Here is a 57,671-nt window from a genome sequence, read left to right as displayed (position 1 = left end):
CAGTCTTACTTCAACAGCACCAATTCCTCCGCCATGCTGGGATGCAGCGCAACGGTATCGTCGAAATCCTGTTTCGTCAGGCCCGCCTTCACCGCGATAGCGGCGGCCTGCAATATCTCCGGCGCATCCGGCCCGATCATGTGCAGCCCGACTACCTTGTTGGTCGTCGCATCCACGACCATCTTGTAGAGCGCCCGTTCCTGACGCCCCGCCAGCACATTCTTCATCGGCCTGAAATCGGACGTATAGACCTTCACCGTGCCATATTGGTTCTTGGCCTGCGCCTCCGTCAGGCCCACGCCGGCCAGCGGCGGATGGCTGAACACGGCGGACGGCACGCAGCTATAATCCACCTTGCGTTTGTTGTCGCCAAAAACGGTGTCGGCAAAGGCATGGCCTTCCCGGATCGCCACCGGCGTCAGTTGCAGCCGGTCGGTGACGTCGCCCACGGCATAGATGCTATCGCAGCTGGTCTGGCTGTAATCGTCGACCTTGATCGCGCCTTTGTCGGTCAATGCGACCCCGGCTGTCTCCAGCCCCAGCCCGTCGACATGCGGCTTGCGCCCCGTCGCAAATAGCACGACGTCGGCGGTCACCGGATCGCCGCCTTCGATATGGACGCACAGCGTCCCATCGTCCTTCTTCTCGATCCGCTCCATCTTCGCATTGAAGCGGAAATTGATCCCCTTCGTCATGGAGATTTGCAGGAGGCGGTCGCGGATCTGCTCGTCATAGCCGCGCAGCAGGTCGCTGCCGCGATTGACCATCGTCACATGGCTGCCGAACTGATGGAAGATGCCGGCGAACTCGTTGGCGATATAACCGCCGCCCACGATCACGATCCGCTTGGGACATTCGTCCAGATGGAACACCTCGTTACTGGTGATGCCATGTTCGGCGCCGTCCAGATCGGGGACGATCGGCCAGGCGCCGGTGGCGACCAGTATCACCTTGGCCGTCACCTCGCGACCGCTGGCCAGCTTGATGCCGTGCGGCCCGGTGACGGTCGCGCGCTCGCGGATCACCTCGACCTTATGGCTGCTCAGCGTATTGCCATAGAGCCCTTCCAGCCGATCGACATCGGCCAGCACATTGTCGCGCAGCGTGGTCCATTCAAAGCCGCATTCCGGCACGTCCCAGCCGAACCGGCGCGCGTCCTTCAAATCCTCGGCGAAATGCGCGCCGTAGATGAGCAGCTTCTTGGGCACGCAGCCACGAATGACGCAAGTGCCGCCAACCCGAAATTCCTCGGCCACCGCGACCTTCGCGCCATGGGCCGCCGCGACGCGGGAGGCGCGCACGCCGCCCGATCCTGCACCGATGACGAAAAGGTCGAAATCATATCCGCTCATGCTTGGCCTCCGATTATTGAGGCGGGATATGGCGGGTGATGACGCCAGTTACAAATGGGAATATTGTTGCTGGTACCCAGACCACCTCCGTTCGGCTCGAGCGTGTCGAGAAGCAGAAGCACGCAAAAGCATTTCTCGACTTCGCTCGAAACGAACAGCCGTCGGGACTATTCCCCGCCCAGCGCCAGGTCGATCAGCGCCATGGTCGACGGGTCGAACCCTGTCGCCCCATCGGCCTCGATCGATTTGGCGATTTCCTTGCCCAGTTCCACGCCAAACTGGTCGAAGGGGTTGATGCCCATCAAAACGGCATTGGCGAAGGTGCGATGCTCGTAGAAAGCGATCAGGGCGCCCAAGGCCTCCGGCGTCACATCGTCCAGCAGGATGGTCGTGGACGGCCGGTTGCCGGGATAGGCGCGCGCCGGATCGCCCGCATTCTCCTTGCCGCGCAGCAGCGCCGCACCCTGCGCGAAGCAGTTGACCAGCAGCGCGCGATGATGTGCCGGGTCCAGCACATGGCCCGGCTCGATCGAGGCGATGAATTCGACCGGCGAAATGACCGTGCCCTGATGCAGCAACTGGAACACCGCATGCTGCGCGTCGGTACCCACTCCGCCCCAGGTGATCGGCGCGGTCGGTCCAACGACCGGCTGATTGTCGCGGGTCACGCTCTTGCCGTTGCTCTCCATCTCCAGTTGCTGGAGATAGGAGGGCAACAGCGCCAGCCGTTCGTCATAGGCAAACAGCGCGCGCGTCTGAAGTCCCTGCACCCGCGCATAATATTGATCGACGAACGCCGCGATCAACGGCGCATTTTCCGCGAGCGGGGACAGGCGGAAATGCCGGTCCATCGCCGCCGCGCCTTCCAGCAGGCTTTCGAACGCATCCCAGCCCAGCGCCATGGCAGCCGGGAAGCCGATCGAGGACCAGAGCGAATAGCGTCCGCCCACGCTCTCGGCAAAGGGCAGGATGCGGGTTTCGTCCACGCCCCATTCCATCGCCTTTTCCGGCGCGGCGGTCAGTGCAATCACCTTGCCATAGGGGTCTTCCACGCCCGCCTCGACCATCCAGTTGATCGCGCTCGCCGCGTTCAGCATGGTTTCGCTGGTGGTGAAGGTCTTCGACGCGATCGCGATCAGCGTCGTATGCGGATCGAACCCTTCCAGCGCCCGCTCCAGCGCGGTGCCGTCCACATTGGACACGATCGCCACATCATAACGCACGCCGTCGCCGTCCAGCGCATCGACGATCAGCTTGGGGCCAAGCGCGGACCCGCCGATGCCGATATGCAGGATATGACGGACTTCGCCCAGCGCGCCCGCCTCGATCGCATCGACCAGGCCGCGCATCCGCTGGTGCAGCATCTTGGCATGGGCGACGCTGTCGGCATTGCCCTCGCCGCGTTCGGCGGGATGTTCGGCGGCGCGGCCTTCGCTGTTGTTGACCGCCTGGCCCGCGAACAGCGCGTCGCGCCAACCGGCAAAATCCTGTTCCTGGGCCAGGTCAAGGAAACCGGCCAGCAGATCGTCGGTCAGATGGGTCTTGGACCAGTCGAACCGGATCGGTCCCTGGCTCAGCACCAGTTTGGACAAACGATCGGGATCGGTGGTAAAAATGGATTTGAGGTCAGCTTGCGGGAGCGCGGCGATGGCCGCCAAAGAACTCGGCTGTGCAGGGCTGGTCATGCAATTTCCTCTATGACGTTGGTCGATATCGACGCTGCACCGGTCGATTCCCCCTATGCTTAGCCCAAAGCGGCGCGCTTTGCCCAATGCTTTACAAATCCAAGGACTGCTTGACGCGCTCCGACACAGGCTCCACAAGCCGCCACGGCCGCTTTATCGGCTCATGCAAGGGATCAGACGACACTCCATGACTGCCAAATCGGAAACGCGGGACTTTCTCTGGTTTCTCGCCAAGCTCGGGCTGTTCGTCTTCATCCTGCGCAGCTTCATCATCTCGCCCTTCAACATTCCGTCGGAATCGATGCAGCCGCGCCTGTTGATCGGCGACTATCTGCTGGTGGCCAAATGGCCCTATGGCTATTCGCGCTATTCGCTGCCGTTCAGCATTCCGCTGATCCCCGGCCGCATCCTGGCGTCCACGCCGGAGCGCGGCGACGTGGTCGTGTTCAAGGCCCCGCCGACGCAAAAGAACGACTATATCAAGCGCGTGATCGGGCTGCCCGGCGACATGATCGCGGTGCGCGGCGGAACCGTCTATCTGAACGGTCAGGCCATTCCCAAGCAGAAGGTCGCCGACCTCGTCATTCCGGTTACGCCCAACATGGTCGATGCCGCGACGAAGGAGGGCGCGCCCTCGCCCTGCTATCGCCCCGATTTCGAGGAAGCCGCGCCCGACGGCGGCAAGCAGTGCCGCTATCCGCAGTTCCGCGAGACGCTGCCGGGCGGGAAAAGCTACAATGTGCTCGACCTGCTGCCCGACGGCGCGGCGGACGATCGCGACACCGTGCTGGTGCCGCAGGGGCATCTCTTCATGATGGGCGACAATCGCGATCGCAGCGCCGACAGCCGCTTCCCGGCGGTCGAAGGCGGCGGCATCGGCCTCGTCCCCGAAGAAAATCTGGTGGGCAAGGCGATGATTTCCGTCTTCTCGACCGATGGCAGCGCAAACTGGCTGCTGCCCTGGACCTGGTTCACGGCCGCACGGTGGAGCCGGATCGGGGAAGGCTTTTGAGCAAGCCTGACACAGCATCCTGGTTGAAGGCGCTGATCGGCCGCGCGCCGACCCATCCCGCGCGGTTCGAACAGGCGCTGACCCATGGCAGCGCAAAGGCGGTCAATTATGAGCGCCTGGAATTTCTGGGCGACCGCATATTGGGCCTGCTGATCGGCGAATGGCTTTTCGACCGGTTCAGCGACGAACCCGAAGGCAAGCTGTCACGCCGGTTCAATGCGCTGGTATCGGGCGAAACCTGCGCCGAAGTCGCGCGCAACGCCGGCGTCCCCATCCATATGGTGCTGGGCAAGCAGGCGCGCGACGATGGCGCCGCCGACAGCGACAATGTGCTGGGCGACGTGATGGAGGCGCTGATCGGTGCGCTTTATCTGGAAGGCGGGCTGGAGGAAGCCCGCGCCCTGGTCCGTCGCCTCTGGGGCGACCGGGTCGATACCCAGACCAGCGCGCCGCGGCACCCAAAATCCTATCTTCAGGAATGGGCCGCCGCCAACAAGCGCAAGCCGCCCGAATATGTGCTGACCGACCGATCCGGCCCGCACCACGCGCTGCGCTTCACCGTGACCGTCTCGATCAAGGGCGCCGGCGAAGCGGTGGCGACCGGCGGATCGAAGCAGGAAGCCGAAACGGCAGCGGCCAAGGCGCTGCTGGAGAAACTGGCGGGTTGAATCCGATTTTATGCTATGAGGCGGGTCTGCTTTTGCAGGCCGGCAATGCGTGCGAATGAATGGAATGAATGTGACGGTTGATAACGATAACCAGCGCTGCGGCGTCATCGCCATCGTCGGCGCGCCCAATGCGGGCAAGTCCACGCTGGTAAACGCGCTTGTGGGGCAAAAGGTGGCGATCACCAGCCCCAAGGCGCAGACCACCCGAACCCGCGTGATGGGCGTGGCGATCGAGGGCGATGCGCAACTGGTACTGGTCGACACGCCTGGCGTCTTCGCCCCCAAGCGCCGATTGGACCGTGCCATGGTACAGGCGGCCTGGGGCGGCGCGCAAGGCGCCGACCTGATCGCCATGGTCATCGACGGGAAGGCTGGCCTTGGCCCCAAGCTGGAACCGATCATCGAAGCGCTCAAGCATCGCACCGAACGCAAATGGCTGATCATCAACAAAGTGGATATCGCCACCAAGGAGCGGTTGCTGGTCCACACGCAAAAGCTGAACGATCAGATTGGCTTCGACGAAATCTATTTCGTGTCCGCCGGCACCGGCGACGGCTTGCCCGAACTCAAGGCCGCCTTTGCCAAGGCGATGCCCGAAGGACCGTGGCACTTCCCGGAGGATCAGGTTTCGGACGCCACCGACCGCATGCTGGCCGCCGAAATCACCCGCGAACAGCTTTATCACCAGTTGCACGCCGAACTTCCCTATGCCGCCGCGGTGGATACGGAACAGTATAAGGAGCGTGACGACGGTTCGGTCGAAATTCACCAGCAGATCCTGGTCGGCCGCCCGACCCAGCGCGCGATCGTACTGGGCAAGGGCGGGCAGCGCCTGAAGGAAATCGGGTCGAAGGCCCGCGCCGAACTGGCCAACCTGCTGGGCGTCAAGGTCCACCTCTATCTTCACGTCAAGGTGAAGGAAGGGTGGGAGGATGATCGCAGCATCTATCGCGACATCGGGCTGGACTGGGTCGAATAACCCAGCAAGTCAAAGTAAATCCATCCTTTACATTATGTCGTTACGGCCCCGGTCATGGGACCGAGCCAGAAAATTGCCTTTTCCGTCGGCGTCTCCGTTCTGGGGACGATCGCCATCATGGCCATCGTGTCGGCGATACCCGGCATGTTCATCCCGCTGCGCTATTTCGGGGTCGGCATTTTTTGTTCGGGCAGCATATCGACACCGGTCTGCGTGCTACTTGTCCGTCAAGGTGAGGAAAATCGTCGTCTGCGCGAGGAACTGGAATTGCGCGTGGCCGAACTGGCGCGGCTCGCCGATATTGACGGGCTGACCGGCTTGCTCAGCCGCAACGCATTCTTGCGCCGGGCGGGGCAGATCCATCGCCGGCCGGACAACTGGTATCTGCTGATCGATATCGATCATTTCAAACGCTTCAACGACGATCATGGCCACCAGACCGGCGATGCCGTGCTGCACGATGTTGCCCGCGCCATAGCCGAGGCGCTGCGCCCGACAGACCTGTGCGGGCGGCTGGGCGGCGAGGAATTTGCCGCCTGCCTGATCGATTGTGACGAAGATCAGGCCGAAAGGCGCGCCGAACTCGTCCGCATATCGATCCAGTCGCTGCGGGTGCGCGCCCCTACGGGCGGCGCGGTCCGCGTCACCGCCAGCATCGGCCTCAGCGCGTCCGATCCGGATCACCCGATCGAGGCCAGCCTGCATCTGGCCGACCTTGCCATGTATGCCGCCAAGACGGGCGGGCGCAACCAGGTACGCCGCGCCGCCTGACCGGTTCGCTTACTCGGCTGCTGCCGCCTTTGTCTTCGCCGGCGCCTTCTTGGCGGCGGGCTTCTTGGCCGCGGGCTTCTTTTCAGCCGCATCCTTCTTGGGCGCCGCCTTCTTCTTGGCGGGAGCCTTCTTGCCCTTCTTCGCCGGCGCAGCGGCGGCGCGCGCGTCGATCAGTTGCGCGGCCTCCTCCAGCGTCAACTGGTCCTTGTCCACCGTCTTGGGCAGCGTGGCATTGGTCGTGCCATCGGTGACATAGGCGCCGTAACGGCCCTCCATCAGCTTGATTTCGGCCTCGGTACGCGGATGCGCGCCCAGCACCTTCAATGGTTCGCGACCGCCGCTCGACCGGCCGCCCCGGTTGGCGGCTTCGGCCAGCTTCACGACGGCGCTGTTCATGCCGACCTCGAAAATCTCGGCCGTATTGGCCAGCCGCCCATATTTGCCATCATGCAGCAGATAGGGGCCAAAGCGCCCGATATTCGCCACGATCGGCTTGCCGGTCTCCGGATGCAGGCCGACTTCGCGCGGCAAGCTCAGCAGCTTGACCGCCCAGTCGAGCGTCATCTCGCCATCGGGCAGATCCTTGGGGATGGAGCCGCGCTTGGCCTCCTTGCCCTCACCCATTTCGATATAGGGACCAAAACGTCCCGATTTCCTGACGATATCCTGCCCGGTTTCGGGATGCTGGCCCAGCACTTCCGGGCCCGTGTCGGCCCCCTCGCTGCCACCCGGCTGCCCGAACTTGCGGGTATATTTGCACTCCGGATAGTTGGAGCAGGCGATGAATGCGCCGAAGCGGCCGCCGCGCAGCGACAATTGCCCATCGGCGCACAGCGGGCAGGCGCGCGGATTGCTCCCGTCCGCCTTGGGCGGGAACAACATCGGCTCCAGAAACTTGTCCAGCTCGGCCGTGATGTCGGACGGCTTCTGCTCCATGATTTCGGCCGTCTTGGGCTTGAAATCACGCCAGAAGGCCTCCAGCACTGCCTGCCACTGGGCACGGCCGCCGCTGATGTCGTCCAGCTCGTCTTCCAGCCCTGCGGTAAAGTCATAGGACACATAGCGTTCGAAGAAACGCTCCAGGAAGGCCGTCACCAGCCGCCCGCTCTCCTCGGCAAAGAAGCGGTTCTTCTCGATCCGCACATAGTCGCGGTCTTTGAGCACCTGAAGCGTCGACGCATAGGTGGAAGGCCGCCCGATCCCCAGTTCCTCCAGCCGCTTGACCAGCGACGCTTCGGAATAGCGCGGCGGGGGCTGGGTGAAATGCTGATCGGCCGTGACCTTCTTCTTGGCCGGCGCGTCGCCCTCGCTCATGCGCGGCAGCAGCTTCGAATCATCGTCATCCGAATCATCCCGACCCTCTTCATAGAGGGCGAGGAAGCCGGGGAAGATCACCACCTGCCCGGTGGCGCGCAGCGCATGCTGGCCGGTCTGCTCGACCAGATCGATCGTCGTGCGTTCCAGCCGCGCGGACGCCATCTGGCTCGCCAGCGCGCGCTTGAAGATGAGGTCGTACAGGCGCGCATGATCGCCGCTGCCCACCTTGTCGCGATGGAATTCGGTCGGACGGATGGCCTCATGCGCTTCTTGCGCATTCTTGGCCTTGGTCTGATATTGGCGCGGCTTTTCGGGCAGATAACCGCCGTCATAGCGTTCCGCGATGGCCTTGCGCGCGGCGGAAATGGCGCTGCCGTCCATCTGTACGCCGTCGGTACGCATGTAAGTGATCGCGCCATCTTCGTAGAGCTGCTGCGCGATCCGCATCGTGTGGCTGGCGGAAAAGCCCAGCTTGCGTGCCGCTTCCTGCTGCAACGTCGATGTGGTGAAGGGTGCGGGAGGATTGCGGCTGACTGGCTTCGTCTCGACCTTGTCGACGGTGAAGCGACCGGCCTCCACATCGGCCTTGGCGGCCATGGCGTCGCCTTCCTTGCCGATGGTCAGGCGCTCGATCTTCTCGCCCTTCCAGCGGACGAGGCGCGCGGTGAAGCCCTGCCCGCCCTGCTCCATTTCGGCGGCGACCGACCAATATTCCTGCGGCGTAAAGCTTTCGATCTCGCGCTCGCGCTCCACCACCAGCCGCAAAGCGACCGACTGGACGCGCCCCGCCGATTTCGCGCCGGGCAGCTTGCGCCACAGCACCGGCGACAAAGTGAAGCCCACCAGATAGTCCAGCGCCCGGCGCGCCCGATATGCGTCGATCAGATCCTCGTCCAGCGCGCGCGGCTTGGCCATCGCGTCCAGCACCGCCGCCTTGGTGATCGCATTGAACGTCACCCGCTCCACGACTGACGGCAGCGCCTTCTTGGCACGCAACACTTCCTGCACATGCCAGCTGATCGCTTCCCCTTCGCGATCAGGGTCAGTCGCCAGGATCAATCGGGTCGCCTTCTTCGCCTCATCGGCGATGGCTTTCAGCTGCTTGCCCTTGTCGCCATAATTTTCCCACGACATGGCAAAGCCGTCGTCCGGGTCCACCGATCCATCCTTGGCCGGCAGGTCACGGATATGGCCGTAGCTGGCGAGGACGTGGAAATCGCCGCCCAGATATTTCTCGATGGTCTTCGCCTTGGCGGGCGATTCGACGATGACAAGTTGCATTCAGGCCCCGGTCTTAAAATTCTCTCACGTACACGCGCGAGTGTGGATGGTCGTAATCGGTCGCGTCAAGCTGTGGCGGATGTAGGCAAGAGGCGGCGCCGGCGCCAGTGATTTGCTCATCGCGTGCTTACGCGCCCGCCGGCAAGGCGATCCAGCCGATCCGCCAGTTCCAGTTCCAGCAGCACCGTCTGCACTATGGCGGGCGGCAGGCCGGACAGGCGGATCACCTCATCCACCGGCACGGCCGACGGTCCCAGCAGGCCGATCACCGCCGCCCGATCCCGTTCCGCCACATCGCTCGACACCGGTTCGCCGATGAACGGGAAACTGCCCTGCCGCACCATGCGCGGGTCGATGCTGCCCACCGCTTCCATTATGTCGGCGGCATTCTGGATCAGGGTCGCGCCGTCGCGAATCAACTGGTTGCAGCCCTGCGCGCGCGGATCGAGCGGCGATCCCGGCACGGCCATCACCTCGCGCCCGGCTTCCGCCGCCAGCCGGGCGGTGATGAGCGATCCGGATTTCGGCGCGGCCTCCACCACCACCGTGCCCAGCGCCAGACCCGCAATGATGCGGTTGCGCGCCGGGAAATGACGGGCGAGTGGCTGGGTGCCCGGCGGATGCTCGGTGACGATCAGCCCTTCGCCGGCAATCTGCTCCTGCAACGCGGCATTTTCCGGTGGGAAGGCGATATCGATCCCGCTGGCGATCACGGCGATCGTCCCGCTCTCGATCGATCCGCGATGCGCCTCCGTATCGATGCCGCGCGCCAGTCCCGACACGACCATGGCGCCCCGCTGGCCCAAATCTTGTGCCAATATACGGGCGAAGCGGCAGGCGGCGGCGGACGCATTGCGCGCGCCGACCATGGCGATGCACTGGCCGCCCGCCAGCGCCGCATCGCCGCGCAGGATCAGCGCGGGTGGCGCCCCGTCGAAAGCCTCCAGCAGTGCGGGATAATCAGCATCGCCCATCAGCAGATAGCGAGCGCCCAGCGCCCGGCTCTGCGCGATTTCCTTATCTACCGCGCCGGCATCGGCCACGCTCGCCCGGCCGCCACCGCGCGCCGCCAGATCGGGAATGGCGCGCAATGCCTCGGCCGCCGTACCGAAGCGGGCCATCAACTGGCGATAGCTGACCGGACCGATCCGGGGGGAGCGGATGAGCCGCAGCCGATCGAACCGCTCCCGCTCGCTCATTCGGTGGCGGTCCCGCTCTTTGATCGGCCGATCCTGGGTTCTTCCCCCTTCATCAGCCGGGCGATATTGGCGCGATGGCGCCACAGCACGATCAGGGCGAGCGCGAGGCTGACCGGCACCAGGTCGATCCGCCCGAACGCCCCCATGGCGATCGGGGCACTGATCGCCGCCGCCATGCCGCCGACCGACGACCATCTGGTCCCGAACAGCGCCGCCAGCCACACCGCCGCAAAAATGCAGCCGGCCGGCCAGAACATCGCCGTCACCACGCCCATCATCGTCGCCACGCCCTTGCCACCGGCAAAGCGCAGCCACACAGGATAGCAATGACCGATAAAGGCCATGGCGCCGGCCATCGGCCCGCCACCATCGACCAGCCACGCGCCGATCAGCACCGCCGCCGCACCCTTCAGCAGGTCGAGCAGCAATGTCGCTGCCGCCAGCCCCTTGCGGCCGGTGCGCAACACGTTGGTCGCGCCGATATTGCCCGACCCGATCTGTCGCAGGTCGCCGGCGCCCGTGATGCGGGTCAGGATCAGGCCAAAGGGGATGGAGCCGAGCAGATAGCCCAGCACAAGCACGAAAGCGGGAAGAAGCCAGGGAGGTGTCATGAAGATCGCCAGTATGATTTGCGCGCGACCATAGCGTGACAGGCGCGCGCGGCAATGGGGTTATGACGCGCTTAACGTACCCGCGCCGGATTGCCCACGACGGTGGCGCCCGCCGGCACATCGCGCGTCACCACGCTGCCCGCGCCGATCAGCGCATCGTCCCCGATGGTCACGCCCGGCAGGATGATCGCCCCGCCGCCGATCCACGCATTGCGCCCGATGCGGATCGGCCGGCCCCATTCGATGCCGGTCGCGCGCTCGGCCGGATCGCGCGGATGGTCGGCAGTCAATATCTGGACGCCCGTGCCGATTTGCGTGCCGTCACCGATCGTTACGTCCACCACGTCCAATATGACGCAGTTGAAGTTCAGGAACACGCCATCGCCCAGAAAGATGTTGAAGCCATAGTCGCAATGGAAAGGCGGCCTGATGGTCGATCCCGCGCCTATTCCGCCCAGCCGCTCCCGCAGCAGCGACTCTCGTTCGGGCGGGAGGGTGGCGTTGAACCGCCGCATCCATTCAGCCGCCGCGAGCTGGTCTGCCACGATCTCCGCATCGTTGGCATGATAGGGTTCGCCCGCGATCATCTTCTGCTTCATGCTGCGTTCCGGCACCATCATCTCCCTGATTTTCGCAGGCGAAGTGGCAGCGGCAGGGGGCGGTTTCAAGCGCAGGGCGTTGACACTCCACGCCCATGAAGCGACACAGCCAGCCATGACGGTCGCACCAGACGCTCCCATCCTCTTCTTCGATTCCGGCGTGGGGGGGCTTTCCATCCTGGCCCCCGCCCGCGCGGCATTGCCCACCGCCCGGATCGTCTATGCCGCCGACAGTGCGGGTTTCCCCTATGGCACGAAGAGCGAAGCGGAAATCGCCGCGCGTGTGCCCGCGCTCCTCGGCCGCTTGGTGGAACGCTATCGCCCGCGCCTTGCCGTCATCGCCTGCAACACGGCATCGACCATCGCGCTCCAGCATGTCCGCGCTGCTCTCGACATCCCGGTAGTCGGCACCGTTCCGGCGATCAAACCGGCCGCCCTGCTGTCAAAAAACCGCGTCTTCGGCGTGCTTGGCACCGACGCTACGGTGCGGCAGCCCTATGTCGATCGCCTGGCGGCCGAACATGGCGCGGACTGCACGGTGCTGCGCCATGGCTCGGCTGCGCTGGTGCAACTGGCCGAAGCGAAGCTGCGCGGCGATCCGCTCGATCCGCAAGTCGCCCAAGACGCGCTCAATGGCCTCATCGACCAGCCGGGCGGTGACCGGATGGACATGGTGGTGCTGGCCTGCACCCATTTCCCGCTGGTCGAGCAGGAACTGGCCGCCGCCGCGCCGCACCCGATGGGCTTCGTCCATGGCGGCGAAGGCATCGCCCGGCGCATCCAATATCTGACGCAGGGACAGCTGTGGCCCGACACGCCAGCGCCCGGCACAGCGGTGTTCACCCGTGTCGATGAAAGGCAGGAAGCCCTGCGTCCTGCGCTGGCCAGCTATGGACTGGATCGCATGGACACGCTTTGAAAAGCCATGGGCCTTTTGTCCAATGGTCAATGGGGACGATCAGTCTGATAGGTATTTCTCCCTAAAGTTGCGAGCGGTTATCGCTGGTAATGCCGGGTCTGCGCGGGTAAATGCGGCATCGGGCAAGAGGATGGCGCAGCGAAAAACAACAGCGCGCGAATGAAACGGGAAGAAGCGTAGTGAACTACAAGCACATCTTTTCGCAGGCGATCGACCGGCTCCATGAAGAAGGTCGCTATCGCGTGTTCATCGATATCCTCCGCAATCGCGGGGCCTATCCCAACGCTCGCTGCTTCCACGGCCATAACGGTCCCAAGCCCATCACCGTCTGGTGTTCCAACGATTATCTCGCCATGGGCCAGCATCCCAAGGTCGTCGCCGCGATGGAAGAAGCGCTGCACGATGTCGGTGCCGGTTCCGGTGGCACCCGCAATATCGGCGGCAACACCCATTATCATATCGACCTGGAAGGCGAACTGGCCGACCTGCATGGCAAGGAAGGCGCCCTGCTCTTTACGTCGGGCTATGTTTCGAACGAAGCGACGCTCTCCACCCTCGCCAAGCTGCTGCCGGGCTGCATCATCTTCTCCGACGAACTGAACCACGCCTCGATGATTGCGGGCATCCGCAATTCGGGCTGCGAAAAGCGCGTGTTCCGCCACAATGACGTCGATCATCTGCGTGAATTGCTGGCGGCCGAAGACCCCGAAGCGCCCAAGCTGATCGCCTTTGAGAGCGTCTATTCGATGGATGGCGACGTCGCGCCGATCGCGGCAATCTGCGATCTTGCTGACGAGTATAATGCGCTCACCTATCTGGACGAAGTCCATGCCGTCGGCATGTACGGTGCGCGCGGTGGCGGCATTTCGGAACGCGATGATGTTGCCGACCGCCTGACCATCATCGAAGGCACGCTGGGCAAGGCGTTCGGCGTGATGGGCGGTTATATCGCCGCCGACCAGATGATCATCGACGTGATCCGCAGCTACGCGCCCGGCTTCATCTTCACCACCTCCTTGTCCCCGGTGCTGGTCGCCGGCGTGCTGGCAAGCGTGCGCCACCTCAAGGCATCGAGCGAAGAGCGTGAGGGCCAGCAGGCATCCGCTGCCAAGCTCAAGCAGTTCATGCGCGACGCCGGCCTGCCGGTCATGGACTCGGTCACGCATATCGTGCCGCTGATGGTCGGCGACCCGGTCAAGGCCAAGCGGATCAGCGACATATTGCTGGCCGAATATGGCGCCTATGTGCAGCCGATCAACTACCCCACCGTCCCCCGCGGCACGGAGCGCCTGCGCTTCACCCCCGGCCCCGCCCATACCGAAGAGATGATGCGCGACCTGGTGTCGGCACTGGCGGAAATCTGGGACCGTCTGGACCTGGAAAAGACGGCGCGACAGGCGGCTTGATGGGGATGGGGAGAGATGTCGTCTCTCCCTTGCACTTCCCTGCCACCGTTGCTCAGGACGGACGGGTGTAGGGATCAGATAATCCTCAAATCCGGATCAATCCACCCCGCATCGCATAACCGCGATACAATGTCCGGTTGTGCGGAAAGCCGCCCATCTCCTGTGCCAGCCGCTCGATCGCAGGCGCCAGTTCCCGGCGTGGTGACACATGAAATTTCCCCAACCACCCGAACAACGCTCGCTTCCACAGCGCCGGCAGTGCCTCCTGCTGGCCGAAATCGACAATTTCCAGCTTGCCACCCGGCGCCACGCAGCGCGCCGCCTGCGCCAGCGCCATTTCCCATTCCGGGATCATGGACAGCGCGTAGCTGATGAACACCCGCTCGAACGTCCCGCGACCAAAGAGCGCCCTCGCATCGAACCCGCAGGCATCGCCCTGCGCCAGCACGACCCGTTCGCCCATGCCCGCCTTGGCCACCGACGCCCGCGCCGTTTCCAGCATCGCCTCGCTGATATCGATGCCATAGAGCTTCGCTTGCGGCCAGGCCTTGCCTACCGCGATCAGGTTGCGGCCGGTGCCGCAGCCAATCTCCATCACGGCGCCGCCCGCCGGCGGATCGAGGTCTGCGATCAGCCCGTCGCGACCCAGCAGATAATATTTGCGGGTAAGGTCGTAAATATGCCGCTGGTAGCGATAGACCCCGTCCATCAACTGGCTATGGCCACTCATCATAGGCCCTTCAGCACATAGAGATGCACGCCGCCATAAATGGCCGACCGGTCGCGCGCCGTATAATCGAGCGATGCTTCCGCCCGATAGTCCCAGCGGTTCAGCACGTCGTCGACCACACGGCCCGGCAATATGCTCGGTTCCCCGGCGGTCCGGAACAGCACGCGCCCGCCTGGCCTGGCCGTCCTGGTGATCTGCGCCCATAGTGCGTTCAACTGGTCGTCGTTCATCCAGTCCTGCGCATCGAGCAGGATATAGCGGTCGCAGGTCGCATCCGGCTGGCTGGCAAGGAAGTCGGTGAAGTTGATATGGCGCACCTCGACCCGATCGGCCCGCGCCCGCACGGCATTGTGGTTCGTCGCCTGCAAATAGGGCGGCAACGGCCCCTCGCCTCCGGCATAGCCACGGCCAAACGCCTGCACGGCAAAATAATTGTCCTTCATGTCGAAATCGCAGGCCAGCTTCTTCAGCCGCGCCTTCAATACCGTATCCATCCGGTCGTCACCCGCCAGCGCCTCGAACTGCGCGGGCGGGATGCCCAGGCCAAAGAGCGAAGCGGGCTGGCTGGTCAGCCACCGCACGAACCCCTTGTCGAAGATCGGCGCAAGCTCCCGTTCGAAAATTTCGCGCTGCTCCTCGCGGTTGCGGGCGTCCAGCATCCGCTTGGGATTGATGCCATGCACCCGCGCCAGCAGATGCGCGGCACCGATGAAGCGGCCCAGCAACCCATGCTTGTAGATGCCGCGGGCAAAACCGCCGATACGACGGCGACCGATCAGGTCGCGCCCCTCCCAATAGCGGCGCGTGGCTTCATCCAGATGCGGTGCAACCACATCCTTATAGGCGGCGACATTCGCCTTATTGTCGGCCTGTGCGAAGAAGCGGTGGAAGGCGGCATGGTCTGGCAGGGTCCGCGCCGCCGCGAGCTTCAGCTTGTTGAGCGCGATATGCGCGGTGTTGAGGTCCACGGCCGTAATCTTCGCCGGATCGGCGGTCAGGTAGGACAGGACGTTGCAGCCGCCCGACGCGATCGTCACCACATGGCTGTCGGGCGCGATGGCCAGCGCTTCCATATCCACCGCCGGGTCTTCCCATATCTGCGCATAGACAAGGCCCCGAAAGGCGAAGGTGAAGGCCCGCTCCAGCAATCCCTGCTTCGACAGATGGCGATGGCGGTGCACCGCATTGGTGATTTTGGTATGGGCGGTCATAGCCATGGCGCACTCCTCGATGCCGGGTGGTTCCCGCGCCGATAGGGCAATGGCGTGTCGCCTGCATGACCGCGCGATGACGCGACGATGACGCCCCTTGCGGAACCGGGACGCCCCATCCCATCTTTTGCACCTATGGCCCATTGGATCGAACCGCACCCTACCGGCATCTATGTTCGCCCCGCCGATGCGTGGATCGACCCATCCCAACCGCAGGAACGCGCCCTGGTGACTCACGGCCATGCCGACCATGCCCGCGGCGGCCACGGACATGTCTGGGCTACGCGCGAAACATTGGCGATCATGGCCCTGCGCTATGGCACGGCCAGCGGCACGGCGGTCGACTATGGGGAGGAAGTACGGATGGGCGGCGTCACGATCCGCTATGTGCCTGCGGGGCATGTCCTGGGATCGGCGCAGATCGTGCTGGAGCATGCTGGCGAGCGCGTGGTCGTCACCGGCGATTACAAGCGCCGTCCGGACCCGACCTGCAAAGCCTTCGAACCCGTGCCTTGCGATATTTTCGTGACGGAGGCGACCTTTGGCCTTCCCGTCTTCCGCCATCCCGACGCCGGCGGAGAGATGGACCGTTTGCTCGGCGCGCTCCATGCCAATCCGGAGCGTAGCGTGCTGGTCGGCGCCTACGCGCTGGGCAAGGCGCAGCGGGTCATTTGCGAACTGCGCGCGCGCGGTCACCGCGACCCCATCTATATCCACGGCGCGATGGAACGAATGTGCGCGCTGTACGAAGATTTCGGCATCGACATGGGCGAATTGCGGCCGGCCACCGGCGTTGCCGCCAGGGACATGCGCGGACACATCATCATCTCGCCGCCGTCGGCCCTCAACGATCGCTGGAGCCGCCGCCTGCCCGATCCCATCACCGCCATGGCGTCCGGCTGGATGCGGGTACGCCAGCGCGCGCGGCAAAAGAATGTGGAGTTGCCGCTGGTCATATCCGACCATGCAGACTGGGACGAATTGACCGATACCATCCGCGAGGTCGCGCCGACCGAAACCTGGATCACCCACGGCCGCGAGGACGCGCTGCTCCACTGGTGCATGACCCACCAGATCAGGGCGCGCGCCCTCGCACTTGTCGGCCGCGAAGAGGAGGATGAGGGGTGATGTCTGACAAACCATCCCATCCGTTCGGTTCGATCCTGGCGAAAACCCTCGCGCACCGGCTTTCGACAGGCTCGAACCGGACGGGAGATCGCACATGAGGCCATTCTCCCAACTCCTCGACGCGCTTGTCTATACGCGATCGCGCAATGCCAAGCTGGACCTGATCGCCGCCTATATGCGTGCCGCGCCCGATCCGGACCGGGGCTGGGCGCTGGCCGCCCTGACTGGCAGCCTGGACCTGAAAACCGTCAAATCCTCTGCCATCGGCGACATGATCCGCGCCCGCACGGATCCGGTCCTCTACGAAATGAGCCGCGATTACGTCGGCGATCTTGCCGAAACCGTCGCGCTGCTCTGGCCCAAGCGTGGAGACCAACCGGCCGAACTGGATGATGGCTCGCTCAGCCTGTCCGCCGTGATCGACCGCCTCCATGGCGTCAGCCGCGCCGCCGCGCCGGATATGCTGGCGCAGATGATGGATCATCTGGATTCGTCCGGGCGTTTCGCCCTGCTCAAACTCGCCACCGGCGGCCTGCGCGTCGGCATCTCGGCCCGCCTCGCCAAGACCGGTTTCGCGCAGGCCTTCGGCCTGGATGTGGACGATGTCGAACAGGTCTGGCACGCCCTTGCCCCGCCCTATACTGCGCTGTTCGACTGGGCAGAAGGCCGCACCACCCGCCCCGATCCTGAAGGCACGCCCTATTTTCGTCCCTTCATGCTGGCCCATCCGCTGGAGGCCGACAGCGTCGATCTGGCCGATTATGCCGCAGAATGGAAATGGGACGGCATCCGTATCCAGATCGTCGGCACCGGCCGTGAAACCCGCCTGTACAGCCGCGCCGGCGATGACATCAGCGGCAGCTTCCCCGAAGTCGCGCAGGCCTTCACCGGCCATGCTGTGCTCGACGGCGAATTACTGGTGCGCGGTGAGTTTCAGGGCGGGGAAGCCGCCAGCTTCAACGCGCTCCAGCAACGCCTGGGGCGCAAATCCGTCACTGCCAGGATGATGGCCGACTATCCCGCTTTCGTCCGCCTCTACGACCTCTTGATCGAAGGCGATGAAGACCTGCGCGCCCTGCCATGGGAACGGCGCCGCGCCCGACTTGAAGCCTATATGCCGCAGCTGTCGCCCGACCGGTTCGATATCTCCGCCGTCATCGATGCGTCCGATTTCGATGCGCTTGCCGACATCCGCGCCGGCGCCCGCGACGCCGCGATCGAAGGCGTGATGCTCAAGCGCCGCGACAGCCCCTATGTCGCGGGGCGCAAGGCGGCGCTCTGGTATAAATGGAAGCGCGACCCGCTGACCGCCGATTGCGTGATGATGTATGCCCAGCGCGGCCATGGGAAACGCTCTTCATTCTATTCGGACTATACGTTCGGCTGCTGGACGCCCGATGGCGAGTTGCTGCCGGTGGGGAAGGCCTATAGCGGCTTCACCGACGAGGAACTGAAATGGCTGGACCGGTTCGTCCGCCAGAATACCGTCAACCGCTTCGGCCCGGTGCGGGAAGTGGAAAAGACGCTGGTGCTGGAAGTCGCGTTCGATTCCATCCACGACAGCAAGCGCCACAAGTCCGGCCTTGCCATGCGTTTCCCCCGCATCGCCCGCATCCGCAAGGACAAGCCGGCGCATGAAGCAGACAGGGTGGACGGCCTTAGGAAGCTCATCGTTTAGCCTGCCTGTCGACACTCTGACTTTGCTCTGTCACGCGACGTCCCTATATGGGCGCTTTCGCGCGTCCGGCGCGACACGGATATGGAGAAGCAATTGAGCAAGGTTCTGGTCATCGGCGCAGGCGGCGTCGGTTCCGTCGCGGTCCACAAGATGGCGATGAATCCCGATATTTTCAGCCATATCACGCTGGCCAGCCGCCGCCTTGTCAGCTGCGGAAAGGTCGCCGAATCGGTGAAGGCACGCACCGGCGTAACCATCGACGTGGCGCAGGTGGACGCCGACAATGTCGAAGAGACGATCGCGCTCATCGAAAAGGTGCAGCCCAAACTGGTCGTGAACCTGGCGCTTCCCTATCAGGATCTGGCGATCATGGACGCCTGCCTTGCGACCGGGACCGACTATCTCGACACCGCCAATTACGAGCCGCGCGACACCGCCAAGTTCGAATATAGCTGGCAGTGGGCCTATCAGGACCGTTTCAAGGAAGCGGGCATCACGGCCCTGCTGGGGTCTGGCTTCGACCCCGGCGTTACCAGCGTGTTTGCAAGCTACATCAAGAAGCATCTGCTCGACCGGATCGACACGCTCGACATTCTCGATTGCAATGGCGGCGACCATGGCCAGCATTTCGCGACCAATTTCAACCCGGAAATCAACATCCGCGAAGTGACCGCCCCGTCGCGTCACTGGGCCAATGGCGCATGGGTCGAAGGGCCGGCCCTGAGCCATAAGCAGGAATTCGACTTCGATCAGGTCGGGCCGAAGAACATGTACCTCATGTATCATGAGGAACTGGAAAGCCTCGCCACCCACTATCCCGAAATTCAGCGCATCCGCTTCTGGATGACCTTCGGCGACGCTTACCTCAAGCATCTGGAAGTGCTCCAGAATGTCGGCATGACCCGCATCGATCCGGTCATCTACAATGGGCAGGAAATCATCCCGCTCCAGTTCCTGAAGGCCGTTCTGCCCGAACCGTCGAGCCTGGGGTCCACCACCAAGGGCAAGACCAATATCGGCGACATCGCCACCGGGCAGAAGGATGGTCAGGAAAAGACCGTCTATATCTATCAGGTGTGCGACCATGAAGACGCCTATGCCGAAACCGGCAATCAGGCAGTCAGCTACACCACCGGCGTCCCCGCGATGATCGGCGCCGCGCTGATGCTGACCGGTGCGTGGAAGCAGCCGGAAGGCGGCGTGTTCAACATCGAACAGTTCGATCCCGATCCCTTCATGGATATGCTGAACAAGCATGGCCTGCCCTGGCAGGTGAAGGAACTGGACGCGCCGCTGGCGTTCTGACGGTCCCGGAAGGGATCGTCATCCCAGCGAAGGCTGGGATCTCATGCGGCGTTGCCGTGCCCTATCGCCTGAGACCCCAGCTTCCGCTGCGGTGACGGAGTATATCGTTATGGAAACCCGCGCCGGCGATCCCGCCGCTTTCGCTCATTTCGACCTGTACCGCGTCCCCTCGCCCGCCTTCGTGGTGGATGAGGCTGCGGTGCGCCGCAATCTCGCTGTCCTGCGCGACATAGGCGAGCGCGCGGGCATCAAGGTGCTGGGCGCGCTCAAGGCCTTTTCCATGTGGTCGCTGGGCGGCGTGGTCGGCGAATATCTCGACGGCGTCTGCGCGTCGGGCATCTACGAAGCGCGCCTCGGCCGCGAGGAATATAAGGGCGAAGTCGCTACCTATTGCGCGGCCTACAAGCCCGACGACCTGGCAGACATCCTCAAGATTTCCGACCATGTCATATTCAACAGCCCCGGCCAGATCGCGCGCCTCAAGCCCGTGATCGACGCGGCTCGCGCGGATGGCCGCGTCTTCGACATCGGCCTGCGCCTCAACCCCCTCAATCCGGAGGGGGAAGTGCCAAAATATGACCCGTCGCAACCGCATAGCCGCCTCGGCTTTCCGATCGACCAGCTTCGCGCGGAGCATCTCGTGGGCGTGGACGGGCTGCACGTCCACAATCTGTGCGAACAGGATCTTGGCCCGCTCGAACGCACCTGGGCGGCGATCGAACCCCATGTCATGCCCCATGTCGCGGGCCTGAAATGGCTGAACTTCGGTGGCGGTCACCATGTCACCCGTGCCGACTATCAAATCGACGACCTCGTCGCCTTCCTTCAACGGATCAAGGCGCAGACCGGCCTTGAACTCCATATAGAGCCGGGCGAGGCGATGGCGCTGGACGCCGGCATCCTCATCGGCGAAATCCTGGACGTGATCGACAACGGCATGCCCGTCGCCATCACCGACATCAGCGCCACCTGTCACATGCCCGACGTGATCGAGGCCCCCTATCGCCCCGCCATGCTGCATGAACCGGAGGACGGGGCGGTAACTCGACTCGGTGGCCCCTCCTGCCTCGCCGGTGACATCATCGGCGACTATCGGGTCCCCGGCGGCGCGGAGCCGGGCGCGCGCATCGCCTTCCTCGACCAGGCTCATTATTCGATGGTGAAGACCAACACTTTCAACGGCGTACCCCTGCCGGCCATCTGGCTCTGGAATTCGAACACCGACGAACTCAAGCAAATCCGCGCCTTTTCCTACGCGGATTTCAAGGCCCGTCTCTCCTGACGCACGTTTCGTAGCGGAGCGCGCAACAAAATTTTCACATGCGCTTTACAGGGGGGACACTGCCGCATATACGGACCGTCCGCTGCCCCATGGGACTTCCACCGCAAGGCAGCTTTCGCCCTGAACTACACTGGAGGTCCCTTGAATTGCACAAGCATCCTAGCGCGCTGGGGGTAGCAACCGCCCTCAAACCGGCAGCACCGGTAACGCTGATTCGCCCCGAAGCCGCCGGTCGGGCCGCCCGCTTCTTTACGGAGAAGTTTCCGGGCCGGTCGCTCTATGCGGTCAAGGCGAATCCGTCTCCTGATCTGATCCGCACGCTGTTCGCATCGGGCATCACGCATTTCGACGTGGCCTCGATTGCCGAAGTGCGCCTGGTCGCCGAGACGCTTGCTGGTGAGGAAGGCGTCAAGCTGTGCTTCATGCACCCGGTCAAGGCCGAGGAAGCAATCGCACAAGCCTATCATGACTATGGCGTGCGTACCTTCTCGCTCGACACGATCGACGAGCTGGAAAAGATCATGCGCGCCACGGGCGATGCGACCGATCTGGAGCTGTGCGTTCGTCTGCGCGTCTCGTCCGAACATTCGGAACTCAGCCTCGCGTCGAAATTCGGCGCGGAATTGGGCGAAACCCGCGAATTGCTGATGGCCACCCGTCAGGCGGCCGATGCGCTCGGCATCTGCTTCCATGTCGGCAGCCAGGCGATGAGCCCGCAGGCCTATAGCGATGCTATCGAGCGCGTGCGCGCCGCGATCGTGGATGCGGCCGTCACGGTCGACATCATCGACGTCGGCGGCGGCTTTCCGTCCATCTACCCCGGCATGGAGCCGGTCGCGCTCGAAAATTATTTCGAAGCGATCCACCGTGGCTTTGAAAGCCTGCCGGTCAGCTATTCGTCGGAACTGTGGTGCGAACCCGGTCGCGCGTTGTCGGCCGAATATAGCTCCATCATCGTCCGGGTCGAACGCCGCCGCGGCAGCGAACTCTACATCACCGACGGTGCCTATGGCGCCTTGTTCGACGCCGCGCATATCGGCTGGCGCTTCCCCGTGGCCCTGCTGCGTGAGGATGAGAGCGAGGAGGACGTCACCGGTTTCTCCTTCTACGGCCCGACCTGCGACGACATGGACCATATGGTCGGCCCCTTCATGCTCCCGTCGGACGTGAAGGTTGGCGACTATATCGAAATCGGCATGCTCGGCGCCTATGGTGCCGCGATGCGCACCGGCTTCAACGGCTTCACGTCGGAAGCCACGATCGAGGTGGAGGATGAGCCGATGGCCAGCCTCTATACCGAGGTGGTCCCGGTCCGCCGTCGCGCAAACGTCATCAAGCTGGGCTAGGCGCCGCGCGAGAGAGAATTAAATCCCTCGCCGCTTCCCCAAGCGGCGGGGGATTTTTCTTATCTGCGAAAGATGCCCACCAGCTCGACATGGGTGGTCCAGCGGAACTGCCCCACGGGCTTCACGCTCTCTAGTCTATAGCCCGCCGTCGTCAGATGCACGGCATCGCGCGCGAAGCTGGCTGGATTGCACGACACATAGGCGATCGTCGGCACGGTGGACGCGGCCAGTTGCAAAACCTGCTCCCTCGCCCCCGCGCGTGGCGGATCCAGTATCACGGCAGCAAAGCGATTCAACTCCTGCGGGGTCAGCGGGCGACGGAACAGGTCGCGATGATCCGCCACCATCCGCCGCTGCGCCTGTGCGCCGGCCTGTTTGAGCGCCAATATCGCATCGCGTGCGCCTTCCCCGGCATAGACCGGTCGATCCTGGCCCAGCGCAAGCGCGAACGTCCCAAGCCCCGCAAACAGATCGGCGATCGCGCCCCTGTCCGGTAGCGCATCCCGCACCGCACCGACCAGCGCCGCCTCGCCATCGGGCGTGGCTTGCAGGAAGGCGAAGGGCGGGAAACCGACCGGCACGCCACCGAAACTGACCGTCACTGCTTCGGGCTCCCAGCGCGTTTGCGGCCCGTCGCCCTCGTCGATGGTCAGCCGCGCCAGGGCATGGCGGCGCGCAAAATCGCCCAGCCCCTCGTCGGCAGCAAGCCCCTGCACCTTCACGCCCTCCAGCAAGAGGTCGATGCCCTGGTCGATGATCGACATGCGCACATGCGCCGCCCGCTTGTCCGGCAGGATCGTCGCCAGCAGCCCCCGCAAAGGTGCGAGCAATTCGAACAGCTTCGGGTCCAGCACCGAACACATGTCCAGATCGATCAGCTTATGGCTGCCTTCCTCGGCAAAACCGATCGCGATGCGATGGCCTGCCCGCGCAGCCCGCAGCGACGCGCGCCGCCGCGTCATCGGCGGCGAGATATGCGGCGGGCGCACGATAGCCGACGTCAACCCCTGACCCGCCAGCGCGCCCACGACCCGCCCGGTCACGAAATCGGCGTAGCTTTCGTCATCCAGTTGCTGGATCTGGCATCCGCCGCAGGCCGGGAAATGGCGGCAGGGCGGCTCGACATGATGCACGCCGAAAATGACGCTGCCGTCCGGCCCGATCCGGTCGCCCGGCGCGGTCAGCGGGAAATGGCGGCCGTCGGCCGTGATGCCGTCGCCCTTGGCGGCGATGCGGATGATGGTGTCTAAGTCGCTGTCTGTCACAATCGCGCGGCGATAGCCGCTGGCAGCACGGCAAGCAAATCATCCGCGACGAAAGCCGGGCCGGCCCGCCGCGCCGCCTCCTTGTGCAACCATAGCGCCTCGCACGCCGCGCGGAACGGATCGCCCGTCGCCGCCAGCCGTCCGGCCGCCAGTCCCGCCAGCACATCGCCGGTTCCCGCCGTCGATAACCAGGAAGACGCCCCGCAATCCACCGCCGCCCGGCCATCGGGCGCAGCGACTACGCTGTCCGCTCCCTTATAGACCACCACAGCGCCGGACGATCGCGCCGCCGCCAGCGCCCGATCGATCTTGCTGCCCGGCAGATCGCCGAAAAGCCGCTGAAATTCGCCCTCATGCGGCGTGATGATGGCTGGCCGGGGCAAATCGGCAAAACCCTTATCCGCCAAGAGCCAAAGCGCATCGGCATCGGCGACCAACGGCACATCGGTGTCGGCCAGGGCGGCAAGCCTGTCCCAGGCTGCATCATCGCGCCCCAGCCCAGGCCCGACCAGAACCGCCTTGGCGCGGTTGGAATCGGGAGATGCGCTCTTCACGATGGCATGGCTCAACGCTGGTACATGTCCATCGACGATCAATCGAACATAACCCGCACCCGACCGCGCAGCCGCTTCGGCGGACAGGCAGGCGGCGCCCACCATTTCGCCCGCCACCACCGCCACCAGTCCGCGCGTATATTTGTACGCCTGTGCCCCCGGCGCAATCAAAGCAGGCGCATCCAGTCGATGTACCGCACTCGGAACGGCGATCCCGATGTCCGCCAGCACCAGCCGCCCCCTATATGCGGCGGCCGGCTGCAACAAATGGGCGGGCTTATACGCCCCCAGCGCAATGCACGTTTCGAAGCGCGGCACGACGGACAATAAGGCGCCGCTATCGGTATCCACGCCGCTCGGCAGGTCGATCGCATGGCTGATCGTCGCCGCCCCGGCCAGTTGGCACAGGCGCTCCGCCACAGCATCGTCCAGGCCGCGGGTCAGCCCGGTGCCGAACAGCGCATCGACCAATTGCCCCGCCGGCGCGGCAGTCATGATATTCTCGACTGGCCCGTCCCACGCCGCCCGCGCACGCTGGCTCGACGCGGTACGGCTCTCGCCCAACGCGGCGACCCGCACCGCCACGCCTCGCTCGCGCAGCAACCGCCCAATCACGAAACCGTCGCCACCATTATTGCCCGGACCGCACAATATCAACGCATCGCGCTGATGCCCGGCGCGCCAGATGATCTCCGCCGCAACCGCGCCGGCCGTCTCCATCAATCCAAAATCATCGACGCCCGCGTCGAAGGCCACCCGCTCGGCCGCGCGCATCTGCGCCGCCGTCAGGATCGGCCCGCCACTCATTTTCCGTCAACCGTGCCGATATGCGCCGGCAGCCGATAGCGATCGCCCCCGGCAACCACCTCGATCCGCCTGTCGTCCAATATCGTCAGCTTCGCCGCTTCCGCGCCATCAGCCGCCTCCAGCCCGCGCCCGTCGTCCAGCACGCGAAAGCGCCGGAATCCGCCATCCGGGTGGCGCAGCGTCAGCATCTTGCCCGCCCGTTCGACCACACAGTCACGGGTCCAGTCCTGCGACCCGCCCAGCGCGCAATCCGCCTTGCCATCATCGACCGGCTCGGCCTCTGCCGCCGTGCCAGTCTGCCCCGGCGAGGATGACGGCGCCTGTTCATTGCAGCCGGCCAATGTCGCCAGCGCAATCATTGCACAACCGATCCGCCTCATGCCAGCGCGCACCTGCAAGCCAGCGCCACCGGTCCCAATATCGCCGCAAAACGCGCCTGACCCTCGGCATCGCCGACCAGATCCTGCCGCATCTCTACGCCCAGATAGGGGATGCCATTGGCCTCGGCATGGCGGTTCATGGTCGCATTCAGCAATGTCCCGGCATAGGGCAACTGGTCGCCGACATTCAGCCCCGCCGCTTCCAGTATCGGAATGGCGATCCGCGCCGCACGATCATCCTGATTATACAGCACGCCGATATCCCAAGGCCGCGGCTGATCCGGGTCGTTCGCCAGCTTCGGCGTGAAACTATGCACCGAAAGGATGAACGGCGCCGTCATCCTATCCAGCAACTGCGCGACACGATGATGATAGGGATGATGAAACCGCATCATCCGATCATTCAGGTTCGCGCCGCGATTGCCGGCGATGGCATGGCCATCGCTCATCACCGGCAACAGGCCGGGCGCATCCTCTTCACGATTGAGGTCGATCACCAGCCGCGACACGCCGCCCAATATCGCCGTCGCACCCAGTTGTGCGGCCAGCAACCGGCTGACCGCGGCCACGCCGATATCGACCGCGATATGCTCGTTCAGCAATGCCGGGTCGATGCCGAGGTCAATATCCGCCGGCACATGGGCGGACGCATGGTCCGCGACGATCAGCAGGTCCAGCCCGCCGCCGTCGATCTGTTCATAGGCTTGCGTCATGCGCTTCTGATCCGCGTTTCCATCGTCCACCAATCGCTATGGGCCTGCGCCACCGCCCGTGCCGCGACGGCCATCGCCGCCTCACTGCGAAACAGCGCGAAGCAGGTGGCGCCAGATCCCGACATGCGCGCCAGCAGCACATCCTCTTGCGCCGCCAGCATCGCCAGCACATCCCCGATCACCGGTGCCACGGCCAGCGCCGGCGCCTCCAGGTCATTGCGTCCGTCTGCGCACAAGGCGTCCAGACTGTCCGCATCCAACGCCCCGCGATCCACCCGGTCCCATCCGGCAAAGACCTGCGCGGTCGACACGCCGACGCCCGGATTGACCAACAGCATCGGCAGTCCTTCCAACCCGTCGATCGCATGGCGGGCCAGCCGTTCGCCACGCCCCTTGACCATCTGCGTCACGCTCGCGACGCAGGCCGGGACGTCAGAACCCAGATCCAAAGCCAATCCGGCCAGCTCCGCCGGATCGATCCGCACATCCCACAGCCGCGCCAGCAAGCGCAACGTCGCGGCGGCATCCGCCGACCCGCCACCGATCCCCGATGCCACCGGCAAATTTTTCGTCAGCCGGATCGCCGCGCCGCGCTCTGTCCCCAGATAGGCCTGCAACGCGCGCGCTGCCCGCACCACCAGATTGTCCGCGCCGGCATCCAGCGCCGCGCCGAACGGCCCGTCGATGGTCAGGTCGATCGCGCCATCCTCGCTCGTCCAGGCCCGTAACACATCGCCATGGTCGGCAAAGACGAACAGGCTTTCCAGGGCATGATAGCCATCGTCACGCCGCGTCCGCACATGCAGAGCGACATTGACCTTGGCATAGGCGACTTCCTTCACTGGCCGCGACCCCGCGTCCGCATCCAGCGCCATATCAGGGTGCGGCATATTCGGGCCTCATCCCCTCCTTGCGCTTTGCTGCCAGCCGCTCTGCGACATCGCCCTCGGCAAAGACCGAGGCGGCGGCCCAGGCATAGCGTGCCTCGTAACGGCGTCCGGCCACCCATAGCGCATCGCCCAGATGCTCGTTGATCGTGCTGTCTGTAGGAGCGGCCGCCGCCGCCCGCTCCAGCACCGGCACCGCATCCTGAACATTGCCAGTCACGAACTGCGCCCAGCCCAGCGAATCGGTAATGGAGGCATCCTGGGGCTTGAGCGCGCTCGCCTTCTTCAATAACGCAAGCGCCGCCTCGACATTCTGCCGCCGCTCGATCTGCGCATAGCCCAGATAATTGAGGATCACCGGCTCGTTCGGCGCCATCGTCGCAGCCCGCTCCAGCACGGCGCGTGCCTCGTCCCATCTTTTGCCCTGCTCCAGCGCGCTGCCCTCGAACAGCAACAACGTCCACGGCATCTGGTCCGGGGCGAAGCCGGCCTGCGCCGCGTGGAAGGCCGCCGCCGCGCCATCGAAATCCTGCTTCTGCGACAGCAACCGGCCCAGCCGCACCTGCCGCTCTGCCTCCGCGCCCGGTTCCGCCGCCTGAAGGCGCGCCAGCGTCAAGGCGCCATCGATATCGCCGGCCGCCGCCAGTGCATCGATCAGCTCTGCCTGCGCCAACGGGGCATACCAATCCTTGGCCGGCACCTTGCCCGCTTCGGCTGCGCCACCTGCCGCATGATCCTGCGCGGTCAGCAGCCGCGCCGCCACGATATGGATGTCCGCGCCGTCGGGATCGGCAAAGGTCGCGATCCGCGCCAGACGCAGCCCCAATGTCGATGCGCCTGCGTCGGCCGACACATCCACCGCCAGCCGCGACAGCAGCCGGGCAAACCCCTGGGCCGGTGTCGCCCCGGCGCGCAATGATTTGGGCAGCTTGCCCTGTTCTATGTCCGCCCGCGCCCGCGCGAAATTGGCGCTGCCCACGGGCAGCAGCATCAAAGCTTCCGCCTTGGCCCCGCGCGCTGCCAACTGCCCTGCGAAGGCCAGTCTTAATGTCGCGCCGTCACCGATCCTGATGGCCAATGCCTTGCGGATCGCCGGAACAGCCGTCGCCAGATCGCGCTGCGCCAGCGCCTGGAACGCCATATGTTCGTCGGCATAGCGCAGCCCCAGCGCCGCGAACCGATCCTTGCCGTCGATCGCCGCCGGCGCATATCGGCCTTCGCCCAGCGATATCCAACTGCGGATGATCGGCGCGAGAAAGGCGAAATTGCCTTCCTCCACCATCCGGTCGGTCATCGCCTGCGCACCGGCCCAGTCTTTCGCCGTCAGCGCCTCGCCGATCATCATCAGCGTTCCGTCGCGCGGCAGGGCGCCAGCCGCATCCAGCAGCGCCGCCGACTGCCGCGCCAACGACCGATCGCCGCTCTCCATCGCCTGCGCATAGGAGCGACGTGCAATTTCGATCCGCGCCGGATCCTGCTTCAACGCTTCGCGATAGCTGGCTACCGCCAGCGTCAGTGCGCCATCGCCATCCGCCATCCGTGCCCGCGCATAGGCGTGAAGCGCGCCGTCAGGTTCCACCGACGCCCCGGCGACAGCCGGGGTCGCCAGCATCAACAAAGAAATCAGGCGCTTACATATTGGGATAGTTCGGTCCTCCGCCACCTTCGGGGACGACCCAATTGATATTCTGGGTCGGGTCCTTGATGTCGCACGTCTTGCAATGGACGCAATTCTGCGCGTTGATCTGGAAACGGGCAAGCCCTTCTTCCTGACCGACCACTTCATAGACGCCGGCGGGGCAGTAACGCTGCGCCGGTTCGTCATAAAGGGGCAGATTGTAGCTGATCGGGATCGTGGGATCCTTCAGCTGCAAATGGACCGGCTGGTCCTCCTCATGGTTGGTGTTCGACAGGAAGACCGACGACAAGCGATCGAAGCTGACCACGCCATCGGGCTTGGGATAGTCGATCTTCGTGCAGGCGTCCTTGGGCCAGATCTTCTCATTGTCGGCCTTGTGCTTCATCGTGAAGGGCAGGCCGATCTTCAGCGTGCGCATCCACATATCGATGCCCGCGAGCAGCGTGCCGATAGTTCCGCCAAATTTGCTGAGCAGCGGCTCGGCATTCTTGACCAGCTGCAATTCGGTCGCGATCCAGCTGGAGCGCAGGCGCAGTTCATAATCGTCCAGCACGTCGCGGGCGCGCTCATTCTGGATCGCCTCGAACGCCGCCTCGGCCGCCAGCATGCCCGACTTCATCGCCGTATGCGTGCCCTTGATCCGGGGTACGTTGACGAAGCCGGCCGAACAGCCGATCAGCGCGCCGCCGGGGAACACCAGCTTGGGAATGGACTGCCAGCCACCCTCGTTGATCGCCCGCGCGCCATAGGACACGCGGCGCCCGCCCTCCAGGAACTTGCGGATTTCCGGATGCTGTTTCCAGCGCTGGAATTCCTCGAACGGATAGAGATGCGGGTTGCGATAGCCAAGGCCCACCACGAAGCCCAATGCCACCTGCCCATTGGCCTGATGATAGAGGAAGCCACCCCCATAGGCGTCGGTCAGCGGCCAGCCCTGCGAATGGATCACCAGTCCTGGCTGATGCAGCGCGGGGTCGATATCCCACAATTCCTTCATGCCCAGGCCATAGACCTGCGGCTCGCTGTCCGCGTCCAGCGCAAACTGGCGTTTCAATATCTTGGTCAGGTGGCCGCGCGCACCTTCGGCGAAGAAGGTATATTTGGCATGCAGCTCAAGGCCGGGTTGATAATCGCCCTTGCGATTGCCTTCCCGATCGATGCCCATGTCACCGGTGGCCACGCCCTTCACGCTGCCATCTTCATTGTAGAGGATTTCCGCCGCCGCGAAGCCGGGGAAGATTTCGACGCCCAGCCCCTCGGCCTGCTCCGCCAGCCAGCGGCACAGATTGCCCAGCGACCCGGTATAGGTGCCCTTATTGTGCATCGAGCCCGGCGTCATGATGTGCGGCATGGCGATCTTGCCGGTCTTGGTCAGGAACCAATGCTGATTGTCGGTCACCGGCACATCCGCCAGCGAACAGCCCTGCGTCCGCCATTCAGGCAGCAATTCGTCGAGCGCCTTGGGATCGATCACTGCCCCGGACAGGATATGGGCGCCGATTTCCGACCCCTTTTCCAGCACGCATACCGCCAGTTCCTGGCCGGCTGCATCGGCCAGTTGCTTCAACCTGATCGCCGCAGACAGCCCTGCCGGTCCCCCGCCGACAATGACGATGTCATAGGGCATCGATTCCCGTTCGCTCATTCATCCCTCCATTCGGCACCGGCGGGCTGCACCCCGTCTTTTCCGATCGCCGCATTAGTCCAACAGTTTACCACCCAAGGCGATGAAGCACCTTGACCCGATCGTCAACCTCTGGCCCTAGCTGATTGTGATGCGGGGTTTATTGCAGGATGATGCGGCAGTGTGCGCCGATGCCTATCTGGCATGGTGGCAACTGGCCGGGGTGGATGGTGCCGTAACGGAAGCGCCGTTCAACTGGCTGCGTCCCATTTCTGCCCTTCCTGCGACCGCGAACAACGCCATTTCCGTGGCTCCTGCCATACATAAGCCCCAGACGCTCGAATCGTTCCTCGACTGGCTTGCCAATGATCCCGCGCAGCCCGAACGGCGCTGGTCCGGCACGCAGATCGCGCCGGTCGGCAAGGAGCAGGCCGGGCTTATGGTCGTCACCGACCTGCCCGACCCGGCGGACCTGGGCGAAGGGCGTCTGCTGGCCGATCGTGCCGGGCTTTTGTTCGAAGGCATGCTGCGCGCCATCGGCCTCGACCGCGACGCCATCCATCTCGCGTCGCTCTTCACCACGCGCCCCCCCGGCGGCATGGTGGAAGCGTCGGACCTTACCGCCGCCGCCAACCGGATGCGCACCCATGTTGCGCTGGCCCGGCCGCGCCGCCTGCTGCTGCTCGGCGATCGGACGATCCGTGCGCTGCTTCCGACCAGCGACGGCGCGGCCGCCAGCGGTTTACACGACTTTAACCATGATGGCGGCATTGTGCCCGCCATTGCCACATTCCACCCCCGCCTGCTGCTGACCCAGCCCGCGGCCAAGGCGGAATGTTGGCGCACCTTGCAAAGCCTGATCGAGGAAGCCCGTCCGTGATTCGCGCCGCGACCCAAATATCCCGCCTTGCCCTGATCGCGATGGGCCTTGCCGTCACACTGCCCGCAAAGGCCGAAACGACCCCGGTCCTGCCGACATCCCTTTCCGCTGAAACTTCCCCACTGCAACTGAGCGACGGTGACAAGGCCCGCTACCGTGCCATCTTCACCGCGCTCCAGGCCCAGCAATGGACGGATGCCAGGGCGATGATCGCCACGCTCGACAGCCAGGACGCCGTCCGCCCGCTCGCCTTGTCGGAACTCTATCTGGCTAAGGGGTCGCCCAAGGTCGAACTGTTCGACCTGCTTGACCTCATCAACAAGGCCGCCTGGCTGCCCAAGGCGGACCAGCTTTCCCGCCTCGCGCAACGGCGCGGCGCAACCATCCTGCCCACCCTGCCGCAGATCCAGAAGATGGTGTGGCTGGGCGCCGCCCCCCGCCGCCAATATGTCGCCGCGACCAAGACGGATATGCTGGCGCAGGCGCTCGCAGGCCAGATCCAGACCTATGTCAAGAATGACGACCCGATCGGCGCCGAAGGGCTGCTGGGTACCGGCGAAGCGGGCCTGACCAATGAAGGCCTGACCGAAGTACGCCAACGGGTCGCCTGGGCCTATTATATCGAGAATGACGACACCAACGCCCGCCGCATGGCCGCGCGCGCGCTGGAAACCCGTACCGGCGGCGACTGGACCGTGCAGGCGCACTGGACCGCCGGATTGGCAGCATGGCGCCAGAATGATTGCCGCGCCGCCGCCCCCGCCTTCGCCAACGTCGCTGCCCTTGCGGGGGACGCCGACATGCGATCGGCCGGCGCCTATTGGGCCTCGCGCGCCTATATGGTCTGCGGCGAAGCGGAAAAGGTCGCCAACTATCTGAAGCAGGCCGCACGTTCCGACGAAACCTTCTACGGCCTGCTGGCCCGTGAATCGCTGGGCCTGCCGCTGGGTGGCGCCCCCGTCGGCAGCCGTTTCGGCGCGCTGGAATGGCAAAAGCTCAAGAACAGCCCCAATGCCCGCGCCGCCATCGCCTTGTCGGCGATCGGCGACAATGGGCGGGCCGACGAACTCATCCGCTATCAGGCGAAGATCGGCGGCGGCGATCAATATGACGCGCTGCTCCGTCTTGCCAGCGCATTGAACCTGCCCGCCACCCAGCTCTGGCTTGCCCATAACGGCCCGGCCGGCAAGCAGCCCGACAGCTTCGCCCGCTTCCCCGCGCCCGACTGGCGCCCCGATGGCGGCTGGCGTGTCGATCCCTCGCTAATCTATGCCCATACCCTTCAGGAATCCGGCTTCCGCTCCGATGTTGTGAGCAGCGCCGGCGCGCGCGGCCTGATGCAGGTGCGTCCCGGCACGGCCGGCGATGTGGGCCTCAGCAACGCGGCGCAACTGTTCGTGCCCTCGACCAACATGGAATATGGACAGCGCTATCTGGAATCGCTGCGCGACATGAGCGCCACCGGCGGCCTGCTGCCCAAGGTGATGGCCGCCTATAATGCCGGTCCGCTGCCCGTCGATCGCTGGAACACGCAGGTTCATGACAAGGGCGATCCGCTGCTCTTCATGGAATCGCTGCCCTATTATGAAACCCGCGCTTATGTGAACATCGTCATGCGCAACTATTGGATGTACCAGATCCAGGCGAAGGGCAGCGCCGACTGCCTGACCGGCATGGCGCAGGGCCTGTGGCCGACCTTCCCCAATGCGAAGGGCGTGAAGCTCGTCCGCCTGAGCAAGGCCGACGGTCGCGGGGCCCCAAATGCCTCTGCGGGCGGTGGCGCCGACTGATGCCGATCGACGAGGGCCGGACCTTCATCCCGGTTCGCATCGCCGTGCTGACCATATCGGACACGCGCAGCCTTGCCGAGGATCGCTCCGGCGACACTTTGGTCGAGCGGTTGGAGAGCGCAGGTCATATCCTTGCTGCCCGTTATATCGAGCGCGACGATAAATCCACCATCGTCGCGCGCCTCCATGCCTGGATCGACGATCCCGACATCGACGTCATCCTCACCACCGGCGGCACCGGCGTCACCGGCCGCGACGTCACGCCCGAAGCGCTGGCCCAGGTGCAGGACAAGGAAATTCCCGGTTTTGGCGAACTGTTTCGCTGGCTGAGTTTCCAGAGCATCGGCACCTCCACCATCCAATCGCGTGCCACCGCCTGCGTCGCGCGCGGCACCTATATCTTCGCGCTGCCGGGCTCGACTGGCGCGGTGAAGGACGCATGGGACGGCATTTTGGTCACCCAGCTGGACAGCCGTTTCCGCCCCTGCAATTTCGTGGAACTGATGCCCCGCCTGACCGAGCGATGAAAAGTTTTTTATCGATTAGTTAGCTAACTAATCGTCCGAAATATCGCTCGAACGAATATCATTTAACTGTCTCACTCGCTGTCTCAGTTGACATTTCGTTCCTTATATGTTCTCATCACTCATGGCGATCGAGAAAGGCAGGGGCGCAACATCAAACGGCGACAGCCGCCGCTTCAACCTGCCGCAGCGCGAAGCGGACGGCGACTGGCTGGACGCGATCGGCGACATTGACGGCCCCGCCACCCGCACCCGAACACAGGTCACGATCGAGCATCCCCGCACGATCCTGACCCGCAACCAATCCCCCGACATCGGCTTCAGCCAATCGATCAACGCCTATCGGGGCTGCGAGCATGGCTGCATCTATTGCTTTGCCCGGCCCTCCCATGCCTATCATGACCTTTCGCCGGGGCTGGATTTCGAAACCAAGCTGTTCGCCAAACCCGACGCCGCAAAACTGCTCCGCGCCGAATTGTCGAGGAAAAATTACGTCGTGGCGCCGATCGCCATGGGGACCAACACCGATCCCTATCAGCCGATCGAAAAGGACTGGGGCATCACCCGTTCGATATTGGAGATCATGGTCGAAACCCGACACCCGACCTATATCACCACCAAGTCCGACCGCATATTGCGCGACATCGACCTGCTCGCCGATCTTGCGCGCGACGGGCTGGTCGCCGTGGTCCTCTCCGTCACCAGTCTCGACCCCGCCGTCGCGCGCACGCTGGAGCCGCGCGCACCTCATCCGCTCCGCCGGGTGGAGGCGATCCGCCGACTGGCGGAGGCCGGCATCCCCGTCACCGCCAGCATATCCCCCATCATCCCGGCCATCACCGACCATGAGATCGAAGCGCTCGTCGCCCGCGTCGCAGGGGCCGGCGCGCGCGAAGTCACCTACATCCCCGTCCGCCTCCCACATGAGGTCGCCCCGCTCTTCCGCGCCTGGCTGGATGCCCATTATCCCGACCGCGCCGGCAAGGTGATGGCCATCATCCGCGACCTGCGCGGCGGGCGGGACAATGATCCGGATTTCGGCACGCGGATGCGTGGTCAGGGCGTCTGGGCCGACCTCATCCGCACCCGCTTCTTAAAGGCGCGCAAACGCGCTGGCCTCGGTGCCGAACGCCTGACCCTGCGCACCGACCTCTTCCACCCACCCGAAGGCGCGCAGATGCGTTTGTTTTAGATCAACGGCGTAGCAGGACGTCTTCATAATGGCTGAAGCGCTTGCCACGGCTTTTGCTGCGCCACCCCTGCCAGCGTGAAAAGGCAAAAAAGGCTAAGGCGGGAAAAAGAATGAGTGGCCAGAACCGAGGAGCCATGTCGAAATAACCCGCTGCGCTGAGCAGGCTCCCCGTAATGGCGGCCATCATGCCCATTTCGTAACGCCACTGGTGCAGGTCGTTGTCGGAACGGAAGGCAGGCTCAACCAACGGTGACCCGATATCTTTGCCGCTGTGCGACCGCAAGCCTTTGACCCTGTCGTTGCGTGGCAAATGCCTCATCCCGCCAGCCGCATCGCCTGCCGCCGCATCTTGGTACGATAACCGTCCGCCTTTACGTCCATCCGCTCGAACTTGTGGACCGTCAGCCCCCGGATCGTCGCGATCGCGTCGATCTGATCCGCGCCCAGGCTGTACCGATCGCCTAGAAACAGCTTCGCCGCCTGTCCATTGCCCACCGGCGCGCGCAAAAATACTTCGCTGCGCCCGCCTCCGGCACCCGCCAGCAACGCCGCCAGCGCCTCGACCGCCTGCACAGTGTCGATGTCCACCGTCAACTCCATCCGCGAAGCACTGGCAATCGCCCGGAATGGCTCGGCCCCGCGCACCGTGACGCGCGGGGTCTCCTCGCCCGGCAGTCGATCGAGTTCCACGATCAGCAGCGCGCAATCGCCGTCCTTCGACAGTTCCTCGATCGCCTTGCACGCTTCCTCGTCGAAGCAGCTCGCCTGGAACTGCCCGCTCTGGTCGGAGAAGGTCGCATTGGCATAGCGCGCCCCGCGCTTCGTCTCACGCCAGCGCACATCCTCGACCATCGCCGCCATGATCGTCATCGACCGCCCTTCGGCATTGGGCGCAGGCATGGGCGACTGGCAGATCAGGCCATAGCTTTTTGCCCCGCGCGCGTCGGCCAGATGCTTGTAGCGATCCACCGGATGCGCCGAGAAATAGAAGCCGAACGCTTCCTTTTCCTGCGCCATGCGATCCGCGACCGTCCAGGCCTGATGCGGCGGGATTCGCACGTCGGCATGGGGCGTCTCGACATCGCCGAACAGCCCCCCCTGCCCGCTCTCGCGCGCCTGCGCATTGCTGGAGGCCACCGAAAGGATCGTCTCCGCTGCCGCATGTACCCCGGCGCGATCGGCATGGATGGCGTCGAACGCCCCTGCCGCTGCCAGGCTTTCCAACTGCCGCCGGTTGAGCAGACGCGGTTCGATCCGATCGGCGAAATCATCGAGCGACTTGAACGGCCCCCTCGCCGCACGCTCGGCGACCAGCTGCTCCATCGCCTTTTCGCCCACGCCTTTCAGCCCGCCCAGCGCATAGCGCACGGCAAAGCCGAGCCTCTTGTCCTCACCCTCGCAAGGCACCGCCTCGACGGTAAAATCCGCCTCGCTCCTGTTGAGGTCAGGCGCCAGACAGGTCAGTCCCATGCGCCGCATATCATCGACGAACACGGTCAGCTTTTCGGTCAGATGGATGTCGAAGGCCATCGATCCGGCGTAGAATTCCGCCGGATAATGCGCCTTCAACCACGCTGTCTGATAAGCGAGCAGCGCATAGGCCGCCGCGTGCGACTTATTGAAACCATAGCCGGCAAACTTGTCGATCAAGTCGAACAGCTCGTTCGCTTTGGCCGGCTTGATGTCGCTGCGCGCACACCCTTCCACGAAGCGGGAGCGCTGCGCGTCCATCTCCGCTTTCACCTTCTTGCCCATGGCGCGGCGCAGAAGGTCGGCGTCACCCAGGCTATAGCCGGCCAGGATCTGCGCGGCCTGCATCACCTGTTCCTGGTAAACGAAGATACCGTAGGTTTCTTCAAGGATCGGTTTCAGCAAAATGTGCGGATATTCAATGTCTTCCTGGCCGTTCTTGCGGCGACCGAACATCGGGATATTGTCCATCGGGCCTGGACGATACAGCGACACCAGCGCGATGATGTCCCCGAAATTGGTCGGGCGCACGGCCGCCAGCGTCTTGCGCATACCTTCCGATTCCAGCTGGAACACACCGACCGTGTCACCGCGCTGGAGCAGTTCGTAAACCGCCTCGTCATCCCAGGCCAGCGTGTCGAGATCGACATGCACGCCGCGCGCCGCCAGCAACTGCACCGCCTTCTGCAACACGGACAGCGTCTTCAGGCCCAGAAAGTCGAATTTCACCAACCCCGCGCCCTCGACATATTTCATGTCGAACTGCGTCACCGGCATGTCCGATCGCGGATCGCGATAGAGCGGCACCAGTTGCTGCAACGGCCGGTCGCCGATCACCACGCCCGCCGCATGGGTGGAACTGTGGCGCGGAAAGCCCTCCAGCTTCATCGCATAATCGATCAGGCGCTTGACCTGATTGTCATTGTCATATTCCGCGCGGAATTCGGACACGCCGTTCATCGATCGTTCCAGCGTCCAGGGATCGGTCGGATGGTTTGGCACCAGCTTGGCGAGCCGATCGACCTGCCCATAGCTCATCTGCAACACGCGGCCGGTATCCTTCAGCACCGCGCGCGCCTTCAGCTTACCGAAGGTGATGATCTGCGCCACATGATCCGCGCCATATTTCTGCTGGACGTAACGGATCACCTCGCCGCGCCGCGTTTCGCAAAAGTCGATATCGAAATCGGGCATCGACACACGTTCCGGGTTCAGGAAGCGTTCGAACAGCAGGCCCAGTTGCAACGGATCGAGGTCCGTGATGGTCAGCGACCATGCGACCAGCGACCCAGCGCCCGATCCACGGCCCGGCCCGACCGGAATATCGTGATCCTTCGCCCATTTGATGAAATCGGCCACTATCAGGAAATAGCCCGGAAATCCCATCTGGATGATGATATCCGTCTCGAACTTCAGCCGGTCGAAATAGGGCTTGCGCGCGTCCTCTCCGATGATCCCGGCCTTGGCCAGCCGCGCCTCCAGCCCCGCCGTCGCCTGATCGCGCAGCATGATGCTTTCGCCCTCGATATCGCCCGCCAGGCTGGGCAGGATCGGCTTGCGCTTGGGCGCGGCAATGGCGCAGCGTTGCGCCACGACCAGTGTGTTCGCCAGCGCTTCGGGCAAGTCCTCGAACAACCGCTTCATCTCGCCCACCGGTTTCATCCAGGCGTCGGGCGAACTGGTGCGGCGATCGGGCGTTTCGACATAGGCGCTGTCGGCGATGCACAGCATCACGTCATGCGCCGCATGGAAATGCGGCTCGGCAAAGCAGGTCGGATTGGTCGCGACCAAAGGCAGGCCGCGATCATAGGCCAGTTCAAGCAGTTGCGGTTCTGCCTTACCCTCTACGGGATCCAGCCGCCGGCATATCTCGATATAGAGCCGGTCGGGAAACAGTGCCTCCAGCCGCTCGACATAGGCGACCGCCGCATCGGGCTGATCTTCGGCGAACAACCGCGCCAGCGCGCCCTCGCCGCCGGCCGTCAGTGCGATGACGCCGTCGGTCCGTCCCTCCAGCGCATCGATGGTGACATGCGGCACTTCCTCGACCGGACGGTCCAGATGCGCCATCGATACGAGCGCACAGATATTGTCGTACCCGCCAGCGTCCTGCGCGTAGAGCGCGATCCAGTCATGTACCGGTGGCGCATTGGCTGGCCGACCGGGCCGCAATATCCCCAGCATAGCGCCGATGATCGGCTGCACGCCTTCATCCTTGCACCCGTCGGAAAAGGCCATCGACCCATAAAGACCGTTCCGGTCCGTGATCGCGGCCGCCGGGAAGCCCAAAGCCTTCGCCTGTTTGGCGATCTTCTTGGGGTCGATCGCCCCTTCCAGCATGGTGAAGGAGGAAAAAACGCGCAGCGGAACGAACGGGGCATGAGGCATTGCACCAATCTAGGGATGCCGCGCGATTCGGCCCACCCCCTTCGCCACGAAATCTGTGGGTAAAGCGGCCGGCCGAACCATATGGCCGTGAACATCCTTAACCCAATACCAACCTGTCTGCGTTAGGCTGGTCCGCATCATGCGTCTGTCCACCATCACCAACTGGGCCTATGGGGCCACCGTCGCCCTGACACTCGCTTCGGGCACCACCATGTTGATGGCTTCGGGCGCCGAAGAGCGCGAGCGCGCTGCCGTGGCGCAACGGGCGGCCTTCGATCAGGCCACCGCCACGCTTGAGGAGGATGTCTATCGCCTGACCGAACAGGCGCGTGGCTTCATCATCAGCGGCGATCCCAGCCACCTGATCGCCTATCGCCGTGAGAAAGACGCACTGAAGTCGGTCGAGCAGCGCATCGCCCATCTGCATGACGCCGGCGCCAATGAAGCCGAACTGGCCACCCTGGGTCAGGCGCTGCACTGGTCCGACGCGCTGACGGACGAGCAGGATGCCGCCATCCGCGCCGCGCAGGCCGGCGACGACAAGACCGGCCGCACGATCCTGTTCGGTGACGAATATGGTCGCGAACTGGACCGCGTGGCCGCGCAAGTCGGCAAATTCCAATATATGCTGGACCAGCGCACCGACCATGCGGTGACGCGCGCGACCGATACCGCTCGCCAATGGCGCACCATGTCCGAAATAATGCTGGGCATCACCGCCCTCCTGTTCCTGTGCGTCCTGTATTTCGTGCTGAAACAGCGCATCCTGCGCCCCGTCGTCAGCCTGAGCGACGTCGTCACGCGCCTTGCCGCGCAGGATTGGGACGCCATTCCGCCAGATAGCGCCCATGTCGACGAGATTGGCGACATGGCGCATGCAATCCGCATCTTCCGCGAAAACGGCCTGGAACGGCAACGTCTGGAGCAGGAACGTGATGCCGACCGCACCATGCGCGACCTCCTGTCCCGCCTGACCCAGCGCTTGCAGGGGTGCGACAGCGTTTCCGATCTGGTGGAGGTGGTTCGCCGCTTCGCCCCGGAAATCGCGCCCGACTTCCCCGGCCGCCTCTACATCCACGATATTCGCCGGAACGCCATGACGCAGGCTTGCGACTGGCTTTCCCCCGCTTACTCCCGCACCGAATTTCCACCCTCGGCCTGCTGGGCGCTACGCCGTGGCCAGACCCATCGTCCGATCGGCGACATGGTCGATATTCCGTGCGACCATCTGGATGCCATCGGCGCGATCAGCACCATCTGCATCCCGCTCGCGGCCCAAGGCGAGAGTATCGGCATGCTCTATTATGAGGAGCCGGTCCACGCGAACGCCAACCATCTGGAACGTAGCGGTAAATATCTGGAAATGCTGGCCGAAAATATCGGCCTTGCCCTCGCCAACCTGCGCCTGCGCGATGTGTTGCGCGACATGGCGATGGCCGACGCGCTGACTGGCCTGCCCAACAGACGCCAGTTCGACATCATGTTGCAAGCTCTGGTCAGCGAGGCGGAGCGCAACCATTCGCCGCTCACCTGCCTGATGGTCGATATCGACCATTTCAAGCGGTTCAACGACAGTTTCGGTCATGACGCCGGCGACGCCGTGCTGCGCGCGGTTGGCACCATATTGTCCGACGCCCTGCGGGAGAACGGCCATGCCTTCCGTCTGGGCGGTGAGGAATTCGTGGTGCTGATGCCCGGCTTCAGCCTGGATCAGGCGCTTGGCCGCACCATCCAGATCCAGCGCCGACTTCAGGAGTTGCGGATCGAACATCGCGGCCGGGAACTGGGCGCTATCACCGCCAGCTTCGGCCTGGCCACCTTCCCCGATCATGGCCGCGCCGACCGGTTGCTTCAGACCGCCGACGCTGCCCTGCTCCGGGCCAAGGCGGAAGGCCGCGACCGCGTGCTGGTGGCCACCGTCCGGGATGGCGCGACGGCTGCGGCTTGATAGGGGCCTAGGCCCCCTCCAGCACGCCGGCATGCAGCCGAACCACCCGGTCCATCTTTTGCGCCAGCCTTTCATTATGCGTGGCGACCAGCGCTGCTGATCCTTCCTCACGCACCAGCCGCAAAAATTCGCCCAGCACGACGTCGGCCGTCTGTTCGTCCAGGTTGCCGGTCGGTTCGTCCGCCAGCACCAGTGCGGGGCGATTGGCCAGCGCTCGCGCCACGGCGACGCGCTGCTGCTCGCCACCCGACAATTGGCTCGGCCGATGGTCCAGCCGATGGCCCAGCCCCAGCGACGTCAGCAACAATTCCGCGCGCGCCTTGGCCGCCGGCATCTCCGCATCCCGGATCACCTGGGGCAAGATGACATTTTCAGTCGCGTTGAAATCGGGCAGCAGATGGTGGAATTGATAGACGAAGCCCAGCGCGTCCCGGCGCAATCGGGTGCGCCCGTCATTGTCCAGCTTGGCCGCCTCTTCGCCGGCGATGCGGATGGACCCGTCGAACCCGCCCTCCAGCAGGCCGACCGCCTGCAACAGGGTGGACTTGCCGGAACCCGACGGCCCCAGCAGCGCGACAATCTCGCCCGGCCCGACGTTGAGGTTGACGCCGCGCAACACATCGATGGTGACGCCGCCCTGCGTGAAACTGCGGGTAAGGCCGGTGACCTTGAGGATATCATTCATAGCGCAGCACCTGCACAGGATCGGTGTTGGCGGCCTTGAAAGCCGGATAAAGCGTGGCGAGGAAGCTGAACACCAACGCCATGACGCAGATGGTGGCGATTTCGACAGGATCGGGCTGCGACGGAAGTTCCGTCAGGAAACGGATCGAGGGATCCCACAAATTCTGGCCGGTCACGAACTGGACGAAATTCACCACGCTCTGCCGGAAGAAGAGGAAGGTGAAACCCACGATCATGCCCGTTACCATGCCCAGCGTGCCTATGGTCACGCCGACGGTCATGAAGATCTTCACCAGTCCTACCCGGCTTGCGCCCATCGTGCGCAGGATCGCGATGTCGCGCGTCTTCGCCCGCACCAGCATGATGAGCGAGGACAATATGTTGAACACCGCAACCAGCACGATGATAGACAGAACGACGAACATCGCCACCCGCTCCACCGCCAGCGCCTCAAACAAGGAAGCATTCATCTGCCGCCAATCGGTGACGACCGCGCGCCCGGCAACCTTGCCAGCGAGCGGTTCCAGTATCTGGCCCACCTTGTCGGCATCGACGGTCTCGATCTCGATCATCCCCACCTTGTCGCCCAGCAGCAATAATGTCTGCGCGTCCTGCATCGGCATGACGACCATGGCCTTGTCATAATCATAGACGCCGACCTCGAAGATGGCCGCGACCTGATAGGCCACCTGCCGCGGCACCGTGCCAAACGGGGTGGAACGGCCCGCAGGATTGATGATGGTCAGGCTGTCGCCCAACTGAATCCCAAGATTTTCCGCCAGCCGCGACCCGATCCCGATCTTGCCGCCATTGGCGACCAGATTGTTCATGTTGCCGGCCAGTATCTTGCTTTTCAGCGTCTTGTTGCTGCGAATGTCGGGCACGGTCATGCCCCGTACCAATATGGCCTCCACCCGGCCGTCGAAGGTTGCCAGCAGCGGCTGATCGATCATCGGCGTGGCGCTGGTGACGCCCGGCGTCGCCTTCGCCTCCTTGAGGATCGACTGCCAATCGGGCAGCCGACCGCCATAGCCCTGCACCACGGCATGGCCGTTGAGGCCGACGATCTTGTCGAACAGTTCGGCGCGAAAGCCGTTCATGACGCTCATGACGATGATGAGCGCGGCGACACCCAGCATGACCGCGACCAGGCTGATGCCGGCGACGAGGAAGATGAAGCCTTCACCCTTGCCCGGCAGCAAATAGCGTTTGGCGATCATGCGTTCGTAACGGGATAGAATCATGTGGCGCGAACGGCCCTTCGATAGTGACAGGAATGCGGGTCTAGGGATCAGCCGGCATAACGGCAAGCATTGCCCGATTGTTGCATTGCCGCCACAGGGACGGACCGAAAATCACAGCAGCCCGATTTTGCAAGTGACAGCGGCCTGCTCCAGTCATAGCAAGGCTTCGGAAGCACAGGTAAAAGGCCGTGGTTCAGGGATACTGCATCCCGCTTCGAGCTTAGGGGGCTAAGAGGCGGTTGAGGCAGGCCAAGGGGGAGACGAGCAATCGTCCATTAAGCACCCGGATCATGAAAGCATGATCCGGGTGCTTTTTATTTACCCTGTCCTATCCCGCTCTTGTCTTGCATCTTTCTGTCCGATCACGCGCGCTGATGCAAAAAGGCGCTCCCTTTTCGATAGGATCCGGGCGGCGCAACTTAATAACGAAATCAGCGGGAAATGTGCGAAGTTACGGCTGCATTTTCCAACATCGGGCATCCTCTTGAAACCGGAAAAGTCCGGGCCATATCAGCGCTGTCCGGTCGCCAATCGGGGCCGGACTTCGTATCGCCGAACGCCAATATCGGGTTCGGCTTGGTTCATCTGCCCTTTGGGAGATTATGACTATGCGTGGTTTTGACCTCACCCCCTATCGCCGTTCCACCGTGGGCTTCGATCGTCTGTTCGACCTGATCGAAAATAATGCCCGCCTGGCGCAAGGCGACAATTACCCGCCCTTCAACATCGAACGCCTGTCGGAAGATCGCTATCGCGTGACGCTGGCCATCGCCGGTTTTCGCCCGGAAGAAATCGACATCACCGCTCAGCAGAATCTGCTTCAGGTGATCGGTCGCAAGGATGACGCATCTTCTTCGGATCGCTCCAAATTCCTTCATGTCGGCATCGCCAATCGCAGCTTCGAACGCCGCTTCGAACTTGCCGATTTCGTGCGCGTCGAAAAGGCCGATCTGGCCGACGGCCTGCTGACGATCGAACTGGTCCGCGAAGTGCCCGAAGCGATGAAGCCCAAGAAGATCGCCGTCAACGGCGGCCAGTTGGTCGACATCAACAAGGACCGCGACGCCGCCTGATTCTTTCCGGCACGAAACGGCTACGATAAAAACGAAGGGCGCGACCATCCGGTCGCGCCCTTCTCTGTCCCATCCGGAAAAGGCGGCTCATCATCCTTCCACTCAGGACGGTGTGACCTTCCACATAGGGAAATCAGATTTCCACCTGGCTGCCCAGTTCGACCACGCGGTTGGTAGGCAGGCGGAAAAACTCCATCGCGCTTTCCGCGTTGCGCAGCATCCAGGCGAAGATCTTCTCCCGCCACAAAGGCATGCCCGGCTTTGCCGATGGCAACAGCGTCTGGCGCGCCAGGAAGAAGCTGGTGTCCATCATCTTGAATGCCTGCCCGCAACCGGTGACGTTTTTGAGCGCAGCCGGCACGTCGGGTTCCTGCATGAAGCCATATTGCAGCACCATGCGGAAGAAGCCCCGGCCCAGATCCTCCAACTTGCACCGGCCATCATCCTCGACCACCGGCACATCCCTGATCTTCACGGTCAACAGGATGACCCGCTCGTGCAGCACCTTGTTATGCTTCAGATTGTGCAGCAGTGCATGAGGCACACCGTCGGGCGTAGATGTCATGAACACCGCCGTACCCGGAACCCGCACGGCGCTGTTGGCGGCCGAAGCTACGAAGACCGGGATCGGCATGGCCGCTTCGCGCAGGCGGTCCTGCACCAGCCGGCGACCACGCGACCAGGTCGTCAGCAGCGTGAAGACGATGAAGCCGATCAGCAGCGGGAACCAGCCACCGTCGGGCACCTTCGTCAGGTTCGCGGCCAGATAGGCACCATCGACCAGATAGAAGATCGCCAGCAACGGCGCGGCATAATACCATTTCCATTGCCACAACCGGTACAGCACGACGGTCAGCAGCACATTGTCGATGAACATCGCGCCGGTGACGGCAATGCCATAGGCGGCGGTCAGGTTGGACGATGTCTGGAACACCAGCACCAGCAGGATGACCATGACCATCAAACCCCAGTTGATGAGGGGGATGTAGATCTGGCCAGCGGTCGACGCGCTGGTATGCTCGATCCGCAGGCGAGGCATGAAGCCCAGCTGGATCGCCTGCTGCGTCACGGAGAAGGCACCCGATATCACCGCCTGGCTCGCGATGATCGCGGCCAGCGTCGCCAGTACGATCAGCGGCAACTGTCCCCATTGCGGGGCGAGATTATAGAAAGGACTGTGCAGCGCGGCCGCGCCTTCACGGAAGAGCAGCGCGCCCTGTCCCATATAGTTGAGCATCAGCGCCGGCAGCACGAAAGCGAGCCACGACACGCGGATCGGATTGCGACCAAAATGCCCCATATCGGCATAAAGCGCCTCGGCGCCGGTCACCGCCAGCACCACGGATCCCAGCGCCAGGAAGGCCGGCAGTGGATCCGTGACGAAGAACATCACCGCCCAATAGGGATTGAAGGCATAAAGGATGCCCGGCGTCTTGATGATCGAAATCACGCCCAGCGCCGCGATCGTGATGAAATAGGTCAGCATGATCGGGCCGAAGAAGGCCGCAACCCTGTTGGTGCCCAGACCCTGTATCCAGAACAGACCCAGCAGGATGACGATCGCCACCGGCAGGATCGCCGGCGCCAGTGCGGGATTGTAAACGGTCAGGCCCTCGACCGCCGACAGAACCGACACGGCCGGGGTGATCATCGAGTCGCCATAGAATAGCGCGGTCGCGAATACGCCCAGCAATACGATACCGCGCGACCAGCGCTGCGTCTTGGTCTGCCCGTTGATCAGCGCCAGCAGCGCCAGGCTGCCGCCTTCGCCCTTATTGTCGGCGCGCATGATGATGCTGACATATTTCAGCGTCACCACCAGCATCATTGACCAGAACATCAGGCTGATGACGCCCAATATATGGTCGGGGTCGAGAGCCAGATGATGATGTCCGGCGAAAGTTTCGCGGAACGCATAAAGCGGGCTGGTACCGATGTCGCCAAAGACGATGCCGATCGCCCCGACCACCAGTTTTACCGTCGCCTTTTGCCGCGCATGTCCGTGACCGCCCTCTTCCTCCTGGGAAGCCGGAGCGGTGTTGGGAAGGAGGTCAGCCATGAAGGATCATGCTCGTATCGACACCCAATCGGGGGCGGATGCAGAAAATCTGCGGGTCCCCCGTAAACCGCCGCGCCCTATCACGGCTCCGAGGAGCACGCAATGCGGACGCTGCACTGCATCATTGGGCCGGCGGCGCGCCGGCAGCCAGCATGGCATCGATACGCGCGATACTGGCGTCCAGTTCCGCCTTCACCTGGCTACCCGCCGGCGCGCTGTCCGCCAAAGGTTTCCACAGATCTCGCGCGCCCTGCAATTGACCGTTGCGCGCAAGCGCGAGCCCATAGAAATACCGCGGCGCTGGGCCATCCGGATCAAGCGCCAGCGCGCGGCGATAGGCAAATTCGGCGCCGGGCGACACCACGCCGTCGGCATGGGCGATCAGCGCGTTGCCCAAACCCAACCACAAATTGGCATCGTCGGGCGTGTCGCGCAGGCCGGACAGGAGAACATTGGCCGATTCCTTGGTCTTGCCCTGCCGCGCCAGCCCATCGGACAGCATCATCCACTGCGCCGCCGGGCCGAATCGCTCGGCCAGACCGCGTCGCCGCTCGGCGAGATTTTCGTCGAATTTCTCGCCGGCTGCTTCCTTGGTCAAACGCGGTGCGCCAGCCAGCCCCGGATGGCCCTGCCAGGCGTAACCGGCAAGGCCCAACAGGAGCGCCGCCGCGCTGATTTCCCGCGTCGATCGCGGAATGTGGCCGATCAGCAGCAGCGCGAGGAAGGCGATGGCCGCCAGGCCGAAGGCAAGGAACCAGCCGATCATGCGCGCGCCCTCCGCTTTATCCGTCCGCGCAGCAATAATAGCCCCAGCCCCAGCAACAGGATCGGCGCGGCCCATAACGGCCAGAGGATCGGCGCAGCGGTGGGTTCGTAGCTGACCCAGTCGCCATAGCGCGCGATCAGCCAGCTACGGATCGCTTCCGGCTGCTCGCCGGCCATGATGCGCTCGCGGATCTGCGATCGCATGTCGCCCGCCATGCTGGCGCCCGAATCGGCGATCGACTGGCTTTGGCAGGTAAGGCAGCGGATGGTTTCCATCAGCGCCTTCGCCTTGCGCTCCTGCGCCGGGTCGGGGATCTGGCGGTCGGCCCAAGGCGCCGGCGGCAGCGCGGTCTGCGCGGCGACAGGCACGGCGAGAAAAGCACATAAAAGGGCAAGGATCAGCTTCATCGCCCGTCCTTCAGGCGATCAAGGATCATCGGCACATCGTCGGCGCGGATGTCGCCGATATGCTGATAGGCGATTCGCCCCTTCCCATCGATGACGAACGTTTCCGGCACGCCCGAAGAGCCGAGCGCCATCTGCACCGCGCTTCGCGCGTCGAGCCCGATCCGCGCATAGGGATTGCCATAGCGTTGCAGGAAGCCGTCCACATCCGGCCGGGCATCGCGAATGGCGATCGCGTCAATCTCCGCGCCAGCCTGCTTGAGCGCCATCAGCTGCGGCGCTTCGGCGGCGCACGGTACGCACCAGCTGGCGAAAATGTTGAGCAGGCGCGGCCTGCCCGTGGCGAATTGCGTGCTGGCAAGCGCCGGCCGGTCGCTGGCGGCGGCCGGCAGGGTGAAGGCTGGCAATGGCTGGCCGACCAGCCGCGAATGGATCACCCGGTCGTCCGGTTTGAACAGGCCGCTCGCGAAAAGGGCGACGAAGGCCAGGAACAGGACCAGCGGTAGCCAGATCAAGAGCGTCCTCATGCCTCGGCGCCCTCCGTCATCATATTGTGGGCCCGCCATTTCATCAGCCATCCGCGCCGTTCGCGGCCGACCAGCGCCAGCGCGCCGCCCAGCGCGATCATGATGCCGCCCAGCCAGATCAAGGTGACGAACGGCTTCCACCAGATGCGCAATTGCCAACGGCCGCCCTCCACTTCCTCGCCCAATACGACGTAGAGCTGGCCATCCCAGCGGGTCAGCAGTGCCGCTTCGCTGGTGGTGGTCGGCGGCGAGGCGAAGAAGCGGGACTGCGGCCGGATGACGACCCAGCTGCCACCTCGACCGGCGTCCATATCGGCCTGTAGCGCGGTCCAGTTGTCGCCGGCGACCGGCGTGATCTGGCGGAAGCGGATCGACCAGCCGGCGGTCTGGATAGTGTCGCCCGGCCGCGCAGCCACCAGCTTTTCGACCGTGAAGGCAGAATCGCAGGCCATGCCGGCCAGGCTGACGGCGCAGCCCAGATGAGCGACGACCATGCCATAAGTGAAGAGCGGGGTGCGTAGCAGCTTGCGCTTCCAAAGCGGGGCAAGGCTGGCAACGCCGACTGCGACCGCGATAACCAGACCCAGGAAGGGAAGGATGCCGATGCGGCCCCAGGCGAAAAGAGACACCGAGATGGACACCACAAACGCCACGGCGATCGGCACCAGCAAACGTTTTACAACAACGCCTGCCTGATCCCTGCGCCAACGGGTCAGCGGCCCCGCCGCCATGGCGACCATCAGCGCCAGCGCGATCGGCCCGGCGATCCGGTCGAAATAGGGTGCGCCCACCGAAACCTTGTGACCGAACGCCTCCGTCATCAGCGGATAGAGTGTGCCGATGAGAACGAGGCCCAATATGACCGTCAGCAGCAGATTGTTGACCACCAGCATGGTTTCGCGGCTGACCAGTTCGAATGGCGCACCTTCACGCACCGACCCGATCCGCCAACCGAACAGCGCCAGCGCGCCACCGATATAGATAGCGAGCAGCGCCAGGATGAAACTGCCGCGTTGCGGATCCACGGCAAAGGCGTGGACGCTGGTCAGGATGCCCGACCGGACCAGGAAGGTGCCGACCATCGACATGGAAAACGCCACCACCGCCAGCATGATCGTCCAGGCCCGCAATGCGTCGCGAGTCGCCAGCACGGTGACGCTATGGAGCAAAGCCGTCGCCGCCAGCCAGGGCATGAGCGAGGCGTTTTCGACCGGGTCCCAGAACCACCAGCCGCCCCAGCCCAGTTCATAATAGGCCCAATAGCTGCCCGCCGTGATGCCGAGCGTCAGCAGCACCCATGCCGCCAGCACCCATGGCCGCATCGCGCGGGCAAACGCCGCGTCCACCTGCCGCGTGAGCAACGCGCCGATGGCGAAGGAGAAGGCGACCGACAGGCCGACATAGCCCAGATAGAGGGTGGGCGGATGGAAGGCCAAGCCGGGGTCTTGAAGCAGCGGGTTCAGCCCCTGCCCGTCCGCCGGCGGCTCGGCGATACGGGCGAAGGGATTGGAGGAGAAGAGCAGGAAGGCGTAGAAGCCGAGCGAAATGGCCGCTTGCCCGCCCAGCGTCGCCATATGGGCGTCGCGTTTCAGGGCGCGCTCGAACAGGGCGACGGCCGCGCCTGCCACGCCCATGACCGTGACCCACAGCAGCATGGAGCCTTCATGATTGCCCCATGTGCCGGCGAATTTATAGAGCCAGGGCTTCGTCGAATGGCTGTTGGTCGCGACCAGCAGCACCGACATGTCGGACCGCATGAACAGGGTGATGAGCGCCGCGAAGGCAATGGCCGTCAGAACGCCCTGCGCCACAGCGGCCGGCCGGACCGCGCCCAGCAGTTCCGGCTTGCCGCCCTTCAGGCCTGCGAAGGCCAGCATTAGTTGCAACAGCGCAAGCGCAGCCGCAAGCCACAGCGCGGCGAGGCCAGCTTCGGCGATCATGCGCGTGCGCCCCTTGTAACGATCACCGTCCGGGCTGAGCGAAGTCGAAGCCCTTCATTGAGCATGGCGAAGTGACATCCCTGCGCTCGGCCTTGCCCTTCGACAAGCTGAGGGCGAACGGGATTAAGGGCTTGGCTCACTTGTCCGCCTTCATCTCGTGCGTCGTCTCATTGTAGGTCATGCCCTCCAGTTCGCGGGGCATGTAGCGTTCGTCATGCTTGGCGAGCAAATTGGTGGCGATGAACGTGCCGCCCGCGTCGAAAGCACCCTCGGCCACGACGCCGCTGCCTTCCTTGAACAGGTCGGGCGCGATGCCGCTGAAGGTGGCGGGCACGGTTGCCTTGCCGTCGGTCACGTCGAAATGGATGGTGATCCCGTCGGCCGCACGTTTCAGGCTGCCTTTTACCACCATGCCGCCCAGACGGATCGCCTTGCCGGGCTCCACACCCTTGGTCTTCACATCGCCCGGTGCGTAAAAATAGGCGGCTTCGTCCTTGAGCGCAGATGCGGCCAGCAGGCCGGCGCCGATCAGCGCAGCCACCGCCGCCAGCGCGAGGATCAGCCGTTGATGCTTGGCCTTCATGATCCGGCCTTCATCCGCGTTCCGACATTCGGTCGGCCCGAAGCTCCGCATTGCGCATCGCGCGCCAGCTTACCAGGCTGACGAGCGTCGTGCCGGCCAGCGTCACCGCATAGGCGGCAATCACAAAAGCCCATTGGTTCATCGTCCTACCCTCTTGCCAGGCGCTGCATGCGCGCCTCGACCTTATTTTCTGCCAATTTCGCCCGCATCCGCATAAGCACGATGGCGCCGAAGAGCAGGCTGAAACCCAATAATGTCAAGCCCAGCGGCCAGAGCAGCGATCCGTCGATGCTGGAGCCGCGCAGCGTGATGGACGGCCCCTGGTGCAGGCTGTTCCACCACAGCACGGATCGGTTGATGATCGGGATGTTGACCGCGCCCACCAGCCCGAAGATCGCGGTGACGTTGCTGACCCCGCCCTGCTGCCCCTGCCGCGCGCTGGCATTGGCGAGCGCGATATAGCCAAGATAGAGGAAGAAGAGGACAAGCATCGACGTCATGCGTCCGTCCCATTCCCACCACGTCCCCCAGGTCGGACGGCCCCAGATGGAGCCAGTCATCAGGCATATGGCGGTGAACAAGGCGCCCGGCGCAGCGATCGCGCGCCCGGCGACGGCGGCCAGCGGATGGCGCCAGACCAGTTGCATCAGCGCCGCGATGGCGATGCCGGTCCATCCGCCCATGCCCAGCCAGGCGGCAGGCACATGTATATAGAGTATCCGAACCGTCTGACCCTGAAGATAGTCCGCGGGCGTAACGAACAGGCCACAGGCACATCCGATCAGCAGCAGCAGCAGGCCCGGCCAGAACAGCCATCCCGTCAACGGGCGGGCGATCTTCAAAAAGCGGGCGGGGTTGGCGAAACGATGCATCAGGATTGCGTCTGTAACCGGACCGGCGAGACAGCGCCAGTAGGGCATTTTGCCGATAGCCGACCTGAAGAAACGCAGCGTTGCCACGCTCTGCCACGCTTTTTTGTTACAGGAGGGCGACAAACGAAGCGAGAGCGACTATATGCGCGCACAAGAGACAGCCCCGGTCGCATCTTGGGGTTGTCAGGAACGGCTATGGAACCGCTCACACCCATGTTTACGACAAACCCCTTCGACGACGACAAGTTGCGCGAGGAATGTGGCATTTTCGGCGTTTCCGGTGCGGAAACGGCGTCTGCCATGGTCGCGCTTGGCCTTCACGCCCTGCAACATCGCGGGCAGGAAGCCGCAGGCATCACCAGCTGGGACGGGCATGATTTCCATACCCACCGGGCCATGGGCCATGTGGCGGGCAATTTCGACCGGGACGAAGTGATTCGTGGCCTGCCGGGCGATGCCGCCTGCGGCCATGTGCGCTATTCCACCACCGGCGAAACGTCGCTGCGCAACGTCCAGCCGCTCTATGCGGAGTTGAACTCCGGCGGGTTCGCCATTGCCCATAATGGCAATATCTCCAACGCGATGAAGGTGCGCCGCGAGCTGATTCGCCGCGGCTCCATCTTCCAGTCCACCTCCGACACCGAAGTCATCATTCATCTGGTGGCGACCTCCAGCTACCGGACGCTGCTCGACAAGTTCATCGATGCGTTGAAGCAGGTCGAGGGCGCCTATTCGCTGATCGTGATGACGCCAGAAGGCATGATCGCCTGCCGTGACCCCCTGGGCATCCGCCCGCTGGTGATGGGCAAGCTGGGCGATTCGACCATCTTCGCGTCGGAAACCGTGGCGCTGGACGTGGTCGGTGCCGACTATGTCCGCACCATCGATCCGGGCGAGCTGGTGATCGTCACCAATGATGGCAATATCCGGTCGCATCGGCCCTTCGGCGAGACGCATGCCCGTCCATGCATCTTCGAGCATGTCTATTTCAGCCGACCCGACTCGATCATCGACAACTCCAGCGTCTATTCGGTCCGCAAGGCGATCGGCGCGCAGCTGGCGATCGAAAACCCGGTCGAGGCCGATTACGTCATCCCCGTGCCGGACAGCGGCGTTCCGGCCGCGATCGGTTATGCCCAGCAATCGGGTATTCCGTTCGAGCTGGGCATCATCCGGTCGCATTATATCGGCCGCACCTTCATTCAGCCGGGCGACAAAGTCCGCCATCTGGGTGTGAAGCTGAAGCATAATGCCAACCGTGCGCTGATCGAAGGCAAGCGGATCGTGTTGATCGACGATTCGATCGTGCGCGGCACCACCTCGCTCAAGATCGTGCAGATGATGCGCGAAGCGGGCGCAGCCGAAGTGCATATGCGCATCGCATCGCCGCCGACCAAGCATAGCTGCTTCTACGGCGTCGATACGCCTGAACGGACCAAGTTGCTGGCGCACAAGCTGGACGTGGGCGGCATGCAGGATTTCATCCATGCCGACAGCCTGTCCTTCATCTCGATCGACGGCCTGTACAAGGCGCTGGGCGAAGCCAAGCGCGCGGACATCCGCCCGCAATATTGCGACGCCTGCTTCACCGGCGACTATCCTACCAAGCTGACCGATCAAGACGATGCCGTCGTGACCAACCAGTTGGAATTGCTGGCAGAGCGCGTCGTCTGAGCGCATCCGGGCGGCCCTTTCCACGGGCCGCCCTTATCGCTTCCCTTCCCATCTCAGCGATTCCGGCCTAGCCTGGAATGACAGGAAAACCATGTCCGACCTTCCGCTTTCCGGGAAACTGGCTCTCGTCACCGGCGCAAGTCGGGGCATCGGCGCGGCCACGGCAGAGGCGCTGGGTGCCGCGGGTGCCCATGTGGTGCTGACCGCCCGCACCAGCGGTGGGCTGGAGGAAGTGGAAGATCGCATCCATCAGGCCGGTGGCAGCGCGACGATCGCGCCGCTCGATCTGGCCGACGGCGACAGCATCGGACGGTTGGCGCAGGCCATTGGCGGTCGCTGGCGCGCGCTCGACATATTGGTGCTGAATGCCGCGACCCTTGGGTCGCTGGCGGCGGTTCCGGCGATCGACGCCAAGGAATTTTCTCGCCTGCTCACGCTCAACATTGCCGCGCCGCAGGCGTTGATCGCCGCCTTCGACACGATGTTGAGGGCCAGCGGCGACGCACGAGTGGTGGCGCTGACCTCTTCCGTCGTCGCGCCCCGTGCCTATTGGGGTGCCTATGGCGCGTCGAAGGCGGCGCTGGAAACCTTGGTGGGGGCCTATGGTGAGGAGATGAAGAACATCTCCGCCATTCGCACCCATATCGTCGATCCAGGCGCAACCCGCACGGCGATGCGCGCCCGTGCCTTCCCCGGCGAAGATCCCGCGAGCCTGAAGGGACCGGATGTGGTCGGGCAAGCGATCCTCGATCTGGTGACGTCGGACGCGCCGACCGGGCATCGCATGCGCGTCGAGGGCTGACCGGTCAGGCGGGCCTGACCAGCGTCACCTGCGCCACGTCGATGCCGCCACCGCGAAAGCCCCCTTCGCAATACATCAGATAATAGCGCCACAAGGCCACGAAATGCTGGTCGAAACTGGCAGGGAGCTGGCCATCCTCGATCGCCCGGTCGAATTGCATGCGCCAGCGGCGCAGCGTTTCGGCATAGTCGAGGCCGAAACGATGGACGTCGCGCCACTTCAGTCCGGCCTGCCCCGCCAGCGCGCGAAAGCGGCTTTCCGACATCAGCATGCCGCCGGGAAAGATATAGGTCTGGATGAAATCCGCGCTGCGCGCATAGGATTCGAAAATCGCGTCGTCGATCAGGATATATTGGATCGCCGCCTTTCCGCCGGGTTTGAGCAGGCGATGAATGGCGGCGACATAATCGGGCCAGTAACGCTGCCCGACCGCCTCCACCATCTCCACGCTGGCGATGGCATCATATTGCCCCTGCGCATCGCGATAGTCGGTCAATAATATCTGCGCGCCCGATCCCAACCGGTCGCGGGCATAGTCGGCCTGCTCGGTCGAGAGGGTCAGCCCGCTATAGGCGATGGCGCTATGTTCCATCGCCTGTTCCGCCAGCCCGCCCCAGCCGCAGCCGATTTCCAGCAACGATGCGCCGTCATGCAGATCCAGCCGGTCGAGAACGGCATCGACCTTCCGCCGCTGGGCCTGCTCGAAATCTTCATCATGGTCGTCAGGATCGACGAACAACGCACTGGAATAATGCATATTCCTGTCCAGCCACAGACTGTAGAAATCATTTCCCAGATCATAATGATAGGCGATGTTGTGCCGCGATCCGACACGGCTGTTGCGGCGTGCCCAATGCGCTACCCTGCCGGCCCAGCGCCCCGGCCCCCGCGGACGAGCGGATCGTCCCAACGTCACGGCATTGCGCATGAAAAGGGCGAAGAGCGGAACAGGATCGGGACTGCTCCATTCCCCCGCCGCCCAGGCCCGATACCAGCCGGCGGACCCACCGATAGCCAATCGCACAAGCGCCCGCCAGCTTTGCAGATCGACCTGGCATTGCGGTCCCGGCGCCCGGCCACCCAACAAGCGGCGCGTTCCATCCGGCAAGCTTGCTTCCAGAGCGCCTTCCTCCAGTCCCAAATCGATTCGATCGAGCAACCGGTGGAAAACTGGCGCCATCAGACGCGACAATGTGCGTGGCTTGCCCGATCGCGGGGGACGTCGCACGGACAGCGCGCGCCTGCCGCGCCGGGGATCGGTTGCATTCATGACGTCAATCCTGCCGCAAGCCGAGCGTCGCTGCAATCACCCCTTGCTGCGACGATAGGCCTCCAGCGCACGCTCCCGCCCTTCGCGATGGCCGATGATCTTGGCAGGATAGCCAGCCGGCTTTGCGCCATGAGCATCGGGATCGTGAATGACCGAGTCGGACAGATTGGCCAGTTCCGGCACCCATTCGCGAATATAGTCGGCGGCATCGAACTTGTCCGACTGGGTCAGCGGCGCCATGATGCGCGTGAAGAGATTGGCATCGACGCCGCTGCCCGCCACCCACTGCCAGTTGACGCTGTTATTGGCATAATCGGCATCGACCAGCGTATCCCAGAACCATCGTGCGCCATGGCGCCAGTCGATCAGCAGATGCTTGATCAGGAAACTGGCGGCAATCATGCGCACACGGTTATGCATCCACCCCGTCGCCCAAAGCTGCCGCATGCCGGCGTCCACGATCGGATAACCGGTGCGACCGGTCTTCCAGGCGGTGAAGTCGGCGCTTGCTTCCCGCAGGTCGCGCCATGGCAGGCGATCGAAATCCGCGCGTGCGTTGGACGATCCATAAGTGGGCAGCTCGCAAATCTGGAGATGCGCATAATCCCGCCAGATCAATTCCTTAAGAAAGATCGTTGCGTCATGACCTGAACCGTCAACACGGTGCCACACATAAGCCGGCGATATCTCGCCAAAGTGGAGATGGGGCGACAGGCGCGATGTCCCCTCGATCGAGGGAAGATTGCGGGCAGTCGGATAATCACCCACCTCGTCGATAAACGCGGCGACATTGGCCCGCCCGCCCTGCTCTCCCGGCGTCCAGTCGGCGGCAAAGCCTTTCGCCCAATCCGGCTTTTCCGGCAGCAACGCCCAATCCTTCAGCGATTCGCTGTCCGGCCAATGTTGCGGCGCTTCGATATGTCCGGGGGCCGGATGTGGCGGCGGGGGCGGCATATGCTCCATCACGGCGCGGGCAAAGGGCGTGTAGATGCGATACATGCCCCCTGCCCCCGTCCGCACCGCACCGGGCGGCAGCAGCAGGCCGCCGTCATGCAGGCACAGGTCCAGCAGCTTCGAGACGGCCTTTTCCGCGTTGCGCCACCAAGGTTCATAATGGTGGAGGGCATGGACCCGTGAGGCGCCCACTTCCTTAGCCAGCGCCGCCAGCATGTCCGCGCTCTTCCCGCGGCGCAGGATCAGGCGCGACCCCTTGTCCCGCAGGCTTTCGTCCAGCCGAGCTAGACTGTGATGCAGCCACCATCGCGCCGCGCCGCCCATCGCCCATTGGCGCGGCGCGTCATCGTCCAATATATAGACCGGGATGACCGGCCCTTCGGCAACGGCGGCGGCCAGCGCGGCCTGATCGGACAGGCGAAGATCCTGGCGGAGCCAGAGCAGGACGGGTTCGGACATGGACAGCCAATGCGCCGCGCCGCGCCCGGTTCCAAGCGGCCATTGGGGCATATTGCCATCGATGTGGCGGCAACATCCTGTCGCAAAACATGAGGGCAAATCGGCAAGCCGATGATTCGGCCGATGGACGCGGAGCCTTCCGCCGCTTATTCTGGGACGGACGCCGGGATGCGGCGGGATGATGGCTGCGCTCGGGGACAGAGGGGCGCCATCTCTATATTTTTGGGGAAATCATGGCTTCGATGCCCAACGAACAGGACATAGGATACCGGCCATGCGTCGGGATCATGCTCGTAAACATGGATGGCAAGGTGTTTGTCGGCCAGCGGCTCGATAATGTCGTCGAGGCGTGGCAGATGCCGCAGGGCGGCATTGATGAGGGCGAGGAAGCAAAGGCGGCCGCGTTGCGGGAACTGGAGGAAGAAACCGGTATCCGTAGCGATCTGGTCGAGATCATAGCCACCGCCAAGGACGAGCATTTCTACGATCTGCCGCCCGAACTGGTCGGCAAGCTGTGGGGCGGCAAATATCGCGGCCAGCGCCAGTTCTGGTTCCTGGCCCGCTTCGTCGGCAAGGATAGCGACATCGATATCCAGACCAAGCATCCTGAGTTTCGGGAGTGGCGCTGGACAGAACCCGACACGTTGCCGGAGCTGATCGTGCCGTTCAAGCGCAAGCTGTACCGCGACATATTGCAGGAGTTTCGGGCGCTTATCTGACCGGATTGGCTTTTGGGGGCTTAAAATCTGCGGTCGGTTGGTTATGACGGGCCTATGTATGCCCGTCTGACCCTCCTGCCATCATTGATGTTCGCCCTGTCATCGACCGCTCAAGCGGCCGAACCGGCCCTCCTGCCGCCTGCCGTGCGCGAGATGATGGAAGCCGCGATCGCCAACGGCAATGAAACAGACATTGCCACCGTGTCCAAGATCGCCAAGCAGACCAATCCTGCGTCGGCCGATGAAATCCAGCGCATGGTCAACAGCTGGAAGGAGCGGACGAAGGCCACGCATGACACGGTGATTCGCGAAGCACGGTTCAACGAATTATGGACCGGGCGGGTCGAGGCAGGCGGTTTCCGCTCCACCGGGTCCACGAGCGAATTGGGCATCAGCGCGTCGGCCACAGCCACCCGCGCCGGCCTGCAATGGTCGCACAAGCTGACCGCGGCCGCCGATTATCGGCGCGCCAACGGCGTTACGTCGCGCGAACGCTATTTCGCGGGCTACGAGCCGCGCTACGAATTCGATCCGCGCGGCTTCGCTTATGGCCTGGCCCAGTTCGAGCGCGACACGTCGATCGGCTATGACGAGCGCTATACCGCTTCGGTCGGTGTCGGCTACAAACTGATCGTCAGCAAACCGGTCGATCTGTCGGCCGATATCGGTCCGTCGGTTCGACATGCCAAATATATGATCGGCGATCGGGAAACCAAATTGGGCGTTCGCGGATCGATGGCGCTGGCGTGGCGCGCCACCCCCACAGTGACGTTCAAACAGACAGCGTCGGGCTATGCAGAAAGCGACGTCTATACGCTCAATGCGCTGTCGTCGGTCGAAACCAAAGTCAGCACAAGGCTGTCGGCGGCCTTTTCCTACAATATCCAGTATGAGTCGGAGACATTGTTGACGACCCGCGACCTGGACACGCTGAGCCGGCTGACCCTGACCTATGATTTCTGAACCACGCAATTTTGTTGCGGGGGTGGAGGCCGGCCCGGCGCTCTGATAGATCAAGGCGGATGAGGGATTTTTCATCGCAGGAACGCATGTTGCTCGACCGCGCGGCGGCGGCGCCGATGCTGGCGCAGACGCAGGCCT

At 63.9% G+C, this 57,671-nt stretch carries 51 protein-coding genes (1 of these 51 only partly in view); 22 read left to right on the top strand and 29 right to left on the bottom strand.

What is annotated here, in order from left to right; genetic code table 11:
* Positions 1–5: 5 nt before the first annotated feature.
* Positions 6–1,352, bottom strand: coding sequence for a glutathione-disulfide reductase (gor, locus tag AC07UX_RS04805; protein ID WP_495190831.1), 1,347 nt, complete (start codon positions 1,350–1,352; stop codon positions 6–8).
* A gap of 167 nt (positions 1,353–1,519) precedes the next feature.
* Positions 1,520–3,037 carry a glucose-6-phosphate isomerase gene (gene pgi, locus AC07UX_RS04800; protein ID WP_495190830.1) on the bottom strand — a complete coding sequence of 506 codons (1,518 nt, stop codon included), beginning with the start codon at positions 3,035–3,037 and terminating at the stop codon, positions 1,520–1,522.
* Between the two features lie 187 nt (positions 3,038–3,224).
* Between pgi and lepB the strand changes: the two genes are divergently transcribed.
* The 4 genes from lepB to AC07UX_RS04780 all read left to right on the top strand — a co-directional run bounded on the left by lepB (position 3,225) and on the right by AC07UX_RS04780 (position 6,467).
* Positions 3,225–4,049, top strand: a complete 825-nt coding sequence (gene lepB, locus AC07UX_RS04795) for a signal peptidase I (protein ID WP_495190829.1) — start codon at positions 3,225–3,227, stop codon at positions 4,047–4,049.
* A complete protein-coding gene (rnc, locus tag AC07UX_RS04790) occupies positions 4,046–4,717 on the top strand; it encodes a ribonuclease III (protein ID WP_495190828.1) in 672 nt (223 codons plus the stop codon). The genes lepB and rnc overlap by 4 nt, the downstream gene beginning before the upstream one ends.
* 70 nt (positions 4,718–4,787) lie before the next feature.
* Complete coding sequence (era, locus tag AC07UX_RS04785) at positions 4,788–5,696, top strand: GTPase Era (protein ID WP_495190827.1); 909 nt, start codon at positions 4,788–4,790, stop codon at positions 5,694–5,696.
* Between the two features lie 54 nt (positions 5,697–5,750).
* On the top strand, positions 5,751–6,467 hold the full coding sequence (locus AC07UX_RS04780) for a GGDEF domain-containing protein (protein WP_495190826.1): 717 nt from the start codon (positions 5,751–5,753) through the stop codon (positions 6,465–6,467).
* A 9-nt stretch (positions 6,468–6,476) separates the two neighbouring features.
* Here AC07UX_RS04780 and topA read toward each other — a convergent pair whose 3' ends face one another.
* The 4 genes from topA to AC07UX_RS04760 all read right to left on the bottom strand — a co-directional run bounded on the left by topA (position 6,477) and on the right by AC07UX_RS04760 (position 11,474).
* On the bottom strand, positions 6,477–9,065 hold the full coding sequence (gene topA / locus AC07UX_RS04775; protein WP_495190825.1) for a type I DNA topoisomerase: 2,589 nt from the start codon (positions 9,063–9,065) through the stop codon (positions 6,477–6,479).
* 116 nt (positions 9,066–9,181) lie between these two features.
* Positions 9,182–10,264, bottom strand: a complete 1,083-nt coding sequence (dprA, locus tag AC07UX_RS04770; protein ID WP_495190824.1) for a DNA-processing protein DprA — start codon at positions 10,262–10,264, stop codon at positions 9,182–9,184.
* Complete coding sequence (gene plsY, locus AC07UX_RS04765; protein WP_495190823.1) at positions 10,261–10,875, bottom strand: glycerol-3-phosphate 1-O-acyltransferase PlsY; 615 nt, start codon at positions 10,873–10,875, stop codon at positions 10,261–10,263. Before plsY ends, dprA begins: the two co-directional genes overlap by 4 nt.
* Positions 10,876–10,946: 71 nt before the next feature.
* Positions 10,947–11,474 (bottom strand): sugar O-acetyltransferase, encoded by a 528-nt coding sequence (locus tag AC07UX_RS04760; protein ID WP_495190822.1) that lies wholly within the window; start codon positions 11,472–11,474, stop codon positions 10,947–10,949.
* Between the two features lie 115 nt (positions 11,475–11,589).
* On the opposite strand from AC07UX_RS04760, the gene murI reads away from it, so the two are divergent.
* Positions 11,590–12,393 carry a glutamate racemase gene (murI, locus tag AC07UX_RS04755; protein WP_495191790.1) on the top strand — a complete coding sequence of 268 codons (804 nt, stop codon included), beginning with the start codon at positions 11,590–11,592 and terminating at the stop codon, positions 12,391–12,393.
* 179 nt (positions 12,394–12,572) lie between these two features.
* A complete protein-coding gene (gene hemA, locus AC07UX_RS04750) occupies positions 12,573–13,799 on the top strand; it encodes a 5-aminolevulinate synthase (protein ID WP_495190821.1) in 1,227 nt (408 codons plus the stop codon).
* 85 nt (positions 13,800–13,884) lie between these two features.
* Here hemA and AC07UX_RS04745 read toward each other — a convergent pair whose 3' ends face one another.
* Positions 13,885–14,529 carry a class I SAM-dependent methyltransferase gene (locus AC07UX_RS04745; protein WP_495191789.1) on the bottom strand — a complete coding sequence of 215 codons (645 nt, stop codon included), beginning with the start codon at positions 14,527–14,529 and terminating at the stop codon, positions 13,885–13,887.
* A complete protein-coding gene (locus tag AC07UX_RS04740; RefSeq protein ID WP_495190820.1) occupies positions 14,529–15,746 on the bottom strand; it encodes a BtaA family protein in 1,218 nt (405 codons plus the stop codon). Before AC07UX_RS04740 ends, AC07UX_RS04745 begins: the two co-directional genes overlap by 1 nt.
* A 129-nt stretch (positions 15,747–15,875) precedes the next feature.
* Here AC07UX_RS04740 and AC07UX_RS04735 point away from each other — a divergent pair, with 129 nt between their 5' ends.
* The 5 genes from AC07UX_RS04735 to AC07UX_RS04715 all read left to right on the top strand — a co-directional run bounded on the left by AC07UX_RS04735 (position 15,876) and on the right by AC07UX_RS04715 (position 22,479).
* Positions 15,876–16,868: a ligase-associated DNA damage response exonuclease gene (locus AC07UX_RS04735; RefSeq protein ID WP_495190819.1), complete on the top strand. Its 993-nt coding sequence runs from the start codon at positions 15,876–15,878 to the stop codon at positions 16,866–16,868.
* A 94-nt stretch (positions 16,869–16,962) separates the two neighbouring features.
* The gene (locus tag AC07UX_RS04730) at positions 16,963–18,546 is read left to right on the top strand and encodes a cisplatin damage response ATP-dependent DNA ligase (RefSeq protein ID WP_495190818.1); all 1,584 of its coding nucleotides are present in this window, start codon (positions 16,963–16,965) and stop codon (positions 18,544–18,546) included.
* A gap of 93 nt (positions 18,547–18,639) precedes the next feature.
* A complete protein-coding gene (locus AC07UX_RS04725) occupies positions 18,640–19,851 on the top strand; it encodes a saccharopine dehydrogenase family protein (RefSeq protein ID WP_495190817.1) in 1,212 nt (403 codons plus the stop codon).
* Positions 19,852–19,960: 109 nt separating this feature from the next.
* Positions 19,961–21,133 carry a carboxynorspermidine decarboxylase gene (locus AC07UX_RS04720; protein WP_495190816.1) on the top strand — a complete coding sequence of 391 codons (1,173 nt, stop codon included), beginning with the start codon at positions 19,961–19,963 and terminating at the stop codon, positions 21,131–21,133.
* 146 nt (positions 21,134–21,279) lie between these two features.
* Positions 21,280–22,479, top strand: a complete 1,200-nt coding sequence (locus tag AC07UX_RS04715) for a type III PLP-dependent enzyme (RefSeq protein ID WP_495190815.1) — start codon at positions 21,280–21,282, stop codon at positions 22,477–22,479.
* A gap of 59 nt (positions 22,480–22,538) precedes the next feature.
* On the opposite strand, the gene AC07UX_RS04710 is transcribed toward AC07UX_RS04715, so the two are convergent.
* The 7 genes from AC07UX_RS04710 to AC07UX_RS04680 are packed head-to-tail and all read right to left on the bottom strand — an operon-like array spanning position 22,539 to position 30,369.
* Positions 22,539–23,744, bottom strand: coding sequence for a class I SAM-dependent RNA methyltransferase (locus tag AC07UX_RS04710; RefSeq protein WP_495190814.1), 1,206 nt, complete (start codon positions 23,742–23,744; stop codon positions 22,539–22,541).
* Positions 23,741–25,105, bottom strand: coding sequence for an NAD(P)H-hydrate dehydratase (locus AC07UX_RS04705; protein WP_495190813.1), 1,365 nt, complete (start codon positions 25,103–25,105; stop codon positions 23,741–23,743). Before AC07UX_RS04705 ends, AC07UX_RS04710 begins: the two co-directional genes overlap by 4 nt.
* Positions 25,102–25,464, bottom strand: coding sequence for a hypothetical protein (locus AC07UX_RS04700; protein ID WP_495190812.1), 363 nt, complete (start codon positions 25,462–25,464; stop codon positions 25,102–25,104). Before AC07UX_RS04700 ends, AC07UX_RS04705 begins: the two co-directional genes overlap by 4 nt.
* 17 nt (positions 25,465–25,481) lie before the next feature.
* Entirely contained in the window at positions 25,482–26,198 is a 717-nt protein-coding gene (locus tag AC07UX_RS04695; RefSeq protein WP_495190811.1) for an N-formylglutamate amidohydrolase, read from the bottom strand.
* A complete protein-coding gene (locus AC07UX_RS04690; RefSeq protein WP_495190810.1) occupies positions 26,195–27,088 on the bottom strand; it encodes a 4-(cytidine 5'-diphospho)-2-C-methyl-D-erythritol kinase in 894 nt (297 codons plus the stop codon). The genes AC07UX_RS04695 and AC07UX_RS04690 overlap by 4 nt, the downstream gene beginning before the upstream one ends.
* On the bottom strand, positions 27,075–28,697 hold the full coding sequence (locus tag AC07UX_RS04685) for a tetratricopeptide repeat protein (RefSeq protein ID WP_495190809.1): 1,623 nt from the start codon (positions 28,695–28,697) through the stop codon (positions 27,075–27,077). The genes AC07UX_RS04690 and AC07UX_RS04685 overlap by 14 nt, the downstream gene beginning before the upstream one ends.
* 19 nt (positions 28,698–28,716) lie before the next feature.
* Complete coding sequence (locus tag AC07UX_RS04680) at positions 28,717–30,369, bottom strand: electron transfer flavoprotein-ubiquinone oxidoreductase (RefSeq protein ID WP_495190808.1); 1,653 nt, start codon at positions 30,367–30,369, stop codon at positions 28,717–28,719.
* Positions 30,370–30,499: 130 nt separating this feature from the next.
* On the opposite strand from AC07UX_RS04680, the gene AC07UX_RS04675 reads away from it, so the two are divergent.
* From AC07UX_RS04675 to AC07UX_RS04660, 4 genes are all read left to right on the top strand, one after another.
* Entirely contained in the window at positions 30,500–31,228 is a 729-nt protein-coding gene (locus tag AC07UX_RS04675; protein WP_495190807.1) for a uracil-DNA glycosylase family protein, read from the top strand.
* On the top strand, positions 31,225–33,018 hold the full coding sequence (locus tag AC07UX_RS04670) for a lytic transglycosylase domain-containing protein (protein WP_495190806.1): 1,794 nt from the start codon (positions 31,225–31,227) through the stop codon (positions 33,016–33,018). Before AC07UX_RS04675 ends, AC07UX_RS04670 begins: the two co-directional genes overlap by 4 nt.
* Positions 33,018–33,545, top strand: coding sequence for a molybdenum cofactor biosynthesis protein B (gene moaB / locus AC07UX_RS04665; protein WP_495190805.1), 528 nt, complete (start codon positions 33,018–33,020; stop codon positions 33,543–33,545). The genes AC07UX_RS04670 and moaB overlap by 1 nt, the downstream gene beginning before the upstream one ends.
* A gap of 121 nt (positions 33,546–33,666) precedes the next feature.
* Positions 33,667–34,734, top strand: a complete 1,068-nt coding sequence (locus AC07UX_RS04660; protein ID WP_495190804.1) for a PA0069 family radical SAM protein — start codon at positions 33,667–33,669, stop codon at positions 34,732–34,734.
* A 1-nt stretch (position 34,735) separates the two neighbouring features.
* On the opposite strand, the gene AC07UX_RS04655 is transcribed toward AC07UX_RS04660, so the two are convergent.
* Complete coding sequence (locus AC07UX_RS04655) at positions 34,736–34,981, bottom strand: hypothetical protein (RefSeq protein WP_495190803.1); 246 nt, start codon at positions 34,979–34,981, stop codon at positions 34,736–34,738.
* 68 nt (positions 34,982–35,049) lie between these two features.
* Positions 35,050–38,592 carry a DNA polymerase III subunit alpha gene (gene dnaE / locus AC07UX_RS04650; protein ID WP_495190802.1) on the bottom strand — a complete coding sequence of 1,181 codons (3,543 nt, stop codon included), beginning with the start codon at positions 38,590–38,592 and terminating at the stop codon, positions 35,050–35,052.
* Positions 38,593–38,731: 139 nt separating this feature from the next.
* On the opposite strand from dnaE, the gene AC07UX_RS04645 reads away from it, so the two are divergent.
* Complete coding sequence (locus AC07UX_RS04645; protein ID WP_495190801.1) at positions 38,732–40,540, top strand: diguanylate cyclase; 1,809 nt, start codon at positions 38,732–38,734, stop codon at positions 40,538–40,540.
* Between the two features lie 7 nt (positions 40,541–40,547).
* Here AC07UX_RS04645 and AC07UX_RS04640 read toward each other — a convergent pair whose 3' ends face one another.
* A complete protein-coding gene (locus tag AC07UX_RS04640) occupies positions 40,548–41,225 on the bottom strand; it encodes an ABC transporter ATP-binding protein (RefSeq protein WP_495190800.1) in 678 nt (225 codons plus the stop codon).
* Complete coding sequence (locus tag AC07UX_RS04635) at positions 41,218–42,468, bottom strand: lipoprotein-releasing ABC transporter permease subunit (RefSeq protein ID WP_495190799.1); 1,251 nt, start codon at positions 42,466–42,468, stop codon at positions 41,218–41,220. Before AC07UX_RS04635 ends, AC07UX_RS04640 begins: the two co-directional genes overlap by 8 nt.
* Positions 42,469–43,070: 602 nt before the next feature.
* Between AC07UX_RS04635 and AC07UX_RS04630 the strand changes: the two genes are divergently transcribed.
* Complete coding sequence (locus AC07UX_RS04630) at positions 43,071–43,541, top strand: Hsp20 family protein (RefSeq protein WP_495190798.1); 471 nt, start codon at positions 43,071–43,073, stop codon at positions 43,539–43,541.
* Positions 43,542–43,674: 133 nt separating this feature from the next.
* Here the strand turns inward: AC07UX_RS04630 and AC07UX_RS04625 are convergent, their stop codons facing one another.
* The 8 genes from AC07UX_RS04625 to ccmC all read right to left on the bottom strand — a co-directional run bounded on the left by AC07UX_RS04625 (position 43,675) and on the right by ccmC (position 50,692).
* Positions 43,675–45,600, bottom strand: a complete 1,926-nt coding sequence (locus tag AC07UX_RS04625; RefSeq protein ID WP_495190797.1) for a potassium transporter Kup — start codon at positions 45,598–45,600, stop codon at positions 43,675–43,677.
* A 121-nt stretch (positions 45,601–45,721) separates the two neighbouring features.
* On the bottom strand, positions 45,722–46,366 hold the full coding sequence (locus tag AC07UX_RS04620) for a tetratricopeptide repeat protein (RefSeq protein WP_495190796.1): 645 nt from the start codon (positions 46,364–46,366) through the stop codon (positions 45,722–45,724).
* Positions 46,363–46,773: a cytochrome c-type biogenesis protein gene (locus tag AC07UX_RS04615; protein ID WP_495190795.1), complete on the bottom strand. Its 411-nt coding sequence runs from the start codon at positions 46,771–46,773 to the stop codon at positions 46,363–46,365. The genes AC07UX_RS04620 and AC07UX_RS04615 overlap by 4 nt, the downstream gene beginning before the upstream one ends.
* Positions 46,770–47,297: a redoxin family protein gene (locus AC07UX_RS04610; RefSeq protein ID WP_495190794.1), complete on the bottom strand. Its 528-nt coding sequence runs from the start codon at positions 47,295–47,297 to the stop codon at positions 46,770–46,772. The genes AC07UX_RS04615 and AC07UX_RS04610 overlap by 4 nt, the downstream gene beginning before the upstream one ends.
* Positions 47,294–49,237: a heme lyase CcmF/NrfE family subunit gene (locus tag AC07UX_RS04605; protein ID WP_495190793.1), complete on the bottom strand. Its 1,944-nt coding sequence runs from the start codon at positions 49,235–49,237 to the stop codon at positions 47,294–47,296. Before AC07UX_RS04605 ends, AC07UX_RS04610 begins: the two co-directional genes overlap by 4 nt.
* 136 nt (positions 49,238–49,373) lie before the next feature.
* Positions 49,374–49,820, bottom strand: a complete 447-nt coding sequence (gene ccmE, locus AC07UX_RS04600) for a cytochrome c maturation protein CcmE (protein WP_495190792.1) — start codon at positions 49,818–49,820, stop codon at positions 49,374–49,376.
* Positions 49,821–49,830: 10 nt separating this feature from the next.
* Positions 49,831–49,962 carry a hypothetical protein gene (locus AC07UX_RS04595; protein WP_495190791.1) on the bottom strand — a complete coding sequence of 44 codons (132 nt, stop codon included), beginning with the start codon at positions 49,960–49,962 and terminating at the stop codon, positions 49,831–49,833.
* Positions 49,963–49,966: 4 nt separating this feature from the next.
* Complete coding sequence (gene ccmC / locus AC07UX_RS04590; RefSeq protein WP_495191788.1) at positions 49,967–50,692, bottom strand: heme ABC transporter permease CcmC; 726 nt, start codon at positions 50,690–50,692, stop codon at positions 49,967–49,969.
* 213 nt (positions 50,693–50,905) lie between these two features.
* On the opposite strand from ccmC, the gene purF reads away from it, so the two are divergent.
* Positions 50,906–52,366 (top strand): amidophosphoribosyltransferase, encoded by a 1,461-nt coding sequence (purF, locus tag AC07UX_RS04585; RefSeq protein WP_495190790.1) that lies wholly within the window; start codon positions 50,906–50,908, stop codon positions 52,364–52,366.
* Positions 52,367–52,457: 91 nt separating this feature from the next.
* Complete coding sequence (locus AC07UX_RS04580; RefSeq protein ID WP_495190789.1) at positions 52,458–53,168, top strand: SDR family NAD(P)-dependent oxidoreductase; 711 nt, start codon at positions 52,458–52,460, stop codon at positions 53,166–53,168.
* Between the two features lie 4 nt (positions 53,169–53,172).
* Here the strand turns inward: AC07UX_RS04580 and AC07UX_RS04575 are convergent, their stop codons facing one another.
* Both AC07UX_RS04575 and AC07UX_RS04570 read right to left on the bottom strand, forming a co-directional pair.
* Positions 53,173–54,438 carry a class I SAM-dependent methyltransferase gene (locus AC07UX_RS04575; protein ID WP_495190788.1) on the bottom strand — a complete coding sequence of 422 codons (1,266 nt, stop codon included), beginning with the start codon at positions 54,436–54,438 and terminating at the stop codon, positions 53,173–53,175.
* Positions 54,439–54,474: 36 nt separating this feature from the next.
* Entirely contained in the window at positions 54,475–55,851 is a 1,377-nt protein-coding gene (locus AC07UX_RS04570) for a cryptochrome/photolyase family protein (protein ID WP_495190787.1), read from the bottom strand.
* A 233-nt stretch (positions 55,852–56,084) separates the two neighbouring features.
* Here AC07UX_RS04570 and AC07UX_RS04565 point away from each other — a divergent pair, with 233 nt between their 5' ends.
* The 3 genes in view from AC07UX_RS04565 to AC07UX_RS04555 are tightly spaced (at most 59 nt apart) and all read left to right on the top strand, a layout consistent with a single transcriptional unit that may run on beyond the window.
* Positions 56,085–56,570 (top strand): RNA pyrophosphohydrolase, encoded by a 486-nt coding sequence (locus tag AC07UX_RS04565; protein WP_495190786.1) that lies wholly within the window; start codon positions 56,085–56,087, stop codon positions 56,568–56,570.
* A 54-nt stretch (positions 56,571–56,624) separates the two neighbouring features.
* Positions 56,625–57,533 (top strand): DUF481 domain-containing protein, encoded by a 909-nt coding sequence (locus AC07UX_RS04560; protein ID WP_495190785.1) that lies wholly within the window; start codon positions 56,625–56,627, stop codon positions 57,531–57,533.
* A gap of 59 nt (positions 57,534–57,592) precedes the next feature.
* A protein-coding gene (locus tag AC07UX_RS04555; RefSeq protein ID WP_495190784.1) for a hydrolase crosses the window boundary here: on the top strand, positions 57,593–57,671 show its start. It continues 1,169 nt past the right edge of the window; the window shows 79 of its 1,248 coding nt (coding positions 1–79); the start codon lies at positions 57,593–57,595; its stop codon lies off the right edge, out of view.

The organism is Sphingobium sp. GW821-FHT02B05 (assembly GCF_059421905.1).
This window is presented reverse-complemented; position numbering and strand designations above follow the sequence as displayed.

Excerpts from the sequence above, each read along its gene's own strand:
- gor (WP_495190831.1), bottom strand. The coding sequence starts at position 1,352 with ATGAGCGGATATGATTTCGACCTTTTCGTCATCGGTGCAGGATCGGGC.
- pgi (WP_495190830.1), bottom strand. The coding sequence starts at position 3,037 with ATGACCAGCCCTGCACAGCCGAGTTCTTTGGCGGCCATCGCCGCGCTC.
- lepB (WP_495190829.1), top strand. The coding sequence starts at position 3,225 with ATGACTGCCAAATCGGAAACGCGGGACTTTCTCTGGTTTCTCGCCAAG.
- AC07UX_RS04780 (WP_495190826.1), top strand. The coding sequence starts at position 5,751 with ATGGGACCGAGCCAGAAAATTGCCTTTTCCGTCGGCGTCTCCGTTCTG.
- topA (WP_495190825.1), bottom strand. The coding sequence starts at position 9,065 with ATGCAACTTGTCATCGTCGAATCGCCCGCCAAGGCGAAGACCATCGAG.
- dprA (WP_495190824.1), bottom strand. The coding sequence starts at position 10,264 with ATGAGCGAGCGGGAGCGGTTCGATCGGCTGCGGCTCATCCGCTCCCCC.
- plsY (WP_495190823.1), bottom strand. The coding sequence starts at position 10,875 with ATGACACCTCCCTGGCTTCTTCCCGCTTTCGTGCTTGTGCTGGGCTAT.
- AC07UX_RS04760 (WP_495190822.1), bottom strand. The coding sequence starts at position 11,474 with ATGAAGCAGAAGATGATCGCGGGCGAACCCTATCATGCCAACGATGCG.
- murI (WP_495191790.1), top strand. The coding sequence starts at position 11,590 with ATGACGGTCGCACCAGACGCTCCCATCCTCTTCTTCGATTCCGGCGTG.
- AC07UX_RS04745 (WP_495191789.1), bottom strand. The coding sequence starts at position 14,529 with ATGAGTGGCCATAGCCAGTTGATGGACGGGGTCTATCGCTACCAGCGG.
- AC07UX_RS04740 (WP_495190820.1), bottom strand. The coding sequence starts at position 15,746 with ATGGCTATGACCGCCCATACCAAAATCACCAATGCGGTGCACCGCCAT.
- AC07UX_RS04735 (WP_495190819.1), top strand. The coding sequence starts at position 15,876 with ATGGCCCATTGGATCGAACCGCACCCTACCGGCATCTATGTTCGCCCC.
- AC07UX_RS04730 (WP_495190818.1), top strand. The coding sequence starts at position 16,963 with ATGAGGCCATTCTCCCAACTCCTCGACGCGCTTGTCTATACGCGATCG.
- AC07UX_RS04720 (WP_495190816.1), top strand. The coding sequence starts at position 19,961 with ATGGAAACCCGCGCCGGCGATCCCGCCGCTTTCGCTCATTTCGACCTG.
- AC07UX_RS04705 (WP_495190813.1), bottom strand. The coding sequence starts at position 25,105 with ATGAGTGGCGGGCCGATCCTGACGGCGGCGCAGATGCGCGCGGCCGAG.
- AC07UX_RS04700 (WP_495190812.1), bottom strand. The coding sequence starts at position 25,464 with ATGATTGCGCTGGCGACATTGGCCGGCTGCAATGAACAGGCGCCGTCA.
- AC07UX_RS04695 (WP_495190811.1), bottom strand. The coding sequence starts at position 26,198 with ATGACGCAAGCCTATGAACAGATCGACGGCGGCGGGCTGGACCTGCTG.
- AC07UX_RS04690 (WP_495190810.1), bottom strand. The coding sequence starts at position 27,088 with ATGCCGCACCCTGATATGGCGCTGGATGCGGACGCGGGGTCGCGGCCA.
- AC07UX_RS04685 (WP_495190809.1), bottom strand. The coding sequence starts at position 28,697 with ATGCTGGCGACCCCGGCTGTCGCCGGGGCGTCGGTGGAACCTGACGGC.
- AC07UX_RS04680 (WP_495190808.1), bottom strand. The coding sequence starts at position 30,369 with ATGAGCGAACGGGAATCGATGCCCTATGACATCGTCATTGTCGGCGGG.
- AC07UX_RS04675 (WP_495190807.1), top strand. The coding sequence starts at position 30,500 with ATGCGGGGTTTATTGCAGGATGATGCGGCAGTGTGCGCCGATGCCTAT.
- moaB (WP_495190805.1), top strand. The coding sequence starts at position 33,018 with ATGCCGATCGACGAGGGCCGGACCTTCATCCCGGTTCGCATCGCCGTG.
- AC07UX_RS04660 (WP_495190804.1), top strand. The coding sequence starts at position 33,667 with ATGGCGATCGAGAAAGGCAGGGGCGCAACATCAAACGGCGACAGCCGC.
- dnaE (WP_495190802.1), bottom strand. The coding sequence starts at position 38,592 with ATGCCTCATGCCCCGTTCGTTCCGCTGCGCGTTTTTTCCTCCTTCACC.
- AC07UX_RS04645 (WP_495190801.1), top strand. The coding sequence starts at position 38,732 with ATGCGTCTGTCCACCATCACCAACTGGGCCTATGGGGCCACCGTCGCC.
- AC07UX_RS04640 (WP_495190800.1), bottom strand. The coding sequence starts at position 41,225 with ATGAATGATATCCTCAAGGTCACCGGCCTTACCCGCAGTTTCACGCAG.
- AC07UX_RS04635 (WP_495190799.1), bottom strand. The coding sequence starts at position 42,468 with ATGATTCTATCCCGTTACGAACGCATGATCGCCAAACGCTATTTGCTG.
- AC07UX_RS04630 (WP_495190798.1), top strand. The coding sequence starts at position 43,071 with ATGACTATGCGTGGTTTTGACCTCACCCCCTATCGCCGTTCCACCGTG.
- AC07UX_RS04625 (WP_495190797.1), bottom strand. The coding sequence starts at position 45,600 with ATGGCTGACCTCCTTCCCAACACCGCTCCGGCTTCCCAGGAGGAAGAG.
- AC07UX_RS04620 (WP_495190796.1), bottom strand. The coding sequence starts at position 46,366 with ATGATCGGCTGGTTCCTTGCCTTCGGCCTGGCGGCCATCGCCTTCCTC.
- AC07UX_RS04615 (WP_495190795.1), bottom strand. The coding sequence starts at position 46,773 with ATGAAGCTGATCCTTGCCCTTTTATGTGCTTTTCTCGCCGTGCCTGTC.
- AC07UX_RS04610 (WP_495190794.1), bottom strand. The coding sequence starts at position 47,297 with ATGAGGACGCTCTTGATCTGGCTACCGCTGGTCCTGTTCCTGGCCTTC.
- AC07UX_RS04605 (WP_495190793.1), bottom strand. The coding sequence starts at position 49,237 with ATGATCGCCGAAGCTGGCCTCGCCGCGCTGTGGCTTGCGGCTGCGCTT.
- ccmE (WP_495190792.1), bottom strand. The coding sequence starts at position 49,820 with ATGAAGGCCAAGCATCAACGGCTGATCCTCGCGCTGGCGGCGGTGGCT.
- AC07UX_RS04595 (WP_495190791.1), bottom strand. The coding sequence starts at position 49,962 with ATGAACCAATGGGCTTTTGTGATTGCCGCCTATGCGGTGACGCTGGCC.
- ccmC (WP_495191788.1), bottom strand. The coding sequence starts at position 50,692 with ATGCATCGTTTCGCCAACCCCGCCCGCTTTTTGAAGATCGCCCGCCCG.
- purF (WP_495190790.1), top strand. The coding sequence starts at position 50,906 with ATGTTTACGACAAACCCCTTCGACGACGACAAGTTGCGCGAGGAATGT.
- AC07UX_RS04580 (WP_495190789.1), top strand. The coding sequence starts at position 52,458 with ATGTCCGACCTTCCGCTTTCCGGGAAACTGGCTCTCGTCACCGGCGCA.
- AC07UX_RS04575 (WP_495190788.1), bottom strand. The coding sequence starts at position 54,438 with ATGAATGCAACCGATCCCCGGCGCGGCAGGCGCGCGCTGTCCGTGCGA.
- AC07UX_RS04570 (WP_495190787.1), bottom strand. The coding sequence starts at position 55,851 with ATGTCCGAACCCGTCCTGCTCTGGCTCCGCCAGGATCTTCGCCTGTCC.
- AC07UX_RS04565 (WP_495190786.1), top strand. The coding sequence starts at position 56,085 with ATGGCTTCGATGCCCAACGAACAGGACATAGGATACCGGCCATGCGTC.
- AC07UX_RS04560 (WP_495190785.1), top strand. The coding sequence starts at position 56,625 with ATGTATGCCCGTCTGACCCTCCTGCCATCATTGATGTTCGCCCTGTCA.